The 56,315-nt window shown below is 70.0% G+C and carries 60 protein-coding genes, 2 tRNA genes and 1 pseudogene (1 of these 63 only partly in view); 45 read left to right on the top strand and 18 right to left on the bottom strand.

The window, feature by feature from the left end:
• The 3 genes in view from EPO13_10360 to EPO13_10350 are tightly spaced (at most 35 nt apart) and all read right to left on the bottom strand, a layout consistent with a single transcriptional unit that may run on beyond the window.
• Positions 1-72, bottom strand: the 5' end (the start) of a protein-coding gene (locus EPO13_10360) for an LLM class flavin-dependent oxidoreductase (GenBank protein ID TAK68504.1). The gene continues 1,077 nt to the left of window position 1, outside the view; the window shows 72 of its 1,149 coding nt (coding positions 1-72); its start codon is at positions 70-72; its stop codon lies off the left edge, out of view.
• 3 nt (positions 73-75) lie between these two features.
• On the bottom strand, positions 76-1,188 hold the full coding sequence (locus EPO13_10355; protein ID TAK68503.1) for an LLM class flavin-dependent oxidoreductase: 1,113 nt from the start codon (positions 1,186-1,188) through the stop codon (positions 76-78).
• Between the two features lie 35 nt (positions 1,189-1,223).
• Complete coding sequence (locus EPO13_10350; GenBank protein TAK68502.1) at positions 1,224-2,276, bottom strand: ABC transporter substrate-binding protein; 1,053 nt, start codon at positions 2,274-2,276, stop codon at positions 1,224-1,226.
• A gap of 549 nt (positions 2,277-2,825) precedes the next feature.
• Between EPO13_10350 and EPO13_10345 the strand changes: the two genes are divergently transcribed.
• The 9 genes from EPO13_10345 (at position 2,826) to EPO13_10305 (ending at position 11,472) form a co-directional block, all read left to right on the top strand.
• The gene (locus EPO13_10345) at positions 2,826-3,698 is read left to right on the top strand and encodes an ABC transporter permease subunit (protein TAK68501.1); all 873 of its coding nucleotides are present in this window, start codon (positions 2,826-2,828) and stop codon (positions 3,696-3,698) included.
• An 88-nt stretch (positions 3,699-3,786) separates the two neighbouring features.
• Positions 3,787-4,551 (top strand): ABC transporter ATP-binding protein, encoded by a 765-nt coding sequence (locus EPO13_10340; protein TAK68700.1) that lies wholly within the window; start codon positions 3,787-3,789, stop codon positions 4,549-4,551.
• Positions 4,548-5,045 carry a cupin domain-containing protein gene (locus EPO13_10335; GenBank protein TAK68500.1) on the top strand — a complete coding sequence of 166 codons (498 nt, stop codon included), beginning with the start codon at positions 4,548-4,550 and terminating at the stop codon, positions 5,043-5,045. The genes EPO13_10340 and EPO13_10335 overlap by 4 nt, the downstream gene beginning before the upstream one ends.
• A complete protein-coding gene (locus EPO13_10330) occupies positions 5,042-6,253 on the top strand; it encodes an acyl-CoA dehydrogenase (GenBank protein TAK68499.1) in 1,212 nt (403 codons plus the stop codon). The genes EPO13_10335 and EPO13_10330 overlap by 4 nt, the downstream gene beginning before the upstream one ends.
• Before the next feature lie 4 nt (positions 6,254-6,257).
• The gene (locus EPO13_10325; protein ID TAK68498.1) at positions 6,258-7,388 is read left to right on the top strand and encodes an LLM class flavin-dependent oxidoreductase; all 1,131 of its coding nucleotides are present in this window, start codon (positions 6,258-6,260) and stop codon (positions 7,386-7,388) included.
• Positions 7,385-8,347, top strand: a complete 963-nt coding sequence (locus EPO13_10320; protein ID TAK68497.1) for a dihydrofolate reductase — start codon at positions 7,385-7,387, stop codon at positions 8,345-8,347. Before EPO13_10325 ends, EPO13_10320 begins: the two co-directional genes overlap by 4 nt.
• 138 nt (positions 8,348-8,485) lie before the next feature.
• Complete coding sequence (locus EPO13_10315) at positions 8,486-9,640, top strand: ABC transporter substrate-binding protein (GenBank protein TAK68699.1); 1,155 nt, start codon at positions 8,486-8,488, stop codon at positions 9,638-9,640.
• A gap of 33 nt (positions 9,641-9,673) precedes the next feature.
• On the top strand, positions 9,674-10,489 hold the full coding sequence (locus EPO13_10310) for a class II aldolase/adducin family protein (GenBank protein ID TAK68496.1): 816 nt from the start codon (positions 9,674-9,676) through the stop codon (positions 10,487-10,489).
• 251 nt (positions 10,490-10,740) lie between these two features.
• Positions 10,741-11,472 carry a hypothetical protein gene (locus EPO13_10305; protein TAK68698.1) on the top strand — a complete coding sequence of 244 codons (732 nt, stop codon included), beginning with the start codon at positions 10,741-10,743 and terminating at the stop codon, positions 11,470-11,472.
• A 235-nt stretch (positions 11,473-11,707) separates the two neighbouring features.
• Here EPO13_10305 and EPO13_10300 read toward each other — a convergent pair whose 3' ends face one another.
• Entirely contained in the window at positions 11,708-12,235 is a 528-nt protein-coding gene (locus tag EPO13_10300; protein ID TAK68495.1) for a flavin reductase, read from the bottom strand.
• A gap of 112 nt (positions 12,236-12,347) precedes the next feature.
• Between EPO13_10300 and EPO13_10295 the strand changes: the two genes are divergently transcribed.
• The 7 genes from EPO13_10295 to EPO13_10265 all read left to right on the top strand — a co-directional run bounded on the left by EPO13_10295 (position 12,348) and on the right by EPO13_10265 (position 19,981).
• Complete coding sequence (locus EPO13_10295; protein ID TAK68494.1) at positions 12,348-13,874, top strand: hydroxyacylglutathione hydrolase; 1,527 nt, start codon at positions 12,348-12,350, stop codon at positions 13,872-13,874.
• A 50-nt stretch (positions 13,875-13,924) separates the two neighbouring features.
• On the top strand, positions 13,925-14,620 hold the full coding sequence (locus EPO13_10290) for a dienelactone hydrolase family protein (protein ID TAK68493.1): 696 nt from the start codon (positions 13,925-13,927) through the stop codon (positions 14,618-14,620).
• A 41-nt stretch (positions 14,621-14,661) separates the two neighbouring features.
• A complete protein-coding gene (locus EPO13_10285) occupies positions 14,662-15,618 on the top strand; it encodes an LLM class flavin-dependent oxidoreductase (GenBank protein TAK68492.1) in 957 nt (318 codons plus the stop codon).
• Positions 15,619-15,651: 33 nt separating this feature from the next.
• Positions 15,652-16,170, top strand: coding sequence for a MarR family transcriptional regulator (locus EPO13_10280; GenBank protein TAK68491.1), 519 nt, complete (start codon positions 15,652-15,654; stop codon positions 16,168-16,170).
• Positions 16,171-16,271: 101 nt separating this feature from the next.
• Positions 16,272-17,417, top strand: a complete 1,146-nt coding sequence (locus tag EPO13_10275; protein ID TAK68490.1) for an amidohydrolase — start codon at positions 16,272-16,274, stop codon at positions 17,415-17,417.
• A 14-nt stretch (positions 17,418-17,431) separates the two neighbouring features.
• On the top strand, positions 17,432-18,406 hold the full coding sequence (locus EPO13_10270; GenBank protein TAK68489.1) for a ketopantoate reductase family protein: 975 nt from the start codon (positions 17,432-17,434) through the stop codon (positions 18,404-18,406).
• Positions 18,407-18,916: 510 nt separating this feature from the next.
• Positions 18,917-19,981 (top strand): hypothetical protein, encoded by a 1,065-nt coding sequence (locus tag EPO13_10265; protein ID TAK68488.1) that lies wholly within the window; start codon positions 18,917-18,919, stop codon positions 19,979-19,981.
• Positions 19,982-20,111: 130 nt separating this feature from the next.
• Here the strand turns inward: EPO13_10265 and EPO13_10260 are convergent, their stop codons facing one another.
• The 3 genes from EPO13_10260 to EPO13_10250 form a co-directional block, all read right to left on the bottom strand.
• Complete coding sequence (locus tag EPO13_10260; GenBank protein ID TAK68487.1) at positions 20,112-21,782, bottom strand: MFS transporter; 1,671 nt, start codon at positions 21,780-21,782, stop codon at positions 20,112-20,114.
• A 204-nt stretch (positions 21,783-21,986) separates the two neighbouring features.
• A complete protein-coding gene (locus EPO13_10255) occupies positions 21,987-22,742 on the bottom strand; it encodes a hypothetical protein (protein ID TAK68486.1) in 756 nt (251 codons plus the stop codon).
• Positions 22,743-23,032: 290 nt separating this feature from the next.
• Positions 23,033-23,108 (bottom strand) — tRNA-Arg (locus EPO13_10250).
• A 752-nt stretch (positions 23,109-23,860) separates the two neighbouring features.
• Between EPO13_10250 and EPO13_10245 the strand changes: the two genes are divergently transcribed.
• From EPO13_10245 to EPO13_10225, 5 genes are all read left to right on the top strand, one after another.
• The gene (locus EPO13_10245) at positions 23,861-24,682 is read left to right on the top strand and encodes a hypothetical protein (GenBank protein ID TAK68485.1); all 822 of its coding nucleotides are present in this window, start codon (positions 23,861-23,863) and stop codon (positions 24,680-24,682) included.
• A 26-nt stretch (positions 24,683-24,708) separates the two neighbouring features.
• Positions 24,709-24,930, top strand: coding sequence for a hypothetical protein (locus EPO13_10240; protein ID TAK68484.1), 222 nt, complete (start codon positions 24,709-24,711; stop codon positions 24,928-24,930).
• 169 nt (positions 24,931-25,099) lie between these two features.
• A complete protein-coding gene (locus tag EPO13_10235; protein ID TAK68483.1) occupies positions 25,100-25,336 on the top strand; it encodes a hypothetical protein in 237 nt (78 codons plus the stop codon).
• Between the two features lie 661 nt (positions 25,337-25,997).
• Positions 25,998-26,417: a hypothetical protein gene (locus EPO13_10230; GenBank protein TAK68482.1), complete on the top strand. Its 420-nt coding sequence runs from the start codon at positions 25,998-26,000 to the stop codon at positions 26,415-26,417.
• 334 nt (positions 26,418-26,751) lie between these two features.
• The gene (locus EPO13_10225; GenBank protein TAK68481.1) at positions 26,752-27,273 is read left to right on the top strand and encodes a nuclear transport factor 2 family protein; all 522 of its coding nucleotides are present in this window, start codon (positions 26,752-26,754) and stop codon (positions 27,271-27,273) included.
• A 48-nt stretch (positions 27,274-27,321) separates the two neighbouring features.
• On the opposite strand, the gene EPO13_10220 is transcribed toward EPO13_10225, so the two are convergent.
• Positions 27,322-27,537, bottom strand: coding sequence for a hypothetical protein (locus EPO13_10220; protein TAK68480.1), 216 nt, complete (start codon positions 27,535-27,537; stop codon positions 27,322-27,324).
• 352 nt (positions 27,538-27,889) lie between these two features.
• Between EPO13_10220 and EPO13_10215 the strand changes: the two genes are divergently transcribed.
• On the top strand, positions 27,890-28,507 hold the full coding sequence (locus EPO13_10215) for a sigma-70 family RNA polymerase sigma factor (protein TAK68479.1): 618 nt from the start codon (positions 27,890-27,892) through the stop codon (positions 28,505-28,507).
• Positions 28,504-29,532, top strand: coding sequence for a hypothetical protein (locus EPO13_10210; protein TAK68478.1), 1,029 nt, complete (start codon positions 28,504-28,506; stop codon positions 29,530-29,532). The genes EPO13_10215 and EPO13_10210 overlap by 4 nt, the downstream gene beginning before the upstream one ends.
• Positions 29,533-29,603: 71 nt before the next feature.
• On the opposite strand, the gene EPO13_10205 is transcribed toward EPO13_10210, so the two are convergent.
• Positions 29,604-30,602, bottom strand: coding sequence for a hypothetical protein (locus EPO13_10205; GenBank protein ID TAK68477.1), 999 nt, complete (start codon positions 30,600-30,602; stop codon positions 29,604-29,606).
• 20 nt (positions 30,603-30,622) lie between these two features.
• Positions 30,623-31,060 (bottom strand): hypothetical protein, encoded by a 438-nt coding sequence (locus EPO13_10200; protein TAK68476.1) that lies wholly within the window; start codon positions 31,058-31,060, stop codon positions 30,623-30,625.
• 299 nt (positions 31,061-31,359) lie between these two features.
• On the opposite strand from EPO13_10200, the gene EPO13_10195 reads away from it, so the two are divergent.
• The 4 genes from EPO13_10195 to EPO13_10180 are packed head-to-tail and all read left to right on the top strand — an operon-like array spanning position 31,360 to position 35,844.
• Positions 31,360-32,352 carry a MoxR family ATPase gene (locus tag EPO13_10195; protein ID TAK68475.1) on the top strand — a complete coding sequence of 331 codons (993 nt, stop codon included), beginning with the start codon at positions 31,360-31,362 and terminating at the stop codon, positions 32,350-32,352.
• Positions 32,282-33,430, top strand: coding sequence for a DUF58 domain-containing protein (locus tag EPO13_10190; GenBank protein TAK68474.1), 1,149 nt, complete (start codon positions 32,282-32,284; stop codon positions 33,428-33,430). Before EPO13_10195 ends, EPO13_10190 begins: the two co-directional genes overlap by 71 nt.
• On the top strand, positions 33,414-35,468 hold the full coding sequence (locus EPO13_10185; protein ID TAK68473.1) for a transglutaminase domain-containing protein: 2,055 nt from the start codon (positions 33,414-33,416) through the stop codon (positions 35,466-35,468). The genes EPO13_10190 and EPO13_10185 overlap by 17 nt, the downstream gene beginning before the upstream one ends.
• Before the next feature lie 22 nt (positions 35,469-35,490).
• A complete protein-coding gene (locus EPO13_10180; protein TAK68697.1) occupies positions 35,491-35,844 on the top strand; it encodes a DUF202 domain-containing protein in 354 nt (117 codons plus the stop codon).
• 431 nt (positions 35,845-36,275) lie between these two features.
• Here the strand turns inward: EPO13_10180 and EPO13_10175 are convergent.
• Positions 36,276-37,127 (bottom strand): annotated as a pseudogene (locus EPO13_10175) (3-methyladenine DNA glycosylase).
• Positions 37,128-37,234: 107 nt separating this feature from the next.
• Here EPO13_10175 and EPO13_10170 point away from each other — a divergent pair.
• Positions 37,235-38,083: a hypothetical protein gene (locus EPO13_10170; protein ID TAK68472.1), complete on the top strand. Its 849-nt coding sequence runs from the start codon at positions 37,235-37,237 to the stop codon at positions 38,081-38,083.
• A gap of 56 nt (positions 38,084-38,139) precedes the next feature.
• Here EPO13_10170 and mscL read toward each other — a convergent pair whose 3' ends face one another.
• From mscL to EPO13_10155, 3 genes are all read right to left on the bottom strand, one after another.
• Complete coding sequence (gene mscL, locus EPO13_10165; GenBank protein ID TAK68471.1) at positions 38,140-38,526, bottom strand: large conductance mechanosensitive channel protein MscL; 387 nt, start codon at positions 38,524-38,526, stop codon at positions 38,140-38,142.
• A gap of 59 nt (positions 38,527-38,585) precedes the next feature.
• The gene (cpaB, locus tag EPO13_10160; protein ID TAK68470.1) at positions 38,586-39,362 is read right to left on the bottom strand and encodes a Flp pilus assembly protein CpaB; all 777 of its coding nucleotides are present in this window, start codon (positions 39,360-39,362) and stop codon (positions 38,586-38,588) included.
• A gap of 117 nt (positions 39,363-39,479) precedes the next feature.
• Positions 39,480-39,821: an FmdB family transcriptional regulator gene (locus EPO13_10155; protein TAK68469.1), complete on the bottom strand. Its 342-nt coding sequence runs from the start codon at positions 39,819-39,821 to the stop codon at positions 39,480-39,482.
• A 236-nt stretch (positions 39,822-40,057) separates the two neighbouring features.
• Here EPO13_10155 and EPO13_10150 point away from each other — a divergent pair, with 236 nt between their 5' ends.
• The 5 genes from EPO13_10150 to crcB are packed head-to-tail and all read left to right on the top strand — an operon-like array spanning position 40,058 to position 43,486.
• Positions 40,058-41,050 (top strand): GGDEF domain-containing protein, encoded by a 993-nt coding sequence (locus EPO13_10150; GenBank protein TAK68468.1) that lies wholly within the window; start codon positions 40,058-40,060, stop codon positions 41,048-41,050.
• A gap of 59 nt (positions 41,051-41,109) precedes the next feature.
• Positions 41,110-42,012 carry an ATP-binding cassette domain-containing protein gene (locus EPO13_10145; GenBank protein TAK68696.1) on the top strand — a complete coding sequence of 301 codons (903 nt, stop codon included), beginning with the start codon at positions 41,110-41,112 and terminating at the stop codon, positions 42,010-42,012.
• Positions 42,009-42,722 (top strand): hypothetical protein, encoded by a 714-nt coding sequence (locus EPO13_10140; GenBank protein TAK68467.1) that lies wholly within the window; start codon positions 42,009-42,011, stop codon positions 42,720-42,722. The genes EPO13_10145 and EPO13_10140 overlap by 4 nt, the downstream gene beginning before the upstream one ends.
• Position 42,723: 1 nt before the next feature.
• Complete coding sequence (locus EPO13_10135; protein ID TAK68466.1) at positions 42,724-43,140, top strand: CrcB family protein; 417 nt, start codon at positions 42,724-42,726, stop codon at positions 43,138-43,140.
• Between the two features lies 1 nt (position 43,141).
• Complete coding sequence (crcB, locus tag EPO13_10130; GenBank protein TAK68465.1) at positions 43,142-43,486, top strand: fluoride efflux transporter CrcB; 345 nt, start codon at positions 43,142-43,144, stop codon at positions 43,484-43,486.
• An 18-nt stretch (positions 43,487-43,504) separates the two neighbouring features.
• On the opposite strand, the gene EPO13_10125 is transcribed toward crcB, so the two are convergent.
• Positions 43,505-44,155: a 5-formyltetrahydrofolate cyclo-ligase gene (locus EPO13_10125; GenBank protein ID TAK68464.1), complete on the bottom strand. Its 651-nt coding sequence runs from the start codon at positions 44,153-44,155 to the stop codon at positions 43,505-43,507.
• 37 nt (positions 44,156-44,192) lie between these two features.
• On the opposite strand from EPO13_10125, the gene galU reads away from it, so the two are divergent.
• From galU to EPO13_10080, 9 genes are all read left to right on the top strand, one after another.
• On the top strand, positions 44,193-45,101 hold the full coding sequence (galU, locus tag EPO13_10120; protein TAK68463.1) for a UTP--glucose-1-phosphate uridylyltransferase GalU: 909 nt from the start codon (positions 44,193-44,195) through the stop codon (positions 45,099-45,101).
• 77 nt (positions 45,102-45,178) lie between these two features.
• Complete coding sequence (locus EPO13_10115) at positions 45,179-46,399, top strand: molybdopterin molybdenumtransferase MoeA (GenBank protein TAK68462.1); 1,221 nt, start codon at positions 45,179-45,181, stop codon at positions 46,397-46,399.
• A 65-nt stretch (positions 46,400-46,464) separates the two neighbouring features.
• Positions 46,465-46,896 (top strand): cyclic pyranopterin monophosphate synthase MoaC, encoded by a 432-nt coding sequence (gene moaC / locus EPO13_10110; protein TAK68695.1) that lies wholly within the window; start codon positions 46,465-46,467, stop codon positions 46,894-46,896.
• Entirely contained in the window at positions 46,893-47,414 is a 522-nt protein-coding gene (locus EPO13_10105) for a MogA/MoaB family molybdenum cofactor biosynthesis protein (GenBank protein ID TAK68461.1), read from the top strand. The genes moaC and EPO13_10105 overlap by 4 nt, the downstream gene beginning before the upstream one ends.
• Entirely contained in the window at positions 47,411-48,022 is a 612-nt protein-coding gene (locus EPO13_10100; protein ID TAK68460.1) for an N-acetyltransferase, read from the top strand. Before EPO13_10105 ends, EPO13_10100 begins: the two co-directional genes overlap by 4 nt.
• Before the next feature lie 125 nt (positions 48,023-48,147).
• Positions 48,148-49,101, top strand: coding sequence for a hypothetical protein (locus EPO13_10095; GenBank protein ID TAK68459.1), 954 nt, complete (start codon positions 48,148-48,150; stop codon positions 49,099-49,101).
• 114 nt (positions 49,102-49,215) lie between these two features.
• A tRNA-Ala gene (locus tag EPO13_10090) sits at positions 49,216-49,292 on the top strand.
• A gap of 298 nt (positions 49,293-49,590) precedes the next feature.
• Positions 49,591-49,791, top strand: a complete 201-nt coding sequence (locus EPO13_10085; protein TAK68458.1) for a hypothetical protein — start codon at positions 49,591-49,593, stop codon at positions 49,789-49,791.
• Positions 49,788-50,129, top strand: a complete 342-nt coding sequence (locus EPO13_10080) for a type II toxin-antitoxin system PemK/MazF family toxin (GenBank protein TAK68457.1) — start codon at positions 49,788-49,790, stop codon at positions 50,127-50,129. The genes EPO13_10085 and EPO13_10080 overlap by 4 nt, the downstream gene beginning before the upstream one ends.
• A gap of 144 nt (positions 50,130-50,273) precedes the next feature.
• On the opposite strand, the gene EPO13_10075 is transcribed toward EPO13_10080, so the two are convergent.
• A complete protein-coding gene (locus EPO13_10075) occupies positions 50,274-50,765 on the bottom strand; it encodes a MarR family transcriptional regulator (GenBank protein TAK68456.1) in 492 nt (163 codons plus the stop codon).
• Positions 50,766-50,900: 135 nt separating this feature from the next.
• On the opposite strand from EPO13_10075, the gene EPO13_10070 reads away from it, so the two are divergent.
• Complete coding sequence (locus EPO13_10070) at positions 50,901-51,860, top strand: alcohol dehydrogenase (GenBank protein TAK68455.1); 960 nt, start codon at positions 50,901-50,903, stop codon at positions 51,858-51,860.
• 146 nt (positions 51,861-52,006) lie between these two features.
• On the opposite strand, the gene EPO13_10065 is transcribed toward EPO13_10070, so the two are convergent.
• Positions 52,007-52,999, bottom strand: coding sequence for a patatin-like phospholipase family protein (locus tag EPO13_10065; protein ID TAK68454.1), 993 nt, complete (start codon positions 52,997-52,999; stop codon positions 52,007-52,009).
• 192 nt (positions 53,000-53,191) lie between these two features.
• On the opposite strand from EPO13_10065, the gene EPO13_10060 reads away from it, so the two are divergent.
• Positions 53,192-53,587, top strand: a complete 396-nt coding sequence (locus EPO13_10060) for a cupin domain-containing protein (GenBank protein TAK68453.1) — start codon at positions 53,192-53,194, stop codon at positions 53,585-53,587.
• Between the two features lie 58 nt (positions 53,588-53,645).
• Here the strand turns inward: EPO13_10060 and EPO13_10055 are convergent, their stop codons facing one another.
• On the bottom strand, positions 53,646-55,592 hold the full coding sequence (locus EPO13_10055; protein TAK68452.1) for a hypothetical protein: 1,947 nt from the start codon (positions 55,590-55,592) through the stop codon (positions 53,646-53,648).
• Here EPO13_10055 and EPO13_10050 point away from each other — a divergent pair.
• Positions 54,676-56,157 (top strand): TetR family transcriptional regulator, encoded by a 1,482-nt coding sequence (locus EPO13_10050; protein ID TAK68694.1) that lies wholly within the window; start codon positions 54,676-54,678, stop codon positions 56,155-56,157. The genes EPO13_10055 and EPO13_10050 overlap by 917 nt on opposite strands.
• The last annotated feature ends 158 nt before the right edge of the window (positions 56,158-56,315 follow it).

The following is a 56,315-nucleotide window of genomic DNA, read 5'->3' as shown; positions in this document are numbered from 1 at the left end:
CAGCGCGCCGCCATCGGCTCGAACCACGCCGTGGCCGTCGCCGGTGGTGGGGAGGAACCAGTGCAGCTGCACCGGCTAGGCCGAGACTGCGGCAGGCCGTTGCGCGTCGCGCCGGGCGATCTCCTCGCGTACCAAGGGGATGAGGAACCGGCCGTAGTCCACCGCGTCGTCGAGCGGGTTGAAGCCGCGGATGAGCAACGTGCTCACGCCGATGTCGACGTAGTCCAGCAGCGCTTGGGCCACCGTCTCCGGTGAGCCGACCAGAGCCGTCGAGTTGCCCGGGGCGCCCGTCGCCTTGGCGATCGGCGTCCACAACGCGCGGTCGTGTCGCTCGCCGGCTTCGGCAGCCTGCAGCAATCGCTGGCTGCCGACGTTGGCCGCCGAGGCGCCCTGGAACCGCTTCTTGACCAGTGCATCCCAGTGCGGCTGACCGTCCTGGACGCGGCGCAGGATCTGATGCGCTCGGTCCCAGGCCAGGTCGTCGGTGGCACCGAGGATCGGGCGGAACGAAACACTGATGCGCGGAGCCGGTCGGCCTGCGGCAGTCGCGGCGTCCCGAATCGCGGCGATCTGGTCGGCGGTCTGGGCCAGCGGCTCGCCCCACAGGGCGAAGACGTCCGCGTGACGGCCGCCCACACGGTACGCCGGCTCCGACGACCCGCCGAAGTAGATCGGTAGGCCGTCCGGGTTCACCGGCCGCACATCAGAGACGTTGTCCTCGAAGCCGTAGTACGTGCCGGAGTAGGTCACCGGTTCCTGCGCGGTCCAGGCCAGGCGCAGGATCTCCAGATACTCGTCGGTTCGCGCGTAACGCTCGTCCTTGGTCAACCGGTCACCGTCACGGCGCTGCTCGGCGTCCGAGGCGCCGGTGATGGTGTGCAGCGCGGCGCGGCCGTCGGAGAGTTGGTCGAGCGTGGCGAACGCGCGGGCGGCGACGGTGGGAAAGACGAACCCCGGTCGGTGAGCGACCAGCAGGCCGAGCCGTTCGGTATGGGCGGCGGCGTACGCCGCGACCTGCAGGCCGTCGGGACGGCTGGACCCGTATCCGATGAGGGCCCGGTCGAAGCCGGCATCTTCATGCGCGCGGGCGACCCGGCGCAGAAAACCCTTGTCCACCACCGGCCCTGGCCGGCGCACGATCTCAGACTGCTCCTGGGTGTCGATCCACCCGATGAATTCGACAGGCATGGAAAGTCCTTTCGGTACTCGGGCGACGGCGAGGGTCAGAACCCGACGACGGTGCGGTCCACCGACGCCGCGGCGTCGATCGTGCGCGGATAGACCCCTTCGGACGCGAAGAGGTCCGCCACGCCCTGCCAGTTGCTCACCACCGCGTCGGTGATCGGCACCACGGCTGACGGTCCGCGGTCGTAGACGGCCTGGCTGATCGGTTGCGGCAGTTTGGTCAGCGTGCTGTACAACGCCACCGCCTCGACCGGGTTGGCAACCCGCCACTCGTAGGCCTTCTTCAGCCTGCCGACGAAGTCGGCGACCGCGGCGCGTCGCCCGGGATCGGCCAGCGCCGAGTTCGTCGTCACGACGACGCCGTAACCTTCGGCGAGTCCAGTGGAGTCGACGAGAATCCGTGCCCCGGCTGCCTCGGTCAGCGCGACGAACGGGTCCCAGACCGCCCAGGCATCAATGCGCCCGGAGGTGAACGCTGCCTGCGCGTCCGAGGGCAGCAGGTAGGACAGCGTCACCTCCGACTCGGCGATCCCGGCCTTCTTCAGCGCCTCGAGCACCAGCCAGTGGCCCACACTGCCTTTCGTCGTGGGTGAGATGTTCTTGCCCTTGAGGTCGGCCAGCGTCTTGATCGGCGAATCCTTCGGTACCACGATCGCCAGCGCCTTGCCGGCGCTTTGCAGCGCGGCGACGGCTTTCAGCGGCGCTCCGGCGGCGATGGCGTTGAGAGTCGGCGAGCCGCCCGCACCGGCGACGTCGGCGGCGTCGGCGCGCAGTGCCTCCAGTTGCGGCGCAGCGGCCTGGAAGTCCGACCACTCCACGTGGTACGGCGCGCCGTCGAGCGCCTTGGAGGCTTCCACCAGGCTGCGCGTGCTCTTGACCTGGTCTGCCACGCGGACGGTCACGGTCGACAGGTCGACGGTCGCTGCCGCCGGCTGACTGGTGCCACAGCCGGCGAGCCCGACGGCGGCAAACGTGGCGGTGAGCAGGGCGGCAGCGGTTGTCAGACCACGGAATCGAGCAGACACGGGAAACTCCTGAGGATGAACGACGAAGGGGCGAAGCGGCGGCGGCAATACCGACCGGGCCGTCAACGCGACCGGCCTGTCGTAGGCCGATCAGCGTCGCGGGAGATGAGGCGTCAGCAGTCCGCGCCGTGACATCGCGCCAGCACGGCCGCGGCAGGTAGAGCCGATGCTGCTGCAGCACAACAGCTCCGCCCGTCTCGTCGGCGCACCATGGCGGGGAGTGTGACCACGTCACCGCGCCGCTGTCAAATCACCTATTACCTACTGTAGACCCGTACTACTGAGACGGCGTCGCGCTGTAGCGGCCACCGGCGTGCTCGAGGTCGGTCCGCTTGGAGTGCGCCGCATCGACGCCCAGCCACCACGTCGGCTCCGTGCCAGATCGGGTCGCCGGGAGCTGCCCGGCGATGTGCTTGACAAATCAACATAAAGACACTAGAAAATACGCATGCTGCATCCCGGTGGTCGTGCAGCGGCGCCTGCCAGCCGCTGCCACTGTCGCTGTTGTCGGTAGTCGCCGGGCCGTTCGAGCCCGCCAGCCGCGACCTGGCCGCGGCACGAATCCCCGACCGATGAGCGCCGGTCAGTAGGGCCGGGCAACCACACGCGAGGAGCATCACTGTGGCAGTGACAGCGGCTAACCCGGCGGACTCCGGTCTGGATGAGCCTGCCGCGCATCGGCATCCCGGCCTCATCCGGGTCGTGGCAGGGAAGGGACGGCGCAGTCGGGTCCCCCGGCCGGTACGGCGGCTGACCGGTCCGCTGCTGCTCCTGGCACTCTGGCAGCTCGGATCGACCACCGGCATCATTCCGGCCGACGTGCTCGCGTCGCCGGCCACCGTCCTCAGTTCCTTCTGGCACCTGCTGACCGACGGCGAGCTGGTGAAGGCACTCGTCGTGTCACTGCAACGGGTCGTCCTCGGACTGCTCATCGGAGGGACGATCGGCATTTCCCTCGCGGTGATCGCCGGGCTCTTCCGGTTGGGCGAGGACCTGGTCGACGCGCCGGTCCAGATGCTGCGGACGGTGCCGTTCGTCGGCCTGATCCCGCTGCTGATCATCTGGTTCGGGATCGGCGAGACGCCCAAGATCGCCCTGGTCTGCCTCGGCGTGGGATTCCCGCTGTACCTCAACGTGTATGCCGGCATCCGCAATGTCGACGGGACGCTGGTCGAGGCGGCTCGTACCTTGGGCCTGTCGCGGCTGGGCCTCATCCGGCACGTGGTGCTGCCCGGCGCCCTGCCCAGCGCGCTGGTCGGTCTGCGCTATTCGCTCGGCATCGCCTGGCTCGCCCTGGTCTTCGCCGAACAGATCAACGCGACCGCGGGTCTGGGTTACTTGATGAACCAGGCCCGTGAGTACTTCCTCACCGACGTCATCGTCGTGTGCTTGGTCGTCTACGCCTTCCTGGGCCTGACCGCCGACCTCATCGTTCGGCTGCTCGAGCGGACGTTGCTGTCGTGGCGTCCCGCCTTCACCGGCTCCTGACCGGGCAGCGCCTGGTTCGGCAATCCCCGCGCACATCGACCATGCACCAGGAGAAGGGGTCCTCGTGACCGTCAGCTATTCACCGGACATTGCCCCGACCGCGCCAGCGGCGCCCGACGAAGCCGTCGCCGGCCAGCTCGCACCGGTCGACGTCGCTGTCAGCGTGTCCCACCTCGTTCGACGATTCGGCGACCGGGTCGTCATCGATGACCTGTCTCTGCAGCTGCACGCCGGCGAGTTCGTCGCATTGCTGGGAGCGAGCGGGTGCGGCAAGAGCACGCTGCTGCGCATCCTGGCGCAACTCGACACCGAGATCGCCGGCGATGTCTACGTCGCCGAACGTCGCGCCGTGGCGTTCCAGGCGCCGCGGCTGCTGCCGTGGAAGAAGATCTGGCGCAACGTCGTCCTCGGCCTGCCGGGCAAACCGGATCGACGCCGCGCGGAGCAGGCGCTGGCGGAGGTGGGACTGGCCAGCCACGCCGACGCCTGGCCGAAGACGTTGTCCGGCGGCGAGTCTCAGCGGGCGGCGCTGGCCCGGGCGCTGGTGCGCGAGCCGGACCTGTTGCTGCTGGACGAACCGTTCGCCGCGCTGGATGCCTTGACCCGGCTGAAGGCACAGGCACTCGTCGCCCGGTTGTGGGAGCGGCACGGTCCCGCGGTCCTGCTGGTGACGCACGACGTCGAGGAAGCACTGCTGCTGGCCGACCGGATCCTCGTCATGCGTGACGGCGTCATCGCGCACGATCGCCCCGTCGAACTGCCGCGGCCACGTGAGGTCGGGGATCCGGAGTTCGTGGCACTGCGCACCGAGCTGCTGGAATGGCTCGGCGTCGACGTCCGGAGCACTCGATGACGTCGCTGCATGTTCCGGCCGCGCCCATCCTGCTGCCGGACGATCCGTTCCACCGCCGGCTGCACCACGTCACACCGCTGGGTCTGGACGCCGAGACCGCTCAGACGTCAGGGATGCGACGGTTCGCCGCCATCAGTGGCGCCACGGTGCACGCCCGCGGACTCTGGATGGGGGAGACCCACGTGGCGCCCTCGACGGCGTCGGCCAACCACCACCACGGCGAATCCGAGACCGCGATCTTCGTCGTCTCCGGCCATCCGGAGTTCGTGTTCCTCGACCTCGAAGGCGAGGTGCCGACCGAGGTACGAGTCCATACCTCGCCGGGCGACTACGTGTTCGTGCCTCCCCATGTGCCGCACCGGGAGGAGAACCCGGATCCGGACGATGTGGCGATCGTGGTCATCGCCCGGACCACGCAGGAGGCCATCGTCGTCAACCTCGATTCACTGCGCTGGAGCGGTCCCGTGCTCACCAGCGGACAGGTATCGCGATGAGTACTCTGGTCGACGACTTCCCGGACACCGAAGACCCGGCCCCCGAACCGTCACTGCAGGCGCGGCTGGCGAACCTGCCGGACGTGGTGGCGCAACTGGCCGCGGCCGCCGACGAGCACGACCGTGAGGCAAGCTTTCCGTACGACGGCATCGCAGCGGTTCATCGCGCCCACCTGCTCACCTTGACCGTCGGCCGCCGGTACGGCGGACCCGGGGCGACGGCGTACGACCTCGTCAGCGTGCTGCGCGAACTCGGCCGTGGTGACCCCGCGGTCGCCCTGGTCAGCGCCATGACCCACTTCGTCCATCTGGCCCAGGACGTGCAGCCGACTTGGCCGGTCGAGCTGTATGCCCAGGTGCTGCGGGACGGCCGCCGCAGTCCGGTGCTGCTCAATGCGTTGCGGGTCGAACCGGACCTCGGGACCCCGGCACGAGGTGGGCTGCCGGCGACGACGGCACGGCGCACGTCCGACGGGTGGCGGATCACCGGCCGCAAGATCTTCAGCACGGGGTCGGTCGGGCTTGCGTGGATGCTGGTGTGGGCGGCAACCGACGAACCCATTCCCCGGGTCGGGAGCTTCATCGTGCCGGCAACGTCTGCGGGAGTGTCGATCGAACCCACCTGGGACCACCTCGGGCTGCGAGCGTCGGCCAGCCACGATGTCGTCTTCGATGACGTGGCTGTCCCGATCGACCACCACCTCGACCTCACCGAGGTCGGCTCGCCCCCGCAGGGCGGCGCGGCCGGGGCACAACTCGCCGCGATCGCCGGACTGGTGACGACCGCGTTGTACGTGGGAGTCGCCCGCAACGCGCTGGACTGGGTCGCCGACTTCGTCACGACGCGGACCCCGACCGCACTCGGTGCGCCGCTGTCGACACTGCCCCGCTTCCAGGCTGCCGTGGGCGACATCGCCCTGCGGATCGATGCCGCCGAGCAGTTGATCGAGGCTGCGGCGCTGGGGATCGACGCCGCAGATCCGGTCGCGATCGCCCGGGCGGCCGCCGGCGGCCCGAAGGTCGCCGCCACCCGGGAACTCATCGCCGCAGTCGAACAGGCGGTGGCGCTGGTCGGTAATCCCGGCCTGTCCCGTCGCCATCCTTTGCAGCGTCACTACCGGGACGTGCTGTGCAGCCGCGTCCACACCCCGCAGGACGATGCCGTGACCGTCGGCATCGGCCGTTCCCTTCTGTCGTCGAAAGGTTAGTGTCATGCCCGTCGAGTTCATCGGCCTGGTGGCCACGCAGGAATTCTCCGAGATCGTTGCCCGGCCCGGGCCGCTGGTGGATCTGGAGTTCACCCGCCGGATCGCTCGAGCCCACGAAGACAACGACTTCGACCAGGTGCTCATCGGTTACGCCTCGACGCAGCCGGACGGCCTGCAGGTGGCGGCGTACGCTGCGGCACATACCGAAAGACTGTCCTATCTGGTGGCACAGCGACCGGGCTTTCTCTTTCCGACGGTAGCGGCCCGTGCCTTCGCCACCTTGGATCAGTTCACCGGTGGGCGGCTCGCCCTCAACATCATCACCGGCGGCAGCGACGCAGAACAGCGCCGCGACGGTGACTACCTGGCCAAGGACGACCGCTACGACCGGACCGACGAGTTCCTCCAGATCCTGCGTCAGGCGTGGACGGCCGATGCCCCGTTCAGCTTCGCCGGCAAGCACTATCGCTTCGACGACTTCATCGCCAACGTCCGGCCCACTCGGCCCGACGGCGTGCCGATCTACTTCAGCGGGTCGTCCGACGCGGCGTACCGGGTGGGAGCACGGCACGCGGACGTGTACATGTTCTGGGGTGAGCCATTGGCGCAGGTCGCCGAGCAGATCGATCGCGTGCGGCAGGAGGCAGCTGCGGCAGGTCGCGCGGTTCCCCGCTTCAGTGTGTCGTTCCGCCCCATCCTGGGAGCGACGGAAGAACTGGCCTGGGCCCGGGCCGAGCAGATCCTGGACCGCATCACCGGCAAGGGTCTGCAGGAGCAGTACAAGTCCTTCTTCCGCTCCCCGAGCGGATCGGCGGTCAGCCCTCAGAACGCCGGTTCCCAGCGGTTGCTGGCCGCCGCCGCGCAGCAGGATCGGCACGACCGGGCACTGTGGACGGCTCCGGCGAAAGCGACTGGCGCCGCGGGCAACTCGACCGCGCTGGTCGGAACTCCGGAGACCGTGGCGGCCGCTTTGCTGGATTACTACGACATCGGTGTCACCACGTTCCTGATCCGTGGCTACGACCCGTACGACGATGTGCTGGACTACGGGCGCGACCTGATCCCGACGGTGCGTGCTGAGATCGCACGGCGGGACGCAGCACCGTTGCCGGCCGGCGCGGCCGAGGCGTCGTGACCGCGGTAGCGGCGGCCCGGTCCACCCTCGTCGTCGGCAGCGATGCCGGTCCCGAGTTGACGGCGCTGCTGCGGGCCGCCTTGGGCGACCGTGCCGGCGTGGACATCGTGGAGATCGATCCGGCGCGGGACCCCGGCTCAGCGCGTCCCACCGTGTTGTTCGCCGGCTTCCGCCGCGACGGACTTCCGCCCGCGTGGCTGACCGACGTCCGATGGGTGCACGTGCCGTCCGCCGGCATCGACGGAATCGCGGCCGACCTGTTCGACGGGCGACTGGTCACCGGTGGTCGAGGCATCGCGGCCGACCCGATCGCGGAGTACGTCGTCCATGCGCTGTTGCTGGCCGCCAAGGGAGATCTGTGGGTGAACCGTGCCTGGGTACGGCAGACCGACCTCCCCGTCGGTGGCCCGCGCATGCTCGGCGACTCGACCGTCGGGCTGGTCGGCCTCGGCGCCATCGGTACGGCCATCGCAACTCGGTTGCAGGCGTTCGGGACTCGTACCGTGGCGGTGCGTGCCACGACTGCTCCGGCGGCGGTCGCGGGAGTCGAGCTACTGCCGACGCTCGCGGCGATGCTGCCCCACGTCGACCATCTCGTGGTGGCCGTGCCGGCCACTCCGGCGACCCGCGCCCTGATCGGTGCCGAGGCGTTCGCGCGAGTCAAGCGGGGTGTGCACCTGGTGAACGTCGCCCGGGGCAGCGTCGTCGACCACGACGCGCTGCGCGACGCCCTCGACGACGGCCAGGTCGGCTCGGCCACCCTCGACGTGACTGATCCCGAACCCCTGCCGGACGGGCACTGGCTGTTGTCGCATCCGCGGGTGCGGGTCAGTCCGCACCTGTCGTTCCAGCGCCCCAGCGTGGTCAGCGACGTCGTCGGCCGCTTCGTCGACAACGTCGACCGCTACCAGGCAGGCGAGCCGCTGCTGGGCGTGGTCGATCCGATTCGTGGCTATTGACTCTCGAGCAGCGACCGAACTGTCGAGGTAGTCGACTTCGCAGCGGCAACCGACGTCTCAGTCGTGCGACCGACTCTTTCCGTTTCGTCATGAAGGGCTGTGCTTCCTGTGGCTGGCAAGACCAAGACTTTCCGTGGGATCGGCGGTGTCGGGCAGTTACGGCGTGCTGCTGTGGCAGGCGTCGCCGTGGCCGTCGCCAGCGCGCTCGTCTCCGGTTGCGGCAGTTCTGAAGCGGCGGGCACCGCGCCGACGGCATCGGCCGACCTGGCCGGTGTCACGCTTCGGGTCGGCCAGACCGGGTACGGCAACGTGGCCGCCTTGTTGAAGGCAGCCGGTATCGACAGCACCCCGTACAAGGTCGAGTTCAGCGTCTTCCAGGGCGGCAATCTCCAGTTGGAAGCGATGGCCGCCGGTGCGCTCGACGTGGCGACCACCAGCGAGATCCCGCCGATCTTCGCCAGCCTCGCCGCCGGCGGCGGCAACTTCAAGATTGTCGCCGTACAACGGGGCAGCACGCTGCAACAGGAGGTCCTGGTCCCGGCCGGATCGACCATCACCGACATTGCGGGCCTGAAGGGCAAGCGGGTGGCGTACGTGAAGTCGACCACGGCCCAGTACTTCCTGGACAAGTTGTTGCGACAGGCAGGCCTGAGCTGGACGGATGTCACGGCGGTCGACCTCACCGTGCCGGACGGCCTGGCCGCGCTGTTGTCCGGCCAGGTCGATGCCCTGGCGACCTACGGCAACGCCGTGGTCGGTGCTCACGCCAAAGGTGCGGTGACGATCGGGACGGGCAAGGACGTCCTGTCGGGCAACTTCCCGTGGGAGACAACGCCAGCGGTGATCTCGGATGCCGCGAAGTCCGCCGCACTCGCAGATCTGTTCGGCCGGGTCCAGCGCGGCTACGAGTGGGCACGTGCGCACGCCGACGAGTGGGCGGCGATCGTGGCCGGTCTGACCAAGCAGCCGGTCGACCAAGCACTGAACACGTTCCTGCTGCAGGAGACTCAGACGCCGACGCAATTGGTCGCCGTATCGGACAAGGCGATCGCCTCACAACAGGACGTCGCCGACGTCCTGCGTGCCGGCGGCACGCTGCCCAAGCAGGTCGACGTCGCGGGCTTGTGGTCGGACGCTTTCACCGCGGCATTGACGGCGCTGCCGTCACCTTCGGCTCGTGCCGTGTCCACCGCGTCACCGGCGAGTGGGTCGCCGGCCGGTGGTTCGCCAGCCGCTGTCTCGTCGTCCCCGGCGACGGCGACGGCGACGGCCTCGTCCGCGGCGCGCAACTGAGAAGCCCCCAGCCACCACGAAACTGGAGTTGCCATGACGCTCATCGCCGATCCGCCGGCTCGATCGGACTTCGCCCGGTCGTTGTCGGTTCGCACTCCCCGGCTGCCGGGCCCGCCGCAGTTCACATCGGCGGCCGACGAGCGGCTGCACCGCAAGCAGCGGCTCGCCGCGGCCCTGCGGATCTTCGGACGGTACGGGTACGACGAAGGACTGGCCGGTCACATCACCGCCCGGGATCCCGAGTTGACCTACCACTTCTGGGTCAATCCGCTGGGGCGCGCGTTCAGCCGGATCAGCGTCTCCGACCTGATCCTGGTCGACCCCGCCGGCCGCGTCGTCTACGGCGAGGCGCCGGTCAACCAGGCTGCGTTCGCGATCCACTCGGCGGTTCACGCCGCCCGGCCCGACGTCGTGTCGGCCGCTCACAGCCATTCGATTCACGGCAAGGCGCTGGCCGCACTGCGGGAGCCGCTCGAGCCGCTCAGTCAGGACGCCTGCCTGCTGTACGAGCGACAGGCCGTGGTCGAATTCGGCGGCGTAGCGCTGGACGCTGAGGAAGGCCGCCGAATCGCTGCTGGCCTGGGTTCGAATCGGCTGGCACTGTTGGCCAATCACGGCTTCCTGACAGTCGGTGGGAGTGTCGAGGAAGCCGCGGCGTTGTTCGTGATCGCCGAGCGCAACGCGCAGGTGCAGCTACTGGCGAAGGCGGCCGGGGACGTCAAGCCGATCTCGCACGAGGTCGCGACCTACACCCGGAACCAGGGCGAGAGCGCCGGCGACTTCGGGTGGTACCTGTTCGCCGGCTTGTGGGAGCAGATCGTGCACGAGCAGCCGGACCTATTGTGGTGAGCGCGATCTCGTCCGACGGCAGCACGGTCGCCCGTACGCCGGCAGCCGGTGCCCTGGATACGGCGACAGCCGGTGCGCTGGGTCCCGCGGATATCACGGCCGCTCCGAGCGTGGGTACCGCGGCCGCCGGCGCGCTGGATACCGCCGCTATCACGGCCGCTCCGATTGTGGCTACCGCCGCGACCGATCTCGTGGCGTCGTCCGGCGCCGTTGTCTCGCCGGATCTTGCCGTCGGTGATGTTGCGGGCGGCCTGCGGTTCTCACCGCCGGAGGGCGTCGCGATACGTGGCACGGTGATTGTGGTGGTGGGCCGGGGCGAGTCGCCAGCGGTGTATCCGCGATTCGGCCAGCGGCTGGCGGCTGACGGGTACGTCGTCGCCGTACCAGATCCGGCGTCGGCCGGATTCATCGATGGCCACACCGCCCAGGAGGTTGCCCGGGGTACTGAGGCGCTCGTCGCCGCCGTGCACCGGGAGCGGGATACCCCGGGGCGGGTGGTGGTCGTGGGATCGGATACCGGTGCCTGGTGGGCGTTGCTGGCCGCGGCCGCGACCTCGCAGGTTGCTGGCGTCGTCGCAGTCGGCCTGCCGCTGCGCGCCTCGCACGACCGGCTCGACTGGGACGCCGAGCTAGAGGTTCGGACGGCGTGCCCGGTGCATCGCGCGCGGCTGGACGACACCCAGACGCTGGCCCGCGACGCGCTGGCGGTCGTTCCCGAGGCGCTTCGTACGGCGGGATCCGCGGTGACGGTCGGCGTACCGATCCTGGTCCTGCACGGCGAACAGGATCAGATATCGCCGTGGCGGGACGCGGTGGCGCTGGCACGGACCTGGCCTACCGCCCGCGCGGTCACCGTGGCGGACGGTAGGCACGACGTCCTGAACGACCTCGCTCACCGCTCGGTAGCCGCTGAGATCGTCCAGCTGCTCGAACGCCTCCGGCTCGACCCAGCAGCCCCGCCGATCCTGCTCGACCACCCCTGACGCCGACCGGTCCATAAGCCGATCGGTCCTGCGCCGATCAGTTCCGGCCCGGTTTCGTACCGGCTTCGCGCGCCTTGTTGTTGCTAATTCGGCCGTACCGGCGCGAGATAGCAACAACGAAGCGCGCAACACCGGGGAACGTTCGGCCGTCCCGGCCGTAGTTAGCAACAACGAAGCGCGCAACACCGGCAACATCCGGCCCCCGGACGGCGACGGCCGGCGGCCGCAGTTGGGGTTAGTCGTCGACGCGGCCGACGGGGTGGTACAGGCCGTCGTGGTAGACCAAGCCGGGGGCGGCGCCGTCCTCGTGTACTTCCAGTGCTTCGGCGATGACCAGGGTGTGGTCGCCGACCGGGATCCGTTGGCGTACGGCGCAACGCAACCAGGCGGTCGCCCCGGCCAGCAGTGGTTCGCCCGACGGCAGCGTCGACCAGGCGATCGGGGGAGCGAAGCGATCCACGCCCCGCTGGGCGAATCGTCGGGCGACGACGTCCTGCTCATGGCCGAGCAGGTGAATCACGCACGAGTCCGCATCGGACATGGCGGCAAAGGTGGACGACGTCGCCGATACCGCGAACGAGACCAGCGGGGGCTGCAGCGAGACCGACGTCACCGAGGTCGCGGTGAAGCCGCGGGGACCTTCCGCGGTCATGAACGTGACGACGGCAACTCCGGCCGCATGCCGCCGGAAGGCTCGGCGGAAGTCCTGCGGATCCACGTCGTACGTCCTCACGGTCGTTACGTCGACAACGGACATCATCATCCTCGGGGTCGCTGGGCTGGGCACTCGGGTGGTCTCGGCGCGGAGCAGGGCGGCGCACCGGGTAGACCCCTAATGTATCAAAAAGACCCGTTGATTGTGTAGTTTGATCGTCATGTCATCTGCCGGTGCGGTCGACGCCGATATCGCCGTCGTCGGGGGCGGCGCAAGCGCGGCGCTGCTCGTGGCCGCGCTGCGGCGAGCCATCGGCGCCCAGCAGCGGGTCCGCACCCCGCGGGTCGTGGTCGTCGAACGATGTCAGCGGCCGCCCGGGACCGGCGTGGCCTATTCCACCGTCGAGCAGCAGCATCTGCTCAACGTGCGCGCCGACGCGCTCGGCGCCGATCCGCAGGATCCGGGCGGCTTCGTGTCGTGGTGTGCGACAAAGGGATTCTCGTACGGCGTCGACGATTTCGTACCTCGGTCGCGGTACGGGCAATACCTCAACGAGCAGCTGACCGCGACCTGCGGGATCGACGTCTCGGTCCGTCGAGCGGACGTCGTCGCGCTACGAGCCCGACCGGCCGGCGGCTGGACGGTTGCCACGACGGCAGGCGACCTCGCGGCGGCCGCCGTCGTGCTGGCGACCGGGAATGCCGCGCCCGGTGCTCCCGCCGCGCTGGCCGCGCTCGGACGGTCGGGCCGATACGTCGGCGATCCGTGGCGAACCGACCTCGCGGCCCGAGCGAGCGGCATCGCCGACGTCCTCGTCGTCGGGTCCGGACTGACCATGGTCGACGTCGTCCTCACGGTGACGGCGGTCTCGCCCGCCGCCCGCATCACCGTGGTGTCGCGGCACGGCCTGCTCCCGCAGGCGCACCGCCGGGGACGGGACGCGCCGGTCAGCATCGTGACAGCCGCGCAGGCCGATCGCGGCGACGTCGATCCGCGGGAGCTGCTCCGCCGGGTCAGGCTCGCCCTCGCCGAGGGGGCGGCCTGGCGGGCGGTCGTCGACGGCCTGCGACCGGTCACCGCGCAGCTGTGGGGGAGCTGGTCGGATGCCCAGCGCCGGCAGGCCCTCGAGCATGCCGGCCGTCGTTGGGAGGTCCACCGGCACCGTATGGCCCCCGCCGTCGCCGACCGGATGGCGGCGTTGCACCGCGCCGGCCGCATCGAGATCCACGCTGGCACCGTCCACTCGTTGGTCCACGGTGCCGACGACCGGATCTCCTACCGAGTGCGCGGCGATGCCGGCGTAGGCGAGTTGCGTCAGGCGGACCTGGTCGTCAACGCCACCGGCCCGGCGGCCAGCGTCGTGGACGACAGTCACCCGCTGCCGACGTCGCTGCTCACCGCGGGGTATGCCCGTCCCGGGCCGCTGGGCATCGGCCTGGAAACCGATCCCACCGGGCGGGTTCGCGACGCGGCAGGACGAGTCCAGTTGCGGCTCTTCGCGATCGGTTCGTTGCGTCGCGGGACGCTGTGGGAGAGCACGGCGATTCCGGAGCTGCGGTCGCAGGCGGTCGACATTGCGGCGCAACTCGCCACGCTGCCCGATGCGACTGCGCCAGACCGCGCGCCCGCGCCTGACCGCTCGCCGGCACCGGATCGCGCGACTGCGTCCGACTGCTCGCCTGAGCCAGCAACGTCGTCCCGGCCCGGTGATGCACCGTCGCCGGTGCCGCGCGCCGCGCCGGTGTAGCGTGCCGGCGATCCCTTGGCCCGCCACGGTTCGGAAGTCAGGAGCTGCCGGTGACCCATGAGCCGCGCCAGAACGTGACGTTCCGGAGCAACGGGGGGCACGCGCACGGCTATCGCGCGGTGCCGCCGTCCGGGTCGGGTCCGGCACTGTTGGTCATCCAGGAATGGTGGGGGCTGGACGATCACGTCGCCGACCTCGTGGACCGGTTCGCCGGCGAGGGCTTCGTGGCGTTGGCGCCCGACCTCTACGGCGGGACGGTCACTCACGACTCGGATCGGGCCTCCGAGCTGTTGGCGGAGTTGCCCGTCGAGCGTGCCGTGCAGGACCTGTCGGGGGCGGTCGACCACCTGCTGTTCGATCCGGCAGTGACGTCCACCCGGGTGGGTGCGGTCGGATTCTGTATCGGAGGGGGATTCGTCCTGCAGCTGGCTGCGGCGCGACCCGACAGCGTCGGGGCGGCGGTTCCGTTCTACGGGATCGGACCTGGGGTGCCGGAGGACTATTCGTCGATCAGGGCGCCGATCCAAGGCCACTATGCGGAGCAGGACACTTTCTACCCGGTAGAGCAGGCCAAGGAGCAGGAGCGCGACATCCGAAGCCAGGCCGGCGTTCCGGTCGAGTTCTTCTACTACCCGGCCGGTCATGCGTTTCTCAACGACAAAGATCTGCTGAACACCTATGACGCCGATCTCGCCGAGTTGGCGTGGCGCCGAGCCGTGACGTTCCTCCACCAACACCTCGGCTGATCACTACCCCGCTGGCGAGCACGCAGTGAGGATCAGGAGCCGTGAAGGTCCGGGTCGGTATCGGTATCGGGGAGTTTCCAGCGGATGCCCGCCCGTGGTTCGATGCGGTCCTCGACGCCTGTGAGCGGCTGAACATCGACTCGATCTGGCTGTCCCAGCGGCTGCGGGACCGCTACCTGTCACCCTTCGTCGCGATTTCCTACGCCGCAGCCAGGACCACCCGGCTGAAGCTGGGCACGTCGGTCGTCGTCCTGCCCGGGACCAATCCGGTACTCATGGCCGAAGCGATGGCCTCCATCGCTGTGCTGGCGCCGCGGCGGTTCCTGCCGGTGTTCGGCCTGGGGCCGGCATACCAGCAGGACCGTGGCGCGTTTCCGGTGAGCAGCCGCGGTCGTGGCCACGACTTCGACGAGTCGTTGGTGGTGGTACGGCGGCTGCTGGAAGCCGGCGGCCGGACCGCCTCGGCGACCGACTCCGCTGCCGCGTCCGACGCTGCCGAGAGTTCCGGCGGCGGGCACTCCGGCATCGACATCGAGGCCGGCCGGATTCGGCTGAGCGGCTTCGTCCTGGCGCCCCAGCCAGACCCCCCGCTGGATCTGTGGGTCGGTGGCCGGGCGCCTGCGGCGCTGCGCCGCGCCGGTCGGCTCGCTGACGGCTGGCTGGGCTCCGGCGTTCCGCCGTCGGAGGCCGAGGCCGCCGTTCGCCTCGTGCAGCAGGCCGCCGCAGAGGCAGGCCGGGTGGTCGACCCCGAGCACTTCGGTATGACGATTCCCTGGACAGCAACCCCTGGCGGGCGCGACGCGTTCCTGGCCGCACGGCGCGGCGGTGGCCCTGCGCCGGGAGGCGTCCCGGTCGGCTGGCAGCAGTTGCGCGAGTTGCTCGACGCCTACATCGCCGGCGGCCTGAGCAAGTTCGTCGTGCGGCCGGTCGAGGCGGGGGCCCACCTGCTGCCATGGTTGGACGAGTTCGCCGCCGAGGTGCTTCCGTTGCAGACCTGAGGTGCCGGTCGGGTAAAGAAGTAGTATGGAACCTTGACTGTCCGGCGCGGCGCTCGTACCCTCCGGGATGTGCCCGATAGCCTGGTCGACACCTACTTTCCTGCCCTGCTTCGCCACGGTCAGGCCGTCTACGCAGCCGTGATCAACCGGCGGCTCGCTGAGGAAGGGTACGGCGACATCCCGCGGCACGGCATTCAGGTGCTGGGCGCGGTCCACGCTGGGCGGACGTCGCTCGGGTCGATCATCGACGAACTCCGTTTCTCCAAGCAGGCGATGGGCCAGCTCGTCGACACGCTCGCGGCTCGCGGCTACGTCGAGCGTCGGATCGACGCCGACGACCGGCGCCGGGTCACGGTCTCCCTGACCGAACGCGGCAAGGCGGCCGTCCAGTGGGGGGAAGCCGCGCTCGAGCTGGTGGACGAGGCGTTGGAGCGGGCGGTGGGGACCGCGCAGGTCCGGCACTGTCGCCTCGCGCTGGCGACCCTGGCCAACCTGCCGCCCGACGACATCGTCGCCGACGCCAAGACCCGGGATGCGGATCGAGCGTCCTGACATCAGCGATATCGCCTGAGCCGCAGCGTGATTGCCGGCTCGACGTCCGATCACAGCCACGTGGGGGTTGGGGGCCGAGTTCGACACGCAGAGGAGCGGTCATGAGCGGGTTCATCGATGCCGACACCCATGTCCTGGAGACGGACGCGTCTTGGGACTACCTCGATCCCACCGAGCGGGATCTTCGACCGAAAACCATCGAGTTCCAGGACGAAGTGCATTCCGGCTACGAGCAGATGCGCGCGTTCGGGGGTCGCTCGAAGCAGATGTGGATCATCGACGACAACGTGTCGCGCCGCCACCCCGGCGATGGCCGAGCGAGCGGTTTCGGCAAGGAGTATCAGGCCGAGGCGATGTTCCTGACCGATCCTTCGGTTCGGCTGCGGGATATGGACGAGCTGGGCGTCGATAAGCAGATCGTCATCTCCACCTTCTTCATCGGTGCTGAGCTCGAACGGCCCATCACCGAGGCCGCCTTGACCCGCAGCTGGAATCGCTGGATGGCCGACCGTGTCGCGGACAGCGGCGGCCGTCTCAACTGGCTGGTCGTGCCCGGCACCCGGACGATGGAACGGGCGCTGCAGGAGATCGAGTTCGGGCGGGCCAACGGCGCGGTGGGCGTCATGCTCAAAGGCGTCGAACATGGCATGTACCTGAACGATCCCTACTTCTACCCGTTGTACGCCAAGGCGCAAGAGCTGGATATGACCATCGGCGTTCATCTCGGGTTCGCCTGGCGGCGTGCCGATGTGCGGGACATCAGCAACCTGCTGCCGACGCCGCCGGCGTACGTCGACAACCTGGCCGCGCTCATGAAGGGGTTCTACGCGGTCCTGGCGTCCGACCTGCACACCCGGTTCCCGCGGTTGCGCTGGGTCTTCCTCGAAGGCGGCTCGACCTGGGTTCAGATGATCTTCCAGCAGCACCAGAGGCTGATCTCCACGTCCAAGCCCGGCAGCTTCGTGAACTCCGGCAACCGCACGTCGGTGACCATCGACCCACTCGACACCGCGGAGCTGATGGCGGAGAAGAAGATGTACGTCGCCTGCGAGGTGGACGAAGAGATCGCGCGCATCGCGTCGATCACCGGTCGCAGCCAGCTGATCTTCGGGACCGACTACGGTCACAATGATGTGGGTTGTGACCCGACCGGGCTCGAGCTGGTGACCAAACGGGAGGACCTGGATGCCGATCTCGCCCAAGCCATCGTCCGCGACAATGCCCTGGCGGCGTTCGCGCTGCACTGATCGGCGGGGCTGAGATGGTTGCCCGCTACGTGATCTATGGCGCCGGTGCCATCGGGGGCTGCATCGGCGGCGCGCTGGCCACCGCCGGCCACGAGGTGGTTCTCGTGGCCCGCGGTGAGCACCTGGCCGCGATGCAGTCGCGCGGGCTGCGCATGCTCACGCCGGCCGGCGAGCAGCGGCCGCCGGCCGTCGCGGTGGGATCGGCAGCCGAGGCGCGGGTAGGCCGTGACGACGTCGTCGTCATCGCGACGAAGAGCCAGGACACTGAGGCGGTCGTGACCGACCTGGCCAGTACCGGGGTCACCCCGGCTGCGGTCGTCTGTGCTCAGAATGGCGTCGACAACGAGCGGGTGGTGGCGCGGCGCGGCCTGCCTGCCTACGGAATGTATGTCGTGGTGCCCGCGGCGTACCAGGAGGCCGGCGTCGTCGAGCTCTACGGTAGCCCGGTCGGGGGCGTCCTCGATCTCGGCAGGTTTCCTACGGGTTCGGACGAGATCGCCGCAGCCGTGGCGTCGGATCTGACCCGGGCGGGGTTCAGCGCCGAAGCGAGCGCCGACATCATGCGATGGAAGTACGCGAAGTTGCTGGACAACGTCGGCAACGCGCTCGACGCCGCGTGCGGCTTCGAAGCGCGCGAACACTCGCTTTTCGCCCGGGCCCGGGCGGAGGCGCAGGCCTGCTTCGCCGCGGCCGGAATCCACCCCGTGTCGGCTGAGGACACCCGAGCGCGGGCGGCAGTCCTCTCCGGGCGGTTGCCGGTGTCCGGCCGGCAATACCCCGGCAGTTCGTCCTGGCAGAGCCTCGCCCGGGGGACCGGAAGCATCGAGGCCGACTGGCTCAACGGTGAAATCGTGCTGCTCGGCACGCAGTACGGCATCTCGACGCCGGTCAACGCGATGCTGCAGCGGACGGCCAACCGGATGGCACGGCAGCGACTGGCTCCCGGCACGCTCGCGATCGCCGATCTGGAGGCACAGCTGGCGCGCTAGAAGCCGCGCGCCAGAAGCTCTGCACGGCTCGCTCCACCTTTCACGCGCGGCACCGGCACGCTCCCCGGCCCGGTCGGGAATCGCGCGGTCGACGCCTTCCCACCCGCTGGGTGGCGAATCCCGGCGAAGCGGCCTCGGCCTCGGCGCATTGAGGCCGAGCGACGCTTGTGAATGCGTTTGGCCACGACGTCCCAACGGCTTGATAACGGCTGGCTCGCCCACCTTGACAGCCGTTCGTGGTCAGCCCAAGGTCCGGTACGTGGCGCACTGCCAGGTCAGGCGAGCGGCCAGCGGCCGCAGCAACCGCCTGACCCGGTCGTGCCCGCGATGAGGCACCACCCCTGAGCACGCCACCTGTCGGACGCCGTACCCGTCGGAGCCGTCCGGACGAGGGATTTTCGACGTGGCGAGTTCGAAGTGCAAAACAAGGGGGAGAGTGCCGGGTTCTAGCCCGGCGAGCCTTGTTACTTCGCGAAAAGGGAGACCATCTCAGTGACTACGAATGCGACCATGTTCTCGTCCCAGCACTCGGGGGGAAGGGGCGGCCGCAGGGGGAAGCGCGTGATCGCCGTTTCGGCGTTCATGGCGATTCCGGTGATAGTTGCCGCGTGTGGCAGCAATTCCGGAGGAAGCACTCCCAGTGCCTCGGGACCAGTAGCGCCGCTCGTGTTCGCCACGACCGGCGTCGACTCGTCGCAGGCCTTGGTGTATGTCGCTCAGGAGGCGGGCTACTACAAGGAGTTCGGGGTCGACGTCAAGATCAATATCGTGGGCTCGGCAATCGCGACCAGTATCACCAGTGGCCAGGCCGATATCGGCGCTTCTGGCGGCTCGCAGGCCTTTGCCATCACCAACCAGGGTAAGCCGACCAAGCAGCTGTATTGGAGCCTGGGCAACCGGGCTGCGGGTTTCGTGATCGCCAAGCCCAGCATTACCAGCGTGAACCAGTGCAAGACATGGATCACGTCGGTGCCGGGTGGCTCGGCGTACGGCTGGGCGGCGGCGTACAAGAAGGCGTACAACGCCACCTACGACATCACCGGATCGGCTGACCAGACGCTGGGTCAGAACGGTGTGGCGACGGGTCAGTTCGACTGCTCCAACAACACGTTCGGACAGCTGAACCCATCGGTGGTGGCGGGCAAGACGCACTTCATCGTCGACCCGCGAGACGCCAACAGCCTGCCGGCGAACGTCAAGGCGTTGAACAACCTCGACACGTCCTACTACGCGCTGACCAGCGCGATCCAGGACAAGCGTGAGTCGTTGGTCCGCTTCTTCAAGGCCATCAACAAGGCCGTCAACTACATGCGGACGACGCCGCCCGACCAGATCGCTGCTCTACTGCTGCAGAACACGAACTGGCAGACCTACACCAAGGATGTCCTGGCAGCCGCACTGCAGAACATCATGTTTGCACTGGCGCCCAACGACGGGAACATCGCCAGCAGCCAGTGGAACGAGATCGTCACCTTCAACCAGGGTGCCGGCCTGACCTACCTGTCGACGACGGACCCGAAGTGGTCGTACGAGAACAACGTCGACATGAGCTACCTGGATGCCGCCAAGAAGTAGGCAGCTTCCGGCACGCTGCTGACCGGCCCTCGATCCCGCCTGGCGCGGGATTCGAGGGCCGGTCGCTTGCTGTCGCAGTTTGTGGTCGCCGGCGGTCGAGGTTCGGCGGTGGTCGCGGTGACCGGGGTCGCTAGAGCAGGTCGAAGATGAAGTACACGACGACGAAGATCGCGGCACCGATTCCGACCTTGACCAGCAATCGCCGAACCACGTCCGCGCGGCCCGTGGCCGGGGCGCTGTCAGTGACCGGTGCGTTGGGGTCGACGTACACCCCGCCGGGATGCCACAGGCTGACGACGAAGGCGACGACGAGCGCCAGTGCCATGCCGTAGAACACGACCTGCACCGCCTGCGCGAAGTCCTGCTGTAGGGCCGAGGCGAAGGCTTGGCGCTGACCGGCGGGCAGGGCACTGAGGTCGGTACCGCCAGTGGTCCCGGCGCCGTAACCGGCGACCGCCTGCTGTGCTTGCCCTGCCGGGACGCCGAGCGCGGTCAACGAAGCGACGACGCGGTCGTCCACCACGTGCAGCAGCAGCGTTCCCAGAACCGCCAGGCCGACCGCGGACCCGTAGTTGCGGATGGTTTGCGTGACGCCGGTGACTTCGCCGTACGAGGCGTCGATGGCACGGTTCACCGCGTCCGTGCTGGCCGGCCCGAGCAGCAGTCCGATCCCGGCGCCAGCGGTGACGATGTACGGCACCTGTGCGGTTGCGTTCAGGTCGGTGCATTTCCAGGCCCACAGCGCGAAGCCGGCGGCACCGACCAGCGTGCCGACTGTGACGGTCCATCGCGCACCGAACCGGTCGAGGATGTGGCCGCCGATCTGGCTGGCGACGGCGAACCCGAGGAAGAACCAGAGCATGAACAGGCCGGTGTTGGTTGCGCTGTAGCCCAGCGAAATCTGCGAATACAGACTGATGAAGAAGAAGACCGGGACGAACGCCATCATGGCGAAGAACAGCACGCCGTTGTCGACGCTGAACGCCCGGTCGGCGAAGATCCGAACCTGGATGAGCGGGTGGGCCGCCCGCAATTCGTAGCCCACGAAAGCGACGAGAAGGAGCAGGCCGCCGACGATGCAGAGCCAGGTCCATGCGCTCGACCAGCCCCACGAGTTCGACTGCTGGAATCCCAACACGCTCAAGGCCATTCCGGCGGCGATGAGAAGGGCACCGAGCCAGTCGATCGGGGCGCGGCGTCGGTCGGTGCTGATGGTCGCCAGTAGCGTCAGGACGACAGCGACGATCGCGACGGGAATATTCACCCAGAAGATCGCACGCCAGGTCCATTGGGTCAGGTAGCCACCGGCCAGCGGGCCGATGGCCGTCAAGCCGCCGCTGACGGCGAAGAAGATCGCCAGTGCGCTGCCGCGCTGCCGAGGCGGGAACGCCGCAACGACGATCGCCAGCGCCGCGGGGAACATCAGGGCGGCCCCGGCGCCCTGGACCACGCGGAAGGTGATGATCCACGGCTCGGCGTACGACGTCGCCGGCGTTAGTCCGCACAGAGCGGACGACGCGGCGAAGATGACGACCCCGGTCAGCGCGACGGCCTTGTGGCCCAGCATGTCCGAGAGTCGGCCGCCAAGGGCGAAGAAGGCCGCCAAGGACAGCAGATAGCCGTTGATGATCCACTGGACGCCGTCGGATGACAGGCCGAGTTCGCCCTGGATCTGCGGTGCAGCGATCGCCACGATCGTCTGGTCGATGAACGTCATCGCTACGGCGAACAGCATGGCGGTCAAGGTGAGGTACCTCGACCCGCTTCGAGTCGCCGTGCCCTGGCTGCCGGTCGTCGTCATGAGGCCGAAAGTAGGGGAGGAGGCCTGCCGTCGCTCGCCGACCGCCGCGACGACCCGCCGATCAGTGCCGACCCGCCGACCAGTGCCGGCCGGTGGACCACTGCCGACCGCCGATCAGTGCCGGCGGTCGCTGTCGACCGGTCGACGCGAGGCGGCGGTGCCCGTGGGTTATCGGGTGCCAGGTCACGCATGTCGGCTCGCGCCTCAGATCCCGGACGGCGCGGACGGTGGCTCTTGCCGGCCGATCTGCTCGATCCGGCTCTGCAGCTGGGTGTCGGCGGGTGGGGCCGATTGCACGGCGCTTCGCAATTGCGGGATCTCGTTCTCCATAGCCGTCAGATAGCCTTCCCAGCGCTGTTGCATCGGCTTGATCAACCCGCCGCCGACTCCGACGACGATGACGCCCACGATCGCGGCCAGCACGGCGATGAGGACCGGCGTGGTGACGGTGGTCGCAACGTCGATCTGGTTGAGGGCCGCGATGATGCCCAGGGCCCAGATCGCGACTGCCGCGATGGTCGCCAGGACCTTGCCGTACGACATACCACCGAGGGCGCCCTCGATCAGAGTGCGCACCGCTGCGGCAATCGCTGCCGCCACCACGATAATGACGATCGCGACGACAAGCTTGGGCAGAAAGGCGATGACCGACGAGATCAGGTCGCTGATCGGGTTGGGCCCGAAGACGCCGAAGGCCAGTTGCAGGACGAAGAGCGCCAGGATGTAGTACAGGAGCCTGGAGACGATGTCGCTGGCGTCGAACTTGGAGTGTTCGAGGGCTCGCTTGATACCCCCGCGCTCGACCGCCCGGTCGAAGCCGGCCCGCTCCAGGATCTTGTCGAGTGCTTTCGAGATCAGTTTGGCGACGATGAGGCCGACGATGAGGATGATGAGAAACGCGACGAGTTTCGGCGTGAACTCCACGACCGCTGCCCAGGCGTTGTTCCAGCCTTGCTCCACGATGACCTCCGAGATGAGACCAGTCGGGCACCCGAGCCCGGCCTGATCGCAACGGTGCCCCGGACCGAACCGGCCAAACCTCCTGGCGGGGGGTGCGGTGTGGGCGGATGGACCGCGGCCGGGGCCCGACGTGCCCCGGAGCTGCCTCAGCGGCGCCGGACGGACGGCTCGGCAGCTACGCCGGGACGAAGGTCCGGACGCCCCTCGGCAGTACAGCTACCTCTGTGGGCCACGTGAGTCCCGGACAGACCACTGTCCGGCGGACGGGCTGCCGCGACTGCCCCCGGCTTCGGTGGCCCCGAGGTGATTCGAACACCCGACACGCGGTTTAGGAAACCGCTGCTCTATCCTCTGAGCTACGGGGCCATAGTTGTGCGTTTTGGCTGGTCAGAGCCCCTGCAAGGCGCTCGACCGCGCTCGATCAAGGTCCACGATCCTTCCAGAATCCGCAAGCGGTGCACCCGCAGACTATCCATCCTGGGTAGCAGCGGCTCCTTCCAGCTCGCCACTCCACGGCTCGGCGTCGACGTTGAGCGTCGTCGCGACATCCTGGTGGCCAGCACCGTCTGTACCTCTTCGCTGACGCACCCGCCTGATCGCGAGCGATGCTGCCGCGTGGCGCAGGCTGTGGGGAGTCAGTCCGTCAGGCCCCGTACCCCCACCGCTCGATCAAAGACGTCCTCCTGAAGTTTTCCGCACGAAGGGGGCCGCCCTGCGGTGCTGTAAACAGCAAGTCATCGCGCGTCCACGGCCGCCCGTAGCCGTCATCAGCTGGTCACGGAGAAATGGCAGAATGGCGAGGCGCAGTTGGTTGGGCGGCTGCGCCGCTTGGGCTCGCCGCGCACCGTGTCGTGCAGCACATGGTGGTCCTTTCCAACGCCTCGCTCAGTGCCGCGAAGACGGCAACGAGAGAAGGAAGACGTAAGAGGCGAAACCTGTCGGTCTCGCGTGGGCCGGACGAGTCCACCGTCTCGCCGCAGAGAGCGCGCCCTTGTTGCGATCCGATCACTCCCCGTAGTTCCGATCGGGCCGTTGAGTGACCTGCGATCCGTATTGACCGAATGGGCTAGCGCGCAATGCCACGGAGGTGTTGGATCTTGGCGGCGAAGGGGGACCCAATGGACATCCACGAAGCAATACCCGACCCGGTGAACGTGGCCCAGGCAGCGACACCGGCAAGAAGCACGCAACGGCGCGGGCTGCTGGTGGATCGCCCGGCCGCGGGCGATCCGATCTTCTGGACCGGCCTAATCCTGGCGGCGCTCCTAGGTATTGGGGCGGCGATCCGGGCGTTTAGCCGCCCGATGGGGTCAATCGGACTGGCGTTTGCTGCCTTCGACGTGGTTGTCACGGTCGGGATGGGGTTCCTCATCGGAACCGTCATCCCGGGAGTGGTCCGTCGTGTTGTGCGACGGAGACGGCCGGTAGTGAACGAAGACGGTTCCGCTACTACACCCGCTGCCGAGACATGGGTTGCACCGGTCGCACTGGTCTGCCTCGGGCTGGTGCTCGCGGCAACGGCTGGTCTGAGCGCCATAGGGGGGCAGTCGAGACTCAATCGTGTTGTGGACGGCTACGAGCGGCTCTTCGTGGACCTGAAAAGCTATTCGCAGGTGCCCACTACGGGCGCCCAGAATGATCCCAACCGTTTCGCGACAGCCCTCGGAGCAGCCCTCGATCCGATCCAACAGGACCTGGCCGACCTGCGCGCTGGCGTCGCCGCTGACGCGGAGCTACGGACGCCGTCTCTGATGAGGTTCTTGCAGTCGGCAGACCAGTGGGTGGCAGTCCGGCAGTGGTACTTGGCTTCAATACGGCTCTGCGTGTCCAGCGCGTCGCGCGTTAGTTGCTTAGCCAATGCATTCGACATGTACGAGACGCGACTCAACACCACAGCCAGCGACGCGGCTTCTGCCGAGCGTGCGCTGAGGGCCTCGTAGGTAGATCAAACAGGAGGGGGCACGTCATGTGGTTCGAGTTCATCGCAGCTGCCATCTTCATCATGATGGCCGTGGCGGTCAGGCGTAGCGGCCTGACGGGGACGCCTGGTCCCCGAATGGGCAAAATCGTCCGCGAGGTCATGGCTGAGAGCAGGCGGCGGGAGAGGGCCAGGAAGTGGCTCAAGGAGGATCTTGCCCGCCGGGCGGCGGAGCGAGAGAAGGAACAGGCGGCGAAGGCCGCCGAGTGAAACAGAAAGGAACCCCCACCACGGGGAAGGCAGCAAGGGGTCCCTTGTTTGTTGTGTCACTACCGGTGATCATCGGGTAGCGCGTCGCGTCGTTGGCGAGCGTATGACGCGGTCGCGTCATGGTCGCCTCTAGCCTGTCCCGTCTGCGTTTCATGACCGAGGGGGACCCTTGTCCAAGACCACGTTGTTCGTCAGCGTCAACGTCGTCGTGGCGTCCGTTGCGATGGGCGCCTCAATCGTCGCGGTCAACGCGGCCGAGCGAGAGGCCGTCGCCGCGCCCGCAGTCGTTACGGCGGCGCCCGCGTCCACGTCCTCGAACGTGCAAATTGCTGCCTGCCAGATGAAGAAGGGCGGTGCCCTGCGCATCGCGAACAGGTGCAAGAAAAGCGAACAGCGCGTGAGGTGAAACGTCGTCGGTCCTGCAGGACCGACGGGACCGGCTGGCCAGCAGGGCGTCCCGGGACAAGCTGGCACGGTAGCGGATCAGACAGTGGGGGGTCCGCAGGGCCCCACTGGCGCTCGGGGTCCGCAGGGTCCCGCAGGGCCGGAGGGCGCACCCGGCACTGCGCGAGCGTGGGGAAGAATCGAAAGCGGTGTTCTTGCCCAACAACGGAACATCGCATCAATGGAACACTCGGCTTCGGGGGTATTCTGCTTCGCTGTGACAGGACTGGACCCCAACGACTCCATTATCGTCGCGAGTGCAAGCGGCACCACGCTAACGGGGCCAGAGAACGATCAGCCCATCGCAGAGACCGGACGGCCGGGGGTCTGCCGGTCCGACCAGTTCGCAGTCCTTACATTCCATCGACAGGTCACGATAGGGACGGCGATCGCGCCGACATCCGCTTCGCTTTACCTGCAGGACGAGGACTTCACCTTCATAGTCGCCTGACGGCTCTCCCTCGCCCGCTTTGCGGGCATTCTCGCAACTTCTCATTCGTGCCAGGTCTGCGCCTGTCGCGTCTCACATCCGCAGAAGGGGCTCGGGGGCTCATAGAGAGGCCGGGACGACTTCCGCAAGGTTTTGGGCAAACCAATGCAATCTCTGCCATCTGGAGGAGCCGATGAGCGAGACGTCGGAGCAAGCTGCCGCAACGGAGCCGTCGAGCGATCGACGCATAGCAAGAAGACGAACAGTGAAAGTTGCCCTTGCTGCCTTGGGATGCCTCGCCGTCGTGGCCGTGGCAGCCTTCGCCGTCCTCACCTCTATGCATGCGTCGAACCGGGCTAGCGATCTGGCGACACAAAATGACTCCCTCGTCGCTCACTTGCAGGACGTGAGCACCCTGTTGCAGCAATCATCCGCAGGAGCCTTCCGAGCCGTCACCACTCTGGAACAGCGGTTGTCGGAGGTTGAGGATGACGTGCGGTCTCTACAGAACGACGTTCGGGACCTACCCGTCGGCCCTAGCAAGATCGACGAGGCCCTCGCCAAGATCGATGCCCTGCGACGATGCGTCAATCTGGACTTCGGGTACTGCTAGGCATCCGCCGCCGAGGCAGGAGGCCCGACCGCGTTCGCTGTTCTTTGACGCGAACCCCGGTGAGTCGTTGACACTTCCTGAGCCGCTCCGTCTCTCTCGGGACATCGCTGTAGATCAGATCATCTGACTGGGACGGTTCATGGTGAACAGCCGTATGGCGGGACCGCGCAGCAGACCTCGCATCCGACCACTCCCGAACGGATGGGGGTAGGCGGATCGGCCGACCATTCCGGCAGTCGGACCAGCCTTCACGGTCCGCCCCAGCCCGCCACTACAGTCCAGTGCCGCAGATCGAACTGTTTCGGATGGACGCCATTTCGCGAGATGGAGCGCCATGACTGTCGAAACCGATGTCGAAGGATTGCTCGCACGGGTACAACTGCTCGAAGACGAGCGGGAAGTGCGGCGGGTCATCCGCCGGTACGGCCCTTCGGTCGACAGCGGCTCCAGCGCGGCGGCAGCCGCGTTGTGGCTCGACGACGGTGTCTACGACATGGGAAAGGCTCCCGGGGGCGACGAGTTGCGGCTCGCACCGGGACGCGCAGCGCTGACCGCCCTGTTCGACGGGGACTTTCACCAGACCCTGATCGCCCACGGGGCGGCGCACGTCACCAGCGACTGCGAGGTGCAGATCGACGGGGACACCGCGGTGGCGTACGGATACACCTTCCTGTTCAAGGCAACTGAGGACGCGGCCGAGTTCGCCGTGATCCGGGTGATGGCGACGCGGTTCGACTTCGTCCGCAGTTCGCAGGGGTGGCGGATTCAGCGCCGGAGCAACCGCAATCTCAGCGGTGACGAGGATGCCCGGGCACTCTTCCGCACCGCGGCGCTGAGCTGGTCGCCTGCGTCATAGCGTCGGGCGCGGCGCGGCGCGATCGTGGTCTCGACGCCGCGTTTGCGGTCAGGTCTCGCCGGCGGCTTGGGCTGCCAGGACGTAGCGGCGGTGGGCCGCCCGCAACCGCTGTACGGCATCGCTTTCGGCTTCCGACAGGCGGACCTGCGAGTCCGGATCGGACTGCGAGAGCCGGTGGCCTTTGTCGGCCAGGTCGCGTAAGGCTTCCTCGGCGGCCACCAGTTCACTGATCGCGGCGCGAAATTCGGCCTGTCGATCGTCCATTCCCGACCGTCCCTTCCGGGCAACGTTGCGGCAACGGTGGCGGGGCGCGCCAAAATGGCCGATCGTCCGACGTGGCGAAGCGCGGTTGGCTCGCCAGGCTGATCGGAGAGATCGGCTCTGCCCACGGGTATCGGCATCACCCCCGCGGGCGCCGAGACACGTCGCCGCGCCTGCTTGCGCGCGGTCATCTGCACTTGTCGGCGCGCCGACGAGGCGTTCGCCGTCATGGCTGTGACCCGCATCACATCATCGAGCACGAGCTTCCCTCGGCACGAGGGCAGTCCTTGCAACGACTCTCCCGCCGCGCGACACTCCCTGTCGGGGGTGACCGTGGTGCTGGTGAGGTGTGCTCATGGTTCGGCGACGGGGCCCCAATCGAGCCCAGGCGCCACGATCAACCGACCTGTCCACGCTCTCCGACGAGGCATTGCTGGCTCGGTCGCTGACCGAGCCCGAGGTGTTCGCGCAGTTGGTCGGCAGGCACGGTCGGCGGATCGGGTCCTATCTGCTGCGCCGGCTACCCCCTGCGGAAGCCGAGGACGTGTTGTCCGAGGCCTGGCTCGTCGCTTTCGATCGGCGCCATACGTATGACGCTTCGCGGGGGGAGGTCGGTGCGTGGCTGTTCGGCATTGCGCGCACCCTGCTGGTGGCAACGGCCCGGCGCTGGGCGGCCGCCGAGCGTCTGGAGGCGCGGATCGCCGGTCTTCGGCAGGACGACGCCGCCGACTGGGACCTGGTCGACGGTCGGCTTGCGGCGGCCATGATGAGTGATCGGTTGCGGATCGCTCTGGACGAACTGCCCGTGGAGGAGCGGGAAGTCGTGCTGCTCGTCGCGTGGGAAGAGTGCACTCCGACGCAGGCCGCGCAGGCCCTGGGAATTCCGGCCGGTACGGCGAGGTCTCGCCTGCACCGCGCCCGGGCGCGGCTGCAACCACAGCTCCTGGCAGAAGCGGGGATGGATCCAGCGTGAACGACGACAGGACAAGCACAGTGCCGGCTGACGGCGACCTGTGGGACGAATTGCGATCGGTCGGTGACCTCGCTGTCGACGACCGGGAACTCGAGCACGCGCTGCGGCAGGTCCGGGCAGATCTCGACACCCGCATCGCCGCCGAGCGCCGAGACCGCGCAACACCGGCGCGGACCCCAGGGCCGTCGCGGTATCGACGCGTCATCGGGCCAGCCGCGGGCGTGCTCGCCGCGGCGGCGGCGGCCGGACTGGTCTTCATCACCACGGACGGCCCCCCGGCGGCGCCCGACGCGTCCTCCTCGCCGTCGGTGATCCTCGTCGGCAGCCTCGCCGACGCGGCGGGGGGAGTGACCGGACCTGCCGGAGGGTGGCCGGACCTGGCCCACTGGCAGCTGCGATTCCGGCGGGTCGTCGCCGACGGCACCCGCACCGACTCGACGCAGGTGCTCGGCAACGAGGTCCCGGGCACGCTCACCACCTCGATCGACGGCGGACCGGCCGTGGAGTCGGCCACCGGCCCCGCGGCGTTCACGCTCGCGGAACAGGACGTGACCTGGCCCGCCCTGTATGCGCTGCCGACCGATCCGGCCGCGTTGGCCGAGCAGCTGGCCGGCAGTTCGACTGCCGGCGACCTCCTCGTCCAGATGGTCTACGTCCTGGCCAAGTCGCCGGCCTCCCCGGAGTTGCGGCGCGCGCTGTTCCTCGCCGCGTCGAAGCTTGGCGGGGTGACCGACGAGGGACCCGGTGTCGACTCGGCGGGTCGGGGCGGCGAATGGTTCGTCAGGTCGTTCCCGGAGCACGGCACCAAGATGTCGATCTTGGTCTCGGTCTCGACCGGCACCGTCCTGGAAACTCGTCTGACGGCGACTCGGGAGTTCCAGCCGGTCCGGAGCCCCGGCGCGGAGCCGATCAGCGTGGCCGAGACGCAGGGAGTTCCCGAGGGCGTCGGGGCCGCGGGCCGACCGGCTTTGGCCCCGGGCGATCTCATCGAGACGACCACCTATCTGGAGTCCCGCCCGGCGTGAGATCCGGCGACCAAAGCTGCGCGTCGGACCCCAGCGCGTCGTCGTGCCGGACCTGGTCATGCGGCACGTCGTCATGATGCAGTCCCGAGGACGGCACGCGCCCGTGTCATGACCTCGTCGTTGTGCCGGCGTAGTTCAGTCAATTCGGCGTCGTGTCCGGCGAAACTCGCCCGCTGTAGCGACACCTCGGCGTCGTGCCAGATCGCGACCAGCCCGGTCTGCTCCTTGCATGCCACATCCGCGGTTGCCGTGGCGATCTCGGCGGCGGTCGCTTCGACGGTCTGCCAGCGGCTGTCGTTGTTGGCCGCCAAGGGATCGGCGTAGCCGAAGCCCAGCGCCCGCATGCAGTCCGACCAGTTCCGGAAGGCTGCCGTGACGGCGGGCTGCTGCGTCGATTCCTGGTAGCTGGCCAGCTGCACCGTGCGGGGGAGCGCGGCGTACCCGACCGTGGTGTCGTCACCGGCCAGCGCGCTCTCCGCCGCCGTACGGCAACCCCCGGGGGGTACCGGCTGCCCGTTGATGCTGCGGTGGGTGGGGGTCGACGGACGAGGTGCGCCCCAGGCCTGCGGCGGTGAGCCGCCAGTCAGCGCGAGCAGCCACTGATCGTCGGCCGGGAGTGCGACGTCCACGCCGGTCTTCTGCTGCGGCGGTGGGTGGTAACCGCGGACGGCGACCTCGGCAGGGTCCTGCACGCCGTAGCGCCGAGAACGCCCGGCGTCGTAATCGACGTCCTGGTCATCGAGGTGCGGGCTCACCCGAGCCGGCGGCGCGGCAAGCCCGAAACCGGTCAGGCAGCGGCCCACCAGGACCCACACGGCCGCCTCGTACGCGTCCCGTTGCCGCGGCGAGAAGACGTAGTCGTCAAAGGGCAACGGCAGGGCCGGCAGGGGCGTAGACGCGGCCGGCACGGGGTTTCCCGTCCCGGCCGCGCCCACGGACGCCGCCGGCTGATTGATCACGGACCGCGTCGTGGTCGGTGCACCGCAACCGGCGGTCATGGCGAGTCCTGCCGCCAGGCCGAGCAGCAATGCGGTGGTGCCGGGACGCCGCCCGCTCCGCGGGGTAGGCATCTGATCGAACCTAGTGAAACTCAGACATTGAATCGAAATGACGCATTGTTGTTGTACGTCGCCGACAGGTTCATCGAGGTCCAGGCCGCGACGTAGTCGGAGGCGCCGACGTAGTTCGAGTTGTAGTACACAGTCGCGCTGCGCAGCCCGTTCTTGTTCGTCACGCTGGCCGCGTTGTTCTTCACCCCGGTACCGGCGCCGGCGCCTGGGCCGATGAAGGTATAGCCGGCGAAGTTGCTGACGTCAGCGGCGAAGTCGTGGATGGCGCCGGCCTGATTGGAGTTGTAGTACAGGCAGAGTTCGCCGTTCCCGCCGTACTGACCGTTGCACGTTCCGTCGTGCGAGGCTGCCTGTGCCGAGGCGACGGTCGCCGCGGACAACAGGAGGGCGCCAGCGACGGCGCCAATTGAGATTCGTTTGAGCACGGTGGTCTCCCTTGGGTTTCGTGCCCCGGTCATCGCTTGTCCGGGTTGCCTGCCGGCGTTCGCGGGAAACTGCCGAAGGTGGCGAAACTTAGGCCATTCGGGGAATCCGGACGGGCTACCGCGCCCCGGGCGCGGCGAGCGCCGGCGGACTCCCCGCGCTGTCTGCCGCAGTCACAGCCCGGGGCATCGACGGGCGTGAGCCGCACGTGGGCGGACCAGCGACCGCGGCGGCGGCCGTGCGACGAAGGCTCGGCGAGCGCCACGACGAGCCGCTCGCTGCCGCGACGACGCCGCTTCAGGTGGTCCGGGATCGTGCCGATGACGATCGTGCAGTGTCGTCGCGCGAGAGGGTCCTGGTGAGCACGAGTCCCGTCTTGCAGCCGTCCGTCGTGGATACGTCGTGGCTCACCGAGCAGGCACGCTCGCTGGTCACCAACGTGTCGCGCGTCGTCCGTGGTCGTGACGAGGCGGTGCGTCTTGTGGTGGTCGCCGTTCTGTCCGGTGGCCACGCGCTCATCGAGGACACTCCCGGCAGCGGGAAGACGACGATCGCCCGGGCGGTCGCGCGTTCAGTGGCCGGCCGCTTCCAGCGGATCCAGGGCACCCCGGACCTGCTGCCGACCGACATCACCGGATCGACGGTCTGGGACCAGGGCCGCCACGAGTTCGTCTTCGTCGCCGGCCCCGTCTTCGCCCACGTCCTGCTGCTGGACGAGGTCAACCGCACGCCGCCACGCACCCAGTCCGCGTTGTTCGAGGCGATGGACGAAGGTGCGGCGACGGTGGACGGCGTACGGCATCGGATGCCCGAGCCGTTCTTCGTCGTCGCGACCCAGAACCCGGTGGAACAGCACGGGACGTACCCGCTGCCGGAAGGACAACTCGACCGGTTCGCCGTACGGGTCCGGCTCGGTCCGCTGGACCCGGCGGCGGAACTGCTCGTGGTGCGTGAACAGCTGGTCCGCGCCACGGTCGAGGACCTGCTGCCGGTGCTGTCGGCCAGCGATCTGCTGGCCGTGCAACACGGCGTGCGCGGTCTGCACGTCGGCGAGCCGGTACTGCGCTACGCGCTGGCCCTCGTGCACGCCACCCGCGACGAGCCGCGGGTCGTCCTCGGCGCCAGTTCCCGGGCCGCCATCTGCCTGGTCCGCGTCGCCCAGGCGCACGCTGTGCTTGCCGGCCGCGAGTACGTGATGCCCGACGACGTGCAGCGATCGGCCGTTCCCGTTCTGGCACACCGCCTTCGGCTCGCTCATGTCGGCGACTCCGCCGAGGCGCTCGTCGCCGGAATCGTCGCGGCGACGCCGGTTCCCGTCAGCCGCTGACCCGATGGCTGCCCGCGGGACCGAACCGGGTCGGATCCGCCCGACGCGGCGGCTGGCCGTGCCGATCGCCGGCTCGCTGTTGCTGGCCCTGCTCGCGGTCGCCACCGACGACATCTGGCTGCAACTGCTGGCCGTGCTGGTGGCCGCGTCGATCCTGGCCGGCTGGGTGGCGCGGCCGAGGCCTGCGGGCCTACGCGCCAGCGTGACCGGTCCCGGCCGTGTCGCGGCCGGCGCCACCGTGGTTCACGTCGTCGAGGTCCGCAACGACGGACCTGTCACGTCACCTCCGGTCGAGGTCGTGCACCGCAGCCGGTTGTACGGCGTGGCAACGGTCTTCGTCCCTGCCCTGCCGCCCGGTGGCCGGGCTCGTGCCGAGGTCAGCCGTACGGCGTTGCGACGCGGTATCGAGCGGCACAGCGAGCTGGTCGCGCGGGCCACGGCGCCGTTCGGGCTGTTCAGTGCCACGCTCGAACTGCCGCCGGCGGGCCCGCTGGTGGTCCATCCCCGGCTCGGCAGATCGGTGCCGCTGCAGAGCCAGCAGCGGGCCGGGACGGCGGCAGGATCCGCTCCGAGCTCGCCGAGCACTCAGCCACACTCGTTGCGGGAGTGGCGGTACGGCGATCCGATGCGCCGGGTGCACTGGCGCAGTACCGCTCGCCGTGGCCAACTGGTCGTGGTCGAACCGGAACGGCCGTCAGCTCGCGACGCGGTCGTCCTCGTGGTGGCGTACGCCGACGCGGCAGCGGCAGCAGGCGCAGAGGACGCCATCGCCGGCCTCGCTGCCTCGGTATTGCGGTTGCGGGCAGACGGGGTCGAGGTCGTCCTGCTCAGCACGCAGCCCGACCTCGCCGATCTCGAAGGCGGCACGGACCTCGACGTTCTCGACTGGTTCGCCGGCCTCCGACTGGACGCCATGCCCGACCCGGCCGCGCTGCAGCGCGCGCTGCGTCGAGGGGTCGGCGGTCCGGGTGGCGTGGTTGCCGTCGTCAGCCCGACAGCGCGGCACTGGCTCAGGTCGGTCGGCGCGGGCACCCCGCCACTGCCGGTGGTCGAGTTCTGCGATGTCACCGGCGGGTGAGTCGGCGCCGCAGCAGCGCGCCACCCGGCTCCTGCTGCTCGGGTGTGTGCTGGCCGGGTACCTCGCCCTGGCCGCAGGCGGTCTGCTCGCGCCCGGTCTGGCCGTGGTGGCCGCCAACGGCTCGGTGCTGGCCGCGGCGCTGGGCCTCGGCCTCCCCCTCGAGGGCAGGAGTCTCACTGTTCGCAAGACAGTGAGCTTCGTGCTCATCGCGGCTGTCGGCCTGGCCGGCGCCGTGCAGGCCTCAGGCCTGCCGCTGGTCTCGTTGGGTCCGGCGATCGCGCTCGTGCTCAGCGGCATGCTCGTGGCCCAGGGCCTGGTCCAGCAGACCGGCCGGGACCTGCTCGTCGGGCTGGCGCTGGCCGCGTTCATGCTCGTCCTCGCAGCCGGTCTCGCGCCCGGACCGGCCATCGCGATCCCGGTCGTCGTCGGCTGGGTGCTCGGCTGCGCGACCCTGCTGCGGATCGACCGGGTGCGGCAGGTGGAGACAGCCGACGCTGTCGCGACCACGAGCGGCGGCGCGGCCACGAGCAGGCAACGGCCGTGGGGCCCGCAGCGGCTGGTACGCCCGCTCGCGGTGACTGCCGTCGGCGGCCTCGTCGCGTTCCTGCTGTTGCCACAGGCCGGCGCGTTGCAGTGGCGCAGCTCCCTGCTGGGCGGTGCCACGCCGGCGCTCGGCCCGGCGTACTCGCGTGACGTCGCGTATTACGTCGGGGGCGCGCTGGACCTGCGGGTTCGCGGTGCGCTGCCCGACGATCCCGTGTTGACCGTCCCCGCCGATTCGCCGCGGCTGTGGCAGGGACTGGTGCTGTCGACGTACGCCGGGGGTGCCTGGACCGTTGGCGCCGACAGCGCCCCGACGCTCGCCCGCACGGCGCCGCAGACCTACACCGTCGGCAGCCGGCCCGGTCGTTCGCAGCTCGATGCCGGCAGCGGGCAGACGGAGGCGGAACGGAACGACCAGGCCGAGCCGCAGGCGGCCTTCGCCGGGCTGCTGGTCGCACCCGGTCAGGTCCGGCAGGTGCGGACCGCGGACCGGCTGGTCGCGATGGACGGCGACGGACTGCAGCTGCAACCGGATCGCGGCACGGCGGCGCCGTACGAGGTCCGGTCCATTCCGGTCCGTGCCGTATCGAGCGTCACCGGCCCGACGTCGGGACCGGACCCGGCCGCGGCCACCTGGACCGAACTGCCGGCGAGCGTCACCACCCGGACCCGGACCCTCGGTCGCGAGCTCGTGGCTGCCGCCCCGGACCGGGTGGCGGCCGTGGCGGCGGTAGAGACCTACCTGCGTGACCACGCGACGTACGCGCTGGACTCACCGCTGCCGCGGCCCGGCGTCGATCCCGTGGACGACTTCCTGTTCAACTCCCGCTCGGGGTTCTGCGAACATTTCGCCGCCGCCGAAGTGATTCTGTTGCGCAGCGCGGGAATCCCGGCGCGACTGGTCACCGGTTTCGCCGGCGGTGAGCCCGGCCCGGCCGGCACCCGCACCTTCCTCGCATCCGATGCGCACGCCTGGGTCCAGGTCTTCGTCCCCGGACACGGCTGGCTGTCGTCGGACCCGACCGCCGGGGCGACCCTGGCGACGACCGGCAGCTGGTGGACCCCGGCGACGGACCTGCTGTTGCGGACCTTCGGATCGGCCGGGGGCCGGATCGCCCTGGCAGCGCTGCTGCTGGGCGTCACCGGGTTGGCGTGGGCCGTCGCCGCGGTGCTGCGGGTACGCCGCCGGCCGCGGGTCGCCGGCGCGGGCAGTGCGGCCGAACCGTTCGCGGCGTTCGGCCGGCTCGAGCGGACGCTCGACCGGCTCGGCACGCCCCGGGCCGGCAGCGAGACCGTCGCCGAGCTGGCCCGCCGGCTGCGCCCGGAACCCGGTGCGGCGGAAGCGTTCCGTGTCGTCGAGCGGGCCCTGTACGGGGCGGCGCCGGTACGAGCGGACGCAGCCGGGCGGGCGGCCGCCGAACTCGATCGGCTCAGCGACGCGCTGGTGGCCGCCGCGGCAGCCCGGCACGGGTCCGGTGCGGCGGCCGACCGGTAGCGTCGCGGCCGTGGATCCACGAATGCCCGACGGTGGCCCGCGCAGCGGGCTCGACTACCGCTACACGCTGGCCAACGAGCGCACGTTCCTGGCATGGATCCGCACCGCGCTCGCCCTGCTCGCGGGCGGGATCGCGCTCGACCAGTTCGCGACCGGGCTACGGCCCGAGGGTGTCAGTACCGTGCTGGGCGTCGCGGCGATCGTGCTCGGCATCGCCGTCGCGGTCATCGGCTATCTGCAGTGGGTACGGGTGCAGCGGGCCATGCGGCTCGGCCTGCCGTTGCCGGGCCAGCCGGGGGTCGGCCTTCTCGTGGTCGGTGTCGTGGTGGTCGCCGCGGTCGCCGTCGTCGGCATCCTGTTGCACGCGAACGTCTGACAGCGATGGCCGGGGCAGTCGATGCGGCGCCCTCGGGGGCCGGCGCCGACCCCGGCGCCGCGACACAGCGGACGTCGCTGTCCTGGTCACGCACCCTGCTGACCTTCTCCGCGGTAACCGTCCTGCTGATCTACCGGGGGTGGACCGCAACCCAGTCGTGGGTGGTGCTGGGAGCCGTCCTGGTGCCGTTGGCCGCGCTCGGTGTGGCTCTGGTCCGCCAGCGTGATCTACTGCAGCAGAGGCAATCCCGCGTCCGCGTCGGCGTGATGCGGTCGACCGCGGCGCTCGTCGTCGTCCTGGCGGTGGTCGGCATGGTGGCCATCGTCCGATGACACCGTGCAGCGTCGAACGCTGTCGCGGCCACGGGGATCGAGGGCCAGCGGCTGGCGGGATTGGCCGTTGACGAGCGCAGTCTCCTTGCGGCACAGCAGGTCGACCTCGGTGAGCAGACGGGTCCGCAACCCCGCGCCCAGGCTCGCCAGCCGGCGTTGCGCCGTGGCGAACTCGGCGCGGCCGGCGGGTGTCTCGATCCGGATCGGCTGGTAGCCCCACGCGGACAGGTCGTACGGCGACATCCGCATGTCGATCTCGCGTCCCTGCCGAGCGAGCGCGAAGCAGTCTGCGATCAGGTCGCTGCCGATCAGCGGGCTCAACCGGTAGGCGTACCGGTAGAGGTCCATCGTGGCGTGCAGGCACCCCGGTTGTTCATCCCGAATCCGCGTGCCGGTCAACGGCGTCGTTGCGTTGCGGGGACGCGCGTCGGCGGTGAAGAAGCGGAACGCGTCGGCGTGCGTGCACCGCAGGCCCACGCTCTCGACGGTCGCGTCGATCTCGCGCGGGGACAGCCGGAGCGGTACGGCGGAATGCCGGCGCGCCGCAGCGGACTGGCGGTAGACCATCGCCCACTCGTGCAGCCCGAAACAGCCGAACGCGGGTGGGCGCATCGCGGTCGCGGCCAGGACTGCGCGCGTGTCGCGCAGCCGGCGGCCGCGGTCGAGCAGGAGTTCGTCGCCGACACCCGCGCCGCCGTCGACGGTCACGTAGCCGGACAGGTCGAGCCAGTCGCCGCTGTCACCGGCCAGGACTACGCCGTGGCCCGGGTGCCAGCGGCGCAACCGGGCGGGCCGGAAGTCGTAGTACTCGAACAGGAAATCGTCGACCGGGTGACGTTCGCCGTGGGCCCGCCGGTGCAGCCGAGGGCTGATCCATGGCTCGACGCGGGCCTCGTGGGCGGCACGCGCCGCCTGCCACTCCGGCTCGGCCAGGATCGTCACGGACCGCATCGTCGCGCATCACGCATCGAGCGCGGCGCCGTCGGGCGCACGGATGCCGTGTCCGTGCCGCTGCGTTGCTGGGACCCGCCGTGGCGACGGATCGCTAGCCTGCGCACGTGCCCGCGCCACAGGACTACGGAGTGGTCGATCTGGCGTGGCTCGCGGCCAAAGTCGCGGTCCTCGCGCTGGTGCTGTACGCGCTCTACATCACGCTGCGCAACCCGCGCCCGCGGCTGGTCCACGCGGCCGGTCAGTGGCCTCGAGTGCGAGTGCACTCCTTGATCTGGTGGCTGCTCGGAACGCCCATCGTGGTCGCCTTGTGGATCGGCACCTTGTTCGTCGTGTTGATCCTGGCGGGGACGGCGATCTCGCCGGACTGGTTGATGCTCACCGCGTGCAGCGTCGTGCTGGCCAGCCGGGTGCTCGTGGTGGTGAACCAGCGTGCCGCGCACGAACTGGCGAAGACGTTGCCTTGGGCCTTGGTCGGCTTCCTCTTGCTGCGGGGCGTGCTGATCGATCCCGAAGGGGGCTGGTTCGACCGGCAGCGGTTCGACGAGATCACCCGCCAGCTCGACCTGCGCGTCCGCAACGACGACGACCTGGTCACCCTGGTGATCGTCGCCGAGTACGTGATGGGCGCGGTCTACTACGCGCAGGCCGCGTGGCAGGACCACGGCCACCACCCGTGGCGGACGGCGATGCGCTGGTGGGGCGGCGTACGACCGCGATGGATGGGATGGTTCACCGCTGTGATCCCGTTCCCGCCGCACCGCGATGCCAGCACCGGTGCCGATGCACAGCCGGATCCGGGGCCGCAGCGGGAGCCGCAACCGCTCGCACTGGGCCGCCTCGACCTCGTACCCGAGCAGACCCGGGACGACCGGGACGACGCCGAGCCGCGCCGCGGTGGTGACGACGGCACCGCTCGGTACCTCGCGGAGCGACCGCCCCACCACGGCGACTGACGCCGGCCCCGTCGCTGGCTGCCGGGTGGGTGGCCGCCTTCGCCCGGCTGATCCGGCTACGCGCCGTTGCGCGACCGCAGCTCGTCGCGGATCTCGCGCAGCAGCACGACGTCGTCGGGCTCGACGGGCGCCTCGCCCGGCCGGGAGTACCGCGCCTTGATCCGGTTCATCGGTTCCACCACGACGAAGTACACGACGGCGGCGACCGCGACGAAGTAGATGAGCGCCTGCAGGATCAGCCCGATGGAGAACTGCGCGTTGTTGATGGTGAAGGTCATGGCGCTGCTCAGGTCCGGCTTGCCGAAGATCGCTGCGATGAGCGGGTTGATGAGGCCGTTGACGATCGCCTGAATCACGGCCGTGAATGCGACGCCGATGACGAACGCAACTGCCAGATCCACGACGTTGCCGCGCATGATGAAGTCGCGGAATCCCTTGATCATGTGTCCTCCGGATCGCCCGCCGAGGCCCGCGCCCCGAGTCGATGCTCACCGTAGGGGTCTCATGCCCCTGGTGGTCGCAGGACGAGCGACAGTCGGCCGTTGGCCGCCGCCGCAGCCAGCGCGATCGACGTGGCCGGGTCGACGGCCAGCACGACCAGGGCGCCGGTGGCACCGGCGGCGTCGTTGCTGCTGATCCGGTCGTCGTCGCGGCCGAAGACGCCGCCGCCTCCCGACGACCGGCCCGAGGGGACCGAGACCACTCGGACTGCTCTGGCGACCACCTCCGCTGCGGATACCTCTTGTGCCGCAGCCGATCTGGCATGCAGAACGTCGACGACGTCGCCGGCGGAGACCAGGGCGACGGCCGCCGCATCGGCGATGCGGACCGGCGCTGCAACCAGGCCGCTGCCGACGGCACCCGTGGCGCCTGGTGCTCCGGCGAACCGTGACAGCGTGAGGATCTCGCCGACGGCCACCGGGCCGGCCAGCACCGCACCGTCGACGGTCGCAGGGTCGGACACCGCGCCGGCCGGGACGAACTCCGCCGGCACATCTCGGCGTTGCACGTCGGCTGCCCGTACCGTCGCGCCGCCAGGCAAGGCAGTCGTGGTCACCAGGACGCTGGTGGTCACCGGGCTCGGCGGCCGGACCGCGACCAGGACGAGCCCGGCGGCCAGGACGAACAGCACGACCGCGATCAGCCGGCGATGCCGCCGGACGACAGGTTCGCGCCAGGGCCGCACGGCAGCCGACGGTGTCCGGCGAGCAGCCGGGCCACGGCTGTCGCTCCTATCGCGTCCCCCGACCGGGCCGCGGCCGTCGGTCCGCAGTGCCATCCCCGCCCCCGTCCCGCGGCAGCCGAGAAGCCGCAGCGCGAGACGGTAGTGGCCGCCAGCCCCGTCGCGCGGAGCTCGTCCACAGCGGTCAGCAGGCGCCGCCGCGCGAGCCGGAGATCAGGCGGCGCTGTCCTTGGACGACGTGCTGCTCGACGACGAGCCGCTGTTCGTGGTGCTGCCGGAGGCAGCCGGCGTCGCCGCCGCCGCGGTGCTCGACGTCCCGGAACCCGCCGAATCGCTCGACGTGCTCGCCGACGTGGTGGCCTTCTTCTTGCCGTCCGCCGCGCGGGAGTCGTTGCGGTAGAAGCCGGATCCCTTGAACACCACGCCGACGTTGCCGAACAGCTTGCGCAGCGGGCCACCGCAGGCCGGGCACACCGTCAGCGCGTCGTCACTGAAGGACTGGACGACCTCAAGGCGCTCCTGGCACGCGTTGCACACGTACTCGTACGTCGGCACGACGATCCTCCAGGTGTCCCCGGCGGGACGGGTCGGACGGCCGGGGACCTCCCCGGGCTGGCACTCGCGGCTGGCGAGTGCCAAGTGTGCAACAACGCGACACGCCCAGTCCATCCGGCCCGCCGCGGCGACCGGGGCACGGGGGAGATCCGCGGGTCGACCGGGCTGCAGGAGTGGCCCGCGCGTGCCGATCTGAGAGGTACAGGTCGCTCGACCAGGCGCAGGAGGCGGTCCACGTGGCACGGATCCTGGCCTGGTGCCGCCGCCGCGAGCTGCCGGCGGCGGGTTGGCCGCTGGTCGCGCTGGCGTTCTCCGGATCGGTGTTCGCCGCCCTCGGCGCGGCGCTGCCCAGCAGTGCGGCCGCCGACGTATGGGTCTACGCGCTGACCAGCCTGTGCTGCGCGGTGCTCGGTGTCGGTCTGGTCCTGCTCGGGTCGCGGATGCCGGGGTGGCTGCCCCAGACGCTGGTCGTCGTCGCGGTCGTCGTCATCGCCTACTTCTCTGCGGCCGTCCCCGACGACGCCGGGGCGTTGCTGCCGACGTTCGAGTACGCCGCGCTGGCGGCGTACTGCGCGTACTTCTTCGGCCGGGCGCAGACGCGCTGCCACGTCGCCTTCATGTCGGTGTGCCTGCTTGCGGCGCTGCTCGTCGGTGACCGGCCGGCGCCGGTCACCGTCTGGTTCATCGTGACCACCACGATCGCCGCGATCGCCGAGGTGCAAGGTCACCTGGTCTCGCAGCTGCGCCGGCAGGCCCGTCACGACCACCTGACCGGGCTGCTCAACCGGGGCGGCTTCGAGCAGGAGGCGCCCCGGCTGCTGGCCCTGGCGGCCCGGTCCAGCCGGCCTGTCGCCGCGGTGGTGATCGACCTGGACGGCTTCAAGCGGATCAACGACGATCTCGGTCACGCCGCCGGCGACCGGGTGCTCATCGACCTGGCGGCCTCCTGGCGGGACCGGGTACGTGACGGCGACCTGCTGGCGCGGTACGGCGGCGACGAGTTCGTCCTGCTGTTGCCCGACACCACGGCGGTCGAGGCGCAGGCGTTGCTGGACCGGCTCCGCGACGGTCACGCGGCCCGCTGGTCCGCGGGTATCGCCGAGTGGGACGGCAGCAGCCGGCTGTCCGATCTGCTGTGGCACGCCGACCGCGCCCTCTACCAGGCCAAGGAGAGCCGCGGCCGCAGCGGGCTGCAGGCGGTGGACGAGGACGCAGCCGCGGCCGGCTGACCGGCTAGGGTCGCCCGGGTCTTGTCGGACCGCCCGGGAGGCTTGCGGTGAGCGTCGAGGTGGTGGGACTGCGGAAGTCCTACGGCTCGACCGTCGCCGTCGACGGCCTCACCTTCACCCTCGAACCGGGCGCCGTGACGGGATTCCTGGGGCCCAACGGATCGGGCAAGTCCACGACGATGCGGCTGATGCTGGGCCTGGATCACGGGGGCGGTCACACGTTGTACGACGGCGCCCCGCTGCTGGACCACCCGCAGGCGAGCCGGGTCGTCGGCGCCCACCTGGACGCGAAGTTCTACCACCCAAGCCGGACCGCCCGGAATCACCTGCGGCTGTTGGCAACCGAGGCCGGCATCGACGACGCCCGGGTCGACGAGGTGCTGGACCTGGTCGGCCTCACCGCAGTCGCCCGGCGCCGCCCGAGCGGGTACTCGCTCGGCATGGCGCAGCGGCTCGGCCTGGCCGGCGCCGTGCTCGCCGAGCCGTCGGTCCTGCTGCTGGACGAACCGGCGAACGGCCTGGACCCGCAGTCGATCCACTGGTTGCGGGACTTCCTGCGCTACTACGCCGCCGAAGGCCGCGTCGTGCTGGTGTCCAGTCATCTGCTCAGTGAGATGCAGCTGATGGCCGACCGCCTGGTGGTGATCGTGCGGGGCCGGCTCGTGGCGGACTCGTCGATGGCGGAGTTCACCGCGCGCAGCTCGCTCAACGACGTCCTGGTGCGCACGCCGGACCGCGACGCGCTGCGGCAGCGGTTGGCCGGGCGCGGGATCGTCGCCGTACCGGACGGGGCGGATGGTCTCGCCGTCGCGGGGACCACGACCGAGGACGTCGGAGTGATCGCCTTCGAAAGCGGCATACCGTTGCGGGAGTTGACCTATCGGCGAGCCAGCCTGGAGGACGCCTTCCTCGAACTCACCGCCGATGGGCAGGACTTCGCGACCGGCGGGAGTGCGTCGTGAGCGGGATCCTGCAGTACGAGTGGCGCCGGGCGACGTCGCTGCGGTCGACCTGGGTGGTACTCGTGCTGTCCGGCGGCTGCGCTGCGGTGCTGGGTTTTCTGCTGACCCGGCTGGGTGCCGAGACGGTCGGGACGTCGACCACCACCGGCGGCGTGCTCACCATCTACACCGCGCTCGGGGTGGTGTTCGCCTCGGTCCTTGCGGCGCAGGCGATCGGGCACGAGTACCGGTACGGCATGATCCGGTTGACCCTCACCGCATTCCCGCGCCGCGGACAGGTCGCCATCGCGAAGATCGTGGCCGTGACGGTCGCTGCGGCCGTGCTGGCCGTGTCCGGTTCAGCCCTGGGATGGGCCGGCGCCCTGGTCGGCGGGCCGGACCGGGTGGCCGCCAGCGATGCGGTTGCCGCGCAGGCGGTTCGCGCCCTGCTGTACGTCGTCCTCTATGCCCTCGTCGCGCTCGCGATCGCCGGGATCACCCGCAGCCTGCCGGTCGGCGTCGTCGTCCCGCTGCTGCTGGGGTACGTCGTCGAGCCGTTGCTCACGTCGTTGCTGACCTGGGACTGGCTCGCCGACGTGCTGCCGTTCAGCAACGGAGCCGCGGCGGCCTCAGACGGCGCGGGCGGGTGGCGGTCGCTGGCCGTCTTCGCCGGCTGGACGGTGGTCGCGTTGGCCGGCTGGGTGGCCAGCCTGCAGACCCGGGACGCCTGAGGTGCCGCGGGCCGGCCGGGACCTCGACGTGCTGGCGGTCGTGGCGGTGGGAGGCGCTGCCGGGGCGACCGCACGTTGGGGCATCGACGTGGCGTGGCCGCAGCAGGGACCCACGGGATTCCCGTGGGGCACCCTGACCGTGAACGTCTCCGGCTGCCTGCTGATCGGCCTGGTGACGTGGTTCCTGGTAGAGGTCTGGCCGCCGCACCGGTTGGTGCGGCCGTTCCTCGCGGTGGGTGTCCTCGGCGGCTACACCACGTTCTCCACCTTCGCCGCGCAGGTGTACGGCCAACTCGACGGAGCGGCGGCGCCGACCGCCGCCGGCTACGTCGTGGCCACGCTGGTCGCCGGGGTGGTCGCCGTCCGGCTCGGGCTGCTGTGCGGCCGGCTCCTCGCCGGTCCACGAGGCAGCAGCTGACGTGTCCGAGCTGCTGCTGGTCGTGCTCGGCGCCGCGGTCGGCGCGCCCTTGCGGTACCTCGTCGAACACGCCGCCGCGCGCCGTGGCGGTGCGTTTCCCGCCGGGACACTGCTGGTCAACGTGGCCGGCTCGTTCGTGCTCGGCCTGGTGCTGGCTGCCTCGCCGTCGGTCCGGCTGCTGGTCGGTACCGGCTTCTGCGGGGCGCTGACGACGTATTCCGGCTTCGCGCTGGCCACCGAGCGGTTGCTGTCGCTGCGGGCGACCGCGCTCGCCGTCGCCAACGTCGTGGCCAATGTCGTGGTGTGCGTGCTGGCGGTATGGGCCGCTGTGGCCATCGCCAACTGACCCCTGAGCGCGCCGGTGCTATCCGGAGATGCGCAGCACGCGGGTTGGGGTGACGACCAGATCGACCGGGCGGTCGTGGGCGTCGACCGGGATCGCACCGGGTGCCAGGACCTCGTCGTCGTGGACCAAGGCGAGCACGAGGATGCGACCGGGACCCGATCGCGGCAGCGCCGCCAGCAGCGTGTCGTAGAAGCCGCCGCCCTGGCCGAGCCGAGCGCCGGACGGATCGCACGCCAGCGCCGGGATGACCAGCAGGTCGACGCCCAGCGTGGTCAGGGCTTCCGGACCAGCCCCGATCACCGGGCCGGTCGGTTCGGGCATCCCCCGCGGGCCCGGCGCCAGGGCCGCGGGTCCGTCGTAGCTCGCCCAGTGCAGGTCGCGGCCGGGACCGACGACCGGCAGCACCACCGGCAGCCCGGCCTCGTGGAGACGTTCGATCAGCGGCCCGGTGCCCGGCTCGCCGCCGTACGACGCGTAACAGGCCACCGCGTGCTCGCGGCGACGATGGTGGTCCCGGCCCAGTTCCGGCAGGGCGAGAACTCGTTCGGCCAACAGCAGCGCGCAGCGGCCACGCTGATCGGTGGGCCGGGCTCGTCGCCGCGCCCGTACCGCGGCCCGCACCGCATCCTTGGCGCTACTACTCCCTGCGGGGACGGGCGTCGCGGTCACCCGGGCATCCTCGCGCGTGGACCCCTAGGGTTCCAGCATGGATCGCAGGGCAGTGACCAAGGCCGTCGTTCCCGCCGCTGGACTCGGCACCCGTTTCCTGCCGGCGACGAAGGCCACGCCGAAGGAGATGCTCCCGGTCGTCGACAAGCCGGCCATCGAATACGTCGTCGAAGAAGCGGTCGCCGCCGGGCTGGACGACATCCTGTTCATCACCGGCCGCAGCAAGCGGGCGCTGGAGGACCACTTCGATCGCAACCTCGAACTCGAGGTGGCGCTGTCGGCCAAGGGTGACGCGGCCAAGCTGGCGCTGGTCAATGCGTCCACGGAACTCGCCCGGATCCACTATGTGCGGCAAGGCGACCCGCTGGGCCTCGGTCATGCGGTGCTGGTGGCCGAACAGCACGTCGGCGACGAGCCGTTCGCGGTGTTGCTGGGAGACGACCTGATCGACCCGCGTGACGCGATCCTGCCCGCGATGCTCGACGTACGAGCCCGTTACGGCGGATCGGTCATCGCGCTGATGGAGGTGCCGGCGCCCAGCATCGGCCTCTACGGTTGCGCCGCAGTCGATTCCACCGACGTCGACGGCGTCGTGACGGTCACCGACCTGGTCGAGAAGCCCGACCCCGCCGACGCGCCGAGCAACCTCGCCATCATCGGCCGGTACGTGCTGGATCCCGCGGTGTTCGGCGTCCTGCACAAGACCGAGCCGGGCCGTGGCGGTGAGATCCAGCTGACCGACGCGCTGCGCACGCTGGCCGGTACGCCGGCGGCCGAGGGCGGCGGCGTGCACGGCGTGGTCTTCCAGGGGCGCCGGTACGACACCGGTGACAAGATCTCGTACCTGCAGGCGGTGATCCGGCTGGCCAGCGAGCGGGACGACCTTGGTCCCGCACTGACGGCCTGGCTGCGAGACTTCGTAGCGACGCTGCCGGCGACCGACTGACCGTCCCGGCCACCGGGCCGGTAGCGCCTGGTGACGATCGCGGGCATCGCCCGCGCGGGGACGAGGGTGGTGCGACGGTGAGGACGGTCGAGGAGCACCTCGCGGCGGTGCTCGACGGGGTGGAGCCGCTCGAGCCGATCGACGTCGGGCTCGGCGACGTCCGCGGCTGCGTGCTGGCCGAGGACATCACCGCGCCGTGGCCGTTGCCGCCGTTCGACAACAGTTCGATGGACGGGTACGCCGTGCGCACGGCGGATCTCGCCGACGCCGCCGACGACGCTCCCGTGCTGCTCGACGTCATCGAGGACCTGCCGGCCGGGCACCGTCCGACCCGGGCGGTCACCGCCGGGACCGCGGTCCGCATCATGACCGGCGCCCCGCTGCCCGAGGGCGCCGACGCCGTGGTGCCGGTCGAGGGCACCGACGCCGGCGTCCACGCGGTCAAGGTCACTCGCCAGGTCGAACCGGGTGCCTTCATCCGGCGGGCCGGTGACGACGTGGCGGCCGAGGAGACCGTGATGCGGGCCGGGCAGCCGTTGGGGCCGCGGCAGGTCGCCCTGCTGGCCGCGGTCGGCCGGGGCAGTGCGGTGATCCGGCCCCGGCCCCGGATCGTGGTGCTGTCCACCGGCAGTGAGCTGGTCCCGGCCGGGCAGCCGCTCGCGCCGGGCCTGATCCCCGATTCCAACAGCCTGATGCTCGCGGCCGCGGCGTTCGAGGCCGGCGCGGTCCCGTACCGGGTCGGGCCGGTCCGCGACGACGAGGAGACGTTGCTGGACACCCTGGAGGATCAACTGGTCCGCGCCGATCTCGTGATCACCACCGGCGGGGTCAGCGCGGGTGCGTACGACACGGTGAAGGCCGTCCTGTCCCGGCTCGGGACCGTCGAGTTCGTGCGGGTGGCGATGCAGCCGGGGATGCCGCAGGGGCACGGCCGGCTCGGGCCGGACGAGACGCCGATCTTCACGCTGCCGGGCAATCCGGTGAGCGCGTACGTGTCGTTCGAGATCTTCGTACGGCCGGTGATCCGGCGCATGCTCGGCTTCCGGCAGGTGCACCGGCCCGCGGTGCGGGCACGCTGCCTGGAGGGCTTCACCTCACCGGAGGGCAAGATGCAGTTCGCGCGCGGGACGCTCGGGGTCGCCGACGGGCGCTACGTTGTCCGGCCGGTCGGGGGGCAGGGGTCTCACGTGCTGGGCGGGCTGGCGCGGTCCGACGCCCTCATCGCGATCCCGCCGGCGGTGACCACGGTGAAGGCCGGCTCGGCGGTGACCGTGCTGCGGCTGGACGTCGACGGGTGAGCGCGGTGCCCGCAGCGGACGAACGACCCGGCCTGACCCACGTCGACGCGCGGGGCCAGGCGCGGATGGTCGACGTGTCCGGCAAGGACGTCACCGTGCGGACCGCGACGGCCACCGGCCGGGTGCTGGTGAATGCTGCGGTGATCGCTGCGCTGCGGGGCAGCGGCGTACCGAAGGGGGACGCCCTGGCCGTGGCCCGGATCGCGGGGATCCAGGCGGCCAAACGCACCCCGGACCTGGTGCCGTTGTGCCACCCGATCGCGATTCACGGTGTGGCAGTGGACCTCGACGTCGCCGACGACCACGTCGCGATCAGCGCGACGGTCCGTACCGCCGACCGCACCGGCGTGGAGATGGAGGCGCTGACCTGCGTGAGTGTCGCGGCGTTGGCGTTGGTGGACATGGTGAAGGCGCTCGATCCCACCGCGACGATCGACGCGGTGATGGTGCAGCAGAAGACCGGCGGGCGGTCCGGCGACTGGCGGCGCGAACGATGAGTGACACGGCCCGGGCCGTGCCCGCCGCGACGGGACGGGCGCTGGTCGTGGTCGCCTCGACCCGCGCGGCGGCCGGGGCGTACGCCGACCGCTCCGGGCCGCTGCTCGCCGAAGGCTTGCGCGCCATGGGTTTGCAGGTGGACGGGCCGGTGGTGGTGCCGGACGGGCCGGCGGTCACCGACGCGTTGCGCGACGCGGTCGCGGCGTACGACGTCGTGGTGACCAGCGGCGGGACGGGGCTGTCGCCGACCGACGTGACACCGGAGTGCACCCGTGCGGTGATCGATCGGGAGATCCCCGGGTTGGCTGAGGCGTTGCGGCGGTACGGCGCGGAGCACGGCGTACCGACCGCCGTGCTGTCCCGCGGCATCGCGGGCCTGGCCGGCCGCTGCCTGGTGGTGAATCTGCCTGGATCGACCGGTGGGGTGCGCGACGGGTTGGCCGTCCTGCAGCCGGTGCTGCCGCACGCCCTGGAACAGGCGCGCGCCGGCGGGGGGCACGAGGACGCGCCGCTGTGAACCGTGGCTGGCCGGTCGTGCTGGGCGAGGGCCGGGTGGGGCTGCGCCCGATCCGGCAGCGTGACGCGGCAGCGTGGCGGGAGGTCCGGCGCCGCAACACCGACTGGCTGCGGCCGTGGGAGGCGACCGTGCCGGCCGAGGACGGCGAGCCGGCGCCGACGTTCGCGATGATGGTGCGGCGGCTGCGGGCGGAGGCCCGCGACCTGCGGACGTTGCCGTTCGTGGTGACGTACGACGATCGCCTGGTCGGCCAGCTCACCGTCGGCGGCATCACCTGGGGTTCACTGCGCTCGGCACACATCGGGTACTGGGTCGACCGGGAGGTGGCCGGTCGCGGGGTGATGCCGACCGCGGTCGCCTTGGCCGTCGATCACTGCTTCCGCCAGTTGGAGTTGCACCGCATCGAGATCAACATTCGCCCGGAGAATGTCGCGAGCCGGCGCGTGGTGGAGAAGCTCGGGCTGCGCAGTGAGGGCGTGCGGCCCCGCTACCTGCACATCGACGGTGCCTGGCGCGATCACCTCGTGTACGCCGTGACGGCCGAAGAACTCCCGATGGGTTTGCTGTCGCGGTGGCGGTCGTCGCAGGCCTCCGGTGCGCCCGGCTGATTTCCCTTCGCGGCCGGTCGATTCTCGTTGCGGCGACTGCTCCAGGCGTGTGACTGGTGCGACACGCCGGACGCCAGAGGTCTGCCTCACCGCCGTAGCCGCTTGCGGCCCGTAGCGTTTCGCCCGTGACCGGCGTCATCTACGTGGCGATCTTCGCCCTCTGGCTGGTGGTCCTCGTCCCCATGTGGTTGCGCCGGCACGACGAGGCCGACGTGGTCCGGACCGCCGACCGTTTCAACCACGCGATGCGGTCGCTGTCGCGGCGTTCCTCCTCGCCGTACGGCGAACCACGCGAGGTCGTCGTCCCGCAACGCAGCCGCGAGGTCCGGGTTGCGGTGAGCGGGACCGGCTCGCGGGTCGCGGACCCGGCTGATCGTCGCGCAACCGCGCAGCGTCCGCAGCCGGCCCGATCAGACCGGTCCGTCCGCGCGACCGCGAGCGCCGCTCGCCGGCGACGCCGGGTGGTGGCGTTGCTGCTGGCAGCCGCTGCCGTGCTCGGCGTACTCGCCGTGCAGGGCCGCGCCCCGGTGTGGACGCCGGCCGTCCCAGTCGTGCTGGTGATCGTGGTGCTCGCCCTCGGTGTCCGGCAGGTCCGGTCCGCCCGGGAGCGGGCGAAGCGGCGGGCCCGTCTCGAGGAGTCGTCGCGGCGGGGCCGGGCAGCGACGTACCGCGCGATGGAGGACGTCGCCCGAGGCGTCCGTTCCGGGATCGCGACGACCGCCGCAGGCACCGCCGCCGCGACCGGGCAGGCGACGGGCACCGACGACGAAGCGTGGGTGCAGCCGGCGTGGACCGAGAACGGCTGGGAGGCGGTCCCCACGACGCTGCCCACCTACGTCACCGCGCCGCGGGCGACCCCGGTTCCCCGGACCATCGACCTCAAACGGCCGGGTCAATGGACCTCGGCGGCGATGCTGGAAGAAGCCGAACGGGAGCGGCGGCAGGTGTCCTTCCAGGAGCGCTTCGTGGCGGACACCGCGGCGCTGGACTTCCTGGACGACGAGGACGACCTGGCCAGCTTCGTCGACCCGCCGGGTCGCTCCCGGGACGGCGTCGTACGCCGGGCCGTCAACGAGTAGCCGGTCCCGCTGCCCGCTGCCCGGTTCGATCTCGTCGGTTGTCGCCGACGGGCCGGCGATGTGGGGCGGTTGGGGTCGTGGCGGCGGCCTTGGTAGCGTGTCCCCCCGGTTCCAGGGGCTGTGGCGCAGACCGGTAGCGCACCTCGTTCGCATCGAGGGGGTCAGGGGTTCAAATCCCCTCAGCTCCACCAAAAAGGGTTCTTACTGGAAACCCGGGAATGAGAATGGCCGGGCAGTGACACGGAAACGGACCCTTTGGGGTCCGTTTCTTCGTTTCGGGGTGGTGCCGCCTCAACGAGGCGTCGGCTGCCGCCGAGGGCGGCCGCGATCCGGGGACCGCTCCGGCACGACGATCAGTTCGGGGGAGTGGATCCGGGTCGACTGCACCGATGTACATCCGGAGAACCCCGCCTGACTGAACCGGTCACATCCAGTGCGACCCGCCAACCGTGTTGAACAAATGTTGAACACGAACGTAGACTCGTTGCCATGTCGTCGACGATCGGTTTCCGTCCCACGGAGGAGGACGAGCGCATCCTCCGCGAGGCCGCCCGGCCCGGGGAGAGCACGTCCGACACGCTGCGCCGTGCGCTGCGGCTGCTGGACCACGAACGCTGGCTCGGGCAGTTCCACGCCGACGCCGAGCAGATCAAGGACGAGGACGTCAACGCGGAGCCGGAAGCCTGGTGATCCGCGGCGCCGTCTACCGCATCGACCTCGGGCAGGCACGCGGCCACGAGCAACGAGGGCGACGACTCGGACTGGTGGTCTCCCCGTCGGAGTCGCCGCTGTCGGTGGTCACCGTCATCCCCACCTCGACCGCGGCGCAGCCGGCGATTCACCGGCCCGAGTTGGAGATAGCCGGCCGGCGTACTCGGCTGCTAGTCGATCAGATCCGCTCGATCGATACTGACTACCTGATCGGCGACCCGGTGGACTATCTCTCCCGCAATCAGCTGGCCGAGGTGGAGCAGGCCCTTGCCCACTACCTCGGCGTCCATTCCGTCACCCCGCCGCGAACCCCATAGCCCGACGCCACAGGCAGACGCTGCAACACCGGCGCAGGTCGCTTGCACTGTTACAGCAGAACCATCCCGACCGGGGCACCGGGGATCTGCGGGTCGGTAGCCTCCGCGCGCCTCGGTGACAGGCGTCCGCGCAGTCTTGTCGACCTAGGTCGTGGGGTCGTTGAGTGCGTCGCGGATGGCGGATAGCGCGGCTATCACGTCGGCCTGTTGTTGTCGCGTGAGCGTGCTGGTGGTGCGGCGTTCCAGCTCCTGCCATGCCGCACTGGCCGGCGGGACGGCGTCGCGGCCCTTTCGGGAGAGCCGAACGATCATGGTGCGCTTGTCAGCGGGAGACGAAACGCGGGTAACGAGCCCAGCGCGCTCCATTGCCTGCAGGGTGGCGGTAACGGTGGAGCGGTCGCGGCCCAGGTAGTGGACCAGGTCGGTCTGGGGGACAGGGCCGTGGGCATCCAGGTACAGCAACACGATCTCGTGCGGCGGGGCGACTCCGGCCTGGTTGAGCAGCTCGGTGCCTACCCGTGCGTGGGCACGGATGACCTGAAGCAAAAGGGATCCGATGGGGGCGCCCTCGATGGTGGTACCGACGTGCGGCCGCACCGCTTGAGCAGCCGAGAGGCCGTCCGGTGAGCGCGCCACAGGTCACACCGTAGTGAGATTGTTGGTGTGCCAGCAATGTGCGTACTCTGTTGGCATGCCAACAAATAGTAGGACCGCCGACTGCTGCACCGGCGGCGCGCTGCAGTCGATGCTGCCGCTGGCCAGGATCGCCGTATGCGAGCCGTAGTGGCCGACCATGCCGGGACCCCGGATGTGCTGCGTGCGGTCACCTTGTCTGACCCCGAGCCGCATGCCGGGCAGGCGCGAGTTGCCGTCGAGGTGGCAGCGGTCACCTTCGTCGACACCCTCATCCGCGCCGGCAGCCCGATCGCGCCGCCGGCGAGGTTTCCGGTCGTCCTCGGAAACGGCATTGGCGGCACCATCGATCGCATTGGGCCAGGCGTCGACCCGGCGTTGATCGGCACCCGCGTTGTCACCACGACCGGAGGTACCGGTGGCTACGCGAGCCTCGTCGTCGTCGCCACCGACAGCCTTCATCGGGTGCCCGACCGGCTCACTGTCGGCGAGGCCAGCGCCCTACTGGCGGACGGTCGTACCGCCATCGGCCTACATCAAGCCGCAGGAATTCAGCCAGGCGAGACGGTGGTCGTCACCGCCGCAGCCGGCGGTGTGGGAAGCATCCTCGTCCAACTCGCCAACGCATCCGGCGCACGAGTCATCGCGTTGGTGGGTAGCCGCGCGAAAGTCGATTACGCCAGCGCTCTGGGCGCCGACGTGATCGTGAACTACCGCGACCCCGACTGGACCTCCCGCATCCGCGAGGCAGCGGACGACGGGATCGACGTCGTCTTTGATGGCGTGGGAGCTGACATCACTAGCGTCCTCTTCCCCCTCGTCCGCAGCGGCGGCCGCTATGTGTCCCATGGCGCGGCCGGCGGACGCTGGGGCGTGATCGACGAGACCGCGGCAGCCGGACGCGGGGTCGGGCTGATCGGCCTCTCGGCCGTCGGTGCATCAGACATGTACGACCTCACTGAACGTGCGCTCGACCTCGCCGCCCACGGCATCATCCGACCCACCATCGGGCAGACATTCCCGCTCGACCGCGCTGCAGACGCCCACGCCGCCATCGAGTCCCGTCGCACGATCGGGAAAACCCTCCTCCTGCCATGAACACCACCCACAACCACGCATCTCCGCCGGCATCGACATGGCTTTGCATCTCGTTGCCCGGCTCGTCAATCCCGAACGCGTTCGTGCTGTAAGCCGCGGGATTCAGTACGACATCGCACTGCCGACGTCCGAATGGGTCGCGAGACCTAGCACCAGAAGTCGCTGAGCTGCATGGCCAGGGCGCGACCATGGTCGTGTCCGACCTGCGCCGCGGACGGACGCAGCGTGATGTTCATGGCATTCACCCCGAACAGCTGCGTCGTGTCGCGCTCGGGGACGATGGTCTCGACCACGCTGCCGTCGCGGCGTAGATCTGCGACCTGCGCGGCCAAGTCCATGCGCCAGTGCGCTGGATGCAGGGACCTGCCGCTCAACGGCGCCAAGACCAGGACCCGTTCGTATCCCCTTGCCAGGTCAGCGTTCTCGTTGCGGCGATAGCCGCCGTCGATGTAGTGGCGCGCATCGATGCGGTAGGCGAAACCGCCGGCACAGCTGGCGGCTACTGCATCGACCAGGGCGACGCCGCCGTGGCGATCGAAGACGATCGGCTCTCCTGTCCGGGCATCGACCGCCGTGACGAGCATTCTCCGGTCGAGCCAGTCCTGGTTCGGCAGCCGCGCGGCGACCGTCGTGCGCCATCGTGACTGCAGTGCGTCGTCGGCTGTCGTGGCCTGACCGAGGGCCGTAGCACCCATCCGCCGGCGCATGTCCGCTGCGTCGCTGGCCGCCGCGATGGTGGCGGTCAGCCGTTGCAGATGCTCCGACACCGACCGTGACGGGGCTTGTCCCGCAAGCGATCCGGCCGGTGCAGTGAGCGACGCGGGCGCCGTGCGGAGAATGTCGGCAAACAGCTCAGTGGGGTTACTGCCGGATAGCTGCGCCGCGGCTGTCGCGCCGGCCGAGGTACCGACGAGCAGGTCGGCCGCCGTGACGTCCAGTCCGCCGTCCATGAGGCCGGCAACGACGCCGATCAGCCAGGCATTGCCGGTCGAGCCGCCGCCGCCGAGGACCAGGGCACGTCCGCCGGCATGGCCGTGCTGAGAAGTGATGGGGCGATGCTGGGGCTTGTCGTACGACGAACTCGACGATGCGGTCCAGGTCGTGCCGGGGGAGGAGATGGACGACGCTGTTGTCTTCATGGGAGGTCCTTCCAGGTGATGTCCTGGCGAGCGCTCCCTCGGCGACTAGTGCAGTCGCGCGATCGTGGGGTGCGGGGAGCGCCCACCAACGGCTGCGTTCATGGGTCTCACCTCCCATCGACGGTTCACGATCGGCAGCACCGTAACACGCGCCCTGTCTGACAAAGCGAGCACAGTGGAAGGCTGGTAGCCATGAAATTCACCGTCAGCGGCGGCCGGACAGCGCCCGGCGCATCGTCGCAGTTCACCGGCACCGTGCAGATCGACAGCATTCGTACCCCGGACGAGCAGTCGGCGATCGGTTGTGCCCATGTCCGGTTCGCACCCGGCTCACGCACCGCCTGGCATCTGCACCCCAAGGGTCAGACCTTGTACGTCACCGACGGGATCGGCCTGGTCGGTACCCGAGGTGGCGGCGTCCAGCAGATTCGCCCTGGGGACGTCGTGTACATCGAGCCCGGTGAGGAGCATTGGCATGGCGCGACACCGGATCGCTTCATGGCGCACGTCGCCATGCAGGAGGCCGACGAAAGCGGCCAGGTCGTCGTCTGGTTCGGCCAGGTCGCCGATGAGGAGTACGGCGCCTAGCTGAGCTCCGCACGACGACCTATGGTCGGTCGGCACAGACCCCCCGGATGGGTTATCGCTATGGTCTGCGCGGCGCGCGCCGAAGCGGACCTGCTGTGCCCCAGCGGAACCCGAGGAGCTCGGCCAGTTCGTCGTCGACCACCGGCTGCACCTCGGGCAGCAGCACGGAGTTCCAGTTGACTGCACTGCGCATGGACCGGGCGCCGTAGTAGTTCAGGACGACGGCGCGCTCGCTCTCGTCGGGTCGTCCGGCAGTGACGTTCTTGCCGGCGGTGTGCCACAGCCGGCCGTCCCAGGCGAGCATCGTGCCGGCCGGTCCCTCGAGCGGCAGCAGGTCGTCGTAGGAGAAGCGTTCGGCGACATCCGCCACCTCGGCGGAGCGCCAGCGGTGACTGCCCGGGATGATCCGCGTCGCGCCGTTGTCGGCGTACGTGTCGTCCAGCAGCCAGGCGACGTTCATCGTCACCATGGTGTCCCACGGAGTCGCCGTGGAGACCTGGTCGCAATGCAGCGACATGGAACCGGCCCCGGGCCGTGCGGTGTTCGACGCGCTGCTCATCAGGACGAAGCCCTCACCGAGCAGACCAGCGAAGACCGCGGCGAGAGGGTGCAGGACCAGTTCCCGGAAGCACGAGTCCCAGTTCAGCAGATAGGCGACGCGGACATTGGCCTCGTTCGGATCCAACCGCCAGTGGCTGTCCGCGCCTTCTCGTTCCTGCTGTCCGATTGCTCGGTCCAGTGCCTGTCGACAGCGACGGACGTCCTCGGCCGACAAGGCGCCGGGAACCGCGCACCAGCCCTCGGCCTCGAACTGTCCTACTGCCGTCGCCGTGTCGACGTGGTCGATCCGGCGACGCCGGAACGGCACGGCAGCAGCGCGATCCGACGCATCATCGGCGGCCGCAATTCCGACGGTGACGGTGCCGCGATCGGGCATGCCAGAGTCGTCGGACGCACCGGCGACTGCGTTTCGGCCAGTTTCGGCCCCCGACACCTCGCTACCGGCAGGTGTCTGGCCGAGCGCGCGCAACGCCGGCGAGCGGTGCGGTACGACGACCATGTCGCCGGAGTTCCCGTAGACATACCCGATGAGCCGCAGCACGTCGGGATCGATCGTCCGCGCGACGACCTCGGGAATGACGGTGTTCCAGTTCACCGCGGCTCGCAGGTACGGCGCGGTGTACCAGGCGCTGAGGACCGCATCGGTGGGCATGCCGGCGCCGATCCGGTGCCACAGTCGGCCGTCGAGCGCGATCATCGAACCGGCGGCCACGCGTAGCCGCTCGGTGGGTTGCTTGTCTGCCGGTGGCGCGTCGGGCCCCGAATCGGTGTCGCCGACGATCTCGACCGCGCCGGCGTCGAGGTCCAGGTCGGTCAGGGCCCAGTGGACGACGACGGTGGTGCACTGCGTCCACGGTGCCGGATTGGTCGCGGCCTGCAGGCTCCAGAAGGCCTGGTCGGCGTCGGAACGCGTGGCGGTGAACGCGCACAGCTCGGCCAGCCGCAGGTCGTCGTGGCCGCCGTGTCCGCCGTCCCAGCTCGATGGCCGGATCAGTAACTGCCGCACCGCATCCAGCGCGAGCGGATGTCCAGCCACTGTGCCGAACGGCGCTCCCAGCGCCAGCAGGCCGCGCAGGTCCGGTTCGGCCGGCCCACCGGCCACGGGACGAAATCCCGCGCCGGTGTCGGCAGCGACCGTGACCGCGGCGCGCCACCGCCGTACCTCGTCCGACGGGATCGCGTCAGGCAGGACGAGCCGTCGCGGGGTCGTCGCGACGCCGGGCGTGGACGTGAGGGTGGCCACGGGTCCTCCTCGCAGGCAGGTCCCGGACTCGGCGAGGTCGGGAACGGTTGACGTCCCCCCGGTCGGCGGAGGCAGCCTCCGGCGACTGGTTGGTATTGTGTCCGCCCTGCCGGCCCCGGTGTCAAGACCTGGGGCCCGCCCACGTCCCGGAAGGTGCCGGATGCGGCCAGAGGCGCTCGCCAATCGTGACCGCATTCTCACGATCGCCCGAGCGGACTTCCGCGACCGTGGCGTACAGATCTCCCTGGAGGACCTCGCGGCGCGTGCCGGTGTCGGGATCGGGACGCTCTACCGGCGGTTTCCCACCCGGGCCGATCTGGTCGCCGCCTGCTACGAACCGGCGATCGCGGCCATGGCCGATGCCGCGCAAGCCGCTGCGGCCGAGCCGGATCCCTGGCAGGGACTTGCCTCGTACATCAGCCTGGTCTGTCAGATGCAGCGCGATGATCGCGGGTTGCGCGACGTATTCCGGATGTCCTTCGAACACGCGAGCGGACTGGACGAGGCCCGGTCCCGATCGACCGAGGCGTTCCTGCAGCTCGTCGGCAGGGCGCAGGCCGACGGATCGCTGCGACGCGACTTCGTGCTGCAGGACCTCGAACTGCTGCTGGTCAGCAATGCCGCCGTGGTCGACAGGGCAGCGCCGGATGACGCTGCCGCCGCTTCGGGCCGACTGGTTGCCCTGATGCTGCAGGCATTTCGTGCCGGCAGCCATCCGCCGCTACCCGATCCGCCGCGGCAGCGGGTACTGCGGCGTAGCTCCTGACCCCCGCAGCGGTCGGGCCCGCGGCGCCCGGGTCGGTCGCGGGTAGGCGGCAACGCCGAGCGCCCGGCTTGACAGCGTCCTTCCCGCCGTGACATGACATCGGCGGGCCGGTCCCGGGGGCTCGTCCCGATGGCGCACACGACTGGGGTCGTGCCGGT

The sequence above is a fragment of the Actinomycetota bacterium genome, from assembly GCA_004297305.1.
In the GTDB taxonomy this organism is placed as follows: domain Bacteria; phylum Actinomycetota; class Actinomycetes; order S36-B12; family FW305-bin1; genus FW305-bin1.
Note: the sequence above shows the minus strand (reverse complement) of the source record. Positions and strands in the feature narration are given on the sequence as shown.

Excerpts from the sequence above, each read along its gene's own strand:
- EPO13_10355 (TAK68503.1), bottom strand. The coding sequence starts at position 1,188 with ATGCCTGTCGAATTCATCGGGTGGATCGACACCCAGGAGCAGTCTGAG.
- EPO13_10335 (TAK68500.1), top strand. The coding sequence starts at position 4,548 with ATGACGTCGCTGCATGTTCCGGCCGCGCCCATCCTGCTGCCGGACGAT.
- EPO13_10330 (TAK68499.1), top strand. The coding sequence starts at position 5,042 with ATGAGTACTCTGGTCGACGACTTCCCGGACACCGAAGACCCGGCCCCC.
- EPO13_10325 (TAK68498.1), top strand. The coding sequence starts at position 6,258 with ATGCCCGTCGAGTTCATCGGCCTGGTGGCCACGCAGGAATTCTCCGAG.
- EPO13_10310 (TAK68496.1), top strand. The coding sequence starts at position 9,674 with ATGACGCTCATCGCCGATCCGCCGGCTCGATCGGACTTCGCCCGGTCG.
- EPO13_10300 (TAK68495.1), bottom strand. The coding sequence starts at position 12,235 with ATGATGATGTCCGTTGTCGACGTAACGACCGTGAGGACGTACGACGTG.
- EPO13_10295 (TAK68494.1), top strand. The coding sequence starts at position 12,348 with ATGTCATCTGCCGGTGCGGTCGACGCCGATATCGCCGTCGTCGGGGGC.
- EPO13_10275 (TAK68490.1), top strand. The coding sequence starts at position 16,272 with ATGAGCGGGTTCATCGATGCCGACACCCATGTCCTGGAGACGGACGCG.
- EPO13_10270 (TAK68489.1), top strand. The coding sequence starts at position 17,432 with ATGGTTGCCCGCTACGTGATCTATGGCGCCGGTGCCATCGGGGGCTGC.
- EPO13_10265 (TAK68488.1), top strand. The coding sequence starts at position 18,917 with ATGTTCTCGTCCCAGCACTCGGGGGGAAGGGGCGGCCGCAGGGGGAAG.
- EPO13_10260 (TAK68487.1), bottom strand. The coding sequence starts at position 21,782 with ATGACGACGACCGGCAGCCAGGGCACGGCGACTCGAAGCGGGTCGAGG.
- EPO13_10245 (TAK68485.1), top strand. The coding sequence starts at position 23,861 with ATGGACATCCACGAAGCAATACCCGACCCGGTGAACGTGGCCCAGGCA.
- EPO13_10240 (TAK68484.1), top strand. The coding sequence starts at position 24,709 with ATGTGGTTCGAGTTCATCGCAGCTGCCATCTTCATCATGATGGCCGTG.
- EPO13_10230 (TAK68482.1), top strand. The coding sequence starts at position 25,998 with ATGAGCGAGACGTCGGAGCAAGCTGCCGCAACGGAGCCGTCGAGCGAT.
- EPO13_10225 (TAK68481.1), top strand. The coding sequence starts at position 26,752 with ATGACTGTCGAAACCGATGTCGAAGGATTGCTCGCACGGGTACAACTG.
- EPO13_10220 (TAK68480.1), bottom strand. The coding sequence starts at position 27,537 with ATGGACGATCGACAGGCCGAATTTCGCGCCGCGATCAGTGAACTGGTG.
- EPO13_10215 (TAK68479.1), top strand. The coding sequence starts at position 27,890 with ATGGTTCGGCGACGGGGCCCCAATCGAGCCCAGGCGCCACGATCAACC.
- EPO13_10205 (TAK68477.1), bottom strand. The coding sequence starts at position 30,602 with ATGCCTACCCCGCGGAGCGGGCGGCGTCCCGGCACCACCGCATTGCTG.
- EPO13_10200 (TAK68476.1), bottom strand. The coding sequence starts at position 31,060 with ATGACCGGGGCACGAAACCCAAGGGAGACCACCGTGCTCAAACGAATC.
- EPO13_10190 (TAK68474.1), top strand. The coding sequence starts at position 32,282 with ATGTCGGCGACTCCGCCGAGGCGCTCGTCGCCGGAATCGTCGCGGCGA.
- EPO13_10185 (TAK68473.1), top strand. The coding sequence starts at position 33,414 with ATGTCACCGGCGGGTGAGTCGGCGCCGCAGCAGCGCGCCACCCGGCTC.
- EPO13_10180 (TAK68697.1), top strand. The coding sequence starts at position 35,491 with ATGCCCGACGGTGGCCCGCGCAGCGGGCTCGACTACCGCTACACGCTG.
- mscL (TAK68471.1), bottom strand. The coding sequence starts at position 38,526 with ATGATCAAGGGATTCCGCGACTTCATCATGCGCGGCAACGTCGTGGAT.
- cpaB (TAK68470.1), bottom strand. The coding sequence starts at position 39,362 with ATGGCACTGCGGACCGACGGCCGCGGCCCGGTCGGGGGACGCGATAGG.
- galU (TAK68463.1), top strand. The coding sequence starts at position 44,193 with ATGGATCGCAGGGCAGTGACCAAGGCCGTCGTTCCCGCCGCTGGACTC.
- moaC (TAK68695.1), top strand. The coding sequence starts at position 46,465 with ATGGTCGACGTGTCCGGCAAGGACGTCACCGTGCGGACCGCGACGGCC.
- EPO13_10105 (TAK68461.1), top strand. The coding sequence starts at position 46,893 with ATGAGTGACACGGCCCGGGCCGTGCCCGCCGCGACGGGACGGGCGCTG.
- EPO13_10085 (TAK68458.1), top strand. The coding sequence starts at position 49,591 with ATGTCGTCGACGATCGGTTTCCGTCCCACGGAGGAGGACGAGCGCATC.
- EPO13_10070 (TAK68455.1), top strand. The coding sequence starts at position 50,901 with ATGCGAGCCGTAGTGGCCGACCATGCCGGGACCCCGGATGTGCTGCGT.
- EPO13_10065 (TAK68454.1), bottom strand. The coding sequence starts at position 52,999 with ATGAAGACAACAGCGTCGTCCATCTCCTCCCCCGGCACGACCTGGACC.
- EPO13_10060 (TAK68453.1), top strand. The coding sequence starts at position 53,192 with ATGAAATTCACCGTCAGCGGCGGCCGGACAGCGCCCGGCGCATCGTCG.
- EPO13_10050 (TAK68694.1), top strand. The coding sequence starts at position 54,676 with ATGAGCCGCAGCACGTCGGGATCGATCGTCCGCGCGACGACCTCGGGA.